Here is a 57,526-nt window from a genome sequence, read left to right as displayed (position 1 = left end):
ATGGGCGTACAATGTGATCGCAACGGTAAAGATATTACTTTTGATGCTTCTACTCTAAGTTCTCACGAAGCAACTTATGAACTTGTAAAAACAATGCGTGCGTCGATCTTTGTTCTTGGGCCGCTTCTGTCACGTCTAGGTAAAGCGAAAGTTTCACTACCTGGTGGTTGTGCCATTGGGACTCGTCCAATCGATATTCACCTCGATAATCTTGAGAAAATGAATGTTAAGATTGAAATGAAAAGTGGTTATGTTTACGCAGAAACAGATCACCTTAAAGGTGCTCATGTAAAGCTTAAGTTCCCATCTGTTGGTGCGACAGAGAACTTAATCATGGCCGGTGTCTTTGCCGATGGTCAGACTATTATTGAAAATGCGGCAATGGAGCCAGAGATTGATGATCTTGCTAATTTCTTAAACTCACTAGGAGCAAAGGTTTCAGGAATCGGAACATCTCGTATTGTTGTCGACGGGGTTAAGGAACTTAATGGTGGAACTTACCAAGCAATAGGTGACCGTATTGAGGCCGCTACTTATATTATCGGAGGCCTTATGACGAAGTCAGAGGTGACGGTAAAAAACTTTAATCCTAAGCATCTTTTCAATGTTCTTGAAAATCTTCAAGGCATGGGAGCAAAGCTTGAGATCGGTGACGATTTTGTTAAAACATACCCGTCATCACTAAAAGGTTCAAAAGTTATTACTGAGCCATTCCCTGGTTTTCCAACTGATGTACAAGCTCAAATGGTTGCACTTTTAACAGTTGTTGAAGGGAACTCACTAGTAACAGAAAATATTTTTGAAAATCGTTTCATGCATGTACCAGAACTTACTCGTCTTGGTGCAAGTATTGAGCAACTTGGTAGCTCTGTCTTTATTGAAGGTGGAAAGCCTCTGACGGCAGCTCCAGTTATGTGTACTGATCTTCGAGCATCAGCAGCTCTTGTTCTTGCCGCTCTTTGTGCTTATGGTGAAACGAAAATTGATCGTGTCTACCACCTACAACGTGGTTATGAAGATCTACCTGAGAAGCTTAAGAAGCTTGGTGCAAGTGTTGAACTCGTAAACGAATAGGGAGAAGCGTAATGAGTGATTGTTTATTTTGCAAAATTTTAAATGGTGAGATTCCTTCAACAAAAGTATTTGAAAATGAAAATGTCTATGCATTTCAAGATATTCAACCCTTAGCAAAAGAGCATTATCTATTCATTCATCGCAATCACTCAAAGAATATCAATGAGATGAATCGTGATGATATGGCCCAAGTCTTTGATGCCATTAAAGAATTCACGCAGTCTAATGACCTCGAGAAAAATGGCTTTCGTGTTGTTTCAAATGTTAATCAACATGGCTGTCAGAGTGTTTTTCACACGCATTTTCACCTAGTTGGAGGTGAGCAGCTTAAGGGATTTGGCGCTTAAGTATCCCACAATTAAAAAGTTCTATTTCAAATTAGAAATATAGCCTCCTAAGGATTGATTTTCGCTATAACGGCAAAAATTAATTCTAAGGAGATTTTTTATGCGTTCAATTTTTCTGATTCCCATTATCCTACTTCTTTCATGTGGTAAACCAAATGAAAGTGCATTTGTTGACCAAAATTTTAACCCGAGCTTTAAAGGCCAGTCACTTATTGCAACTCAAATTCAATGTCAGTCAATTAAAACCAATTTTTCAAGTGAAGAAATTTCTTGTCCAACGACATTTATCAATGAAGAGAAGCTGTTCTTATTTTCTATTGACCAAGAAGATATTGATTTTAATACTGTAAATGGTTTTTCTCTTATCACTCTTAGGATTTCTACTAACGCTGATCTTCAGGCTCGTTTCTACCTCGTTTCAAAATATGGCAAACGTCTAAGTGAAACAGTTTTCTTTGATGGAAAGAGCGATCTGATCTTTAAGGAGAAGAATGTTGGAGACTTCCTTGCGCATGAGGTTTATCTAAAATTGGAAGATTATTATACAGGTGGAGTAAAACCGATATCTGTACGTGATGAAGATAACCAAAATTGTGATACAGGGCTTTTCAATGTCGAGGATGTAAATATTGAAGATCTTCGTGGCCAGTGTCCAAACTTAAAAATTATCACAAATCTTAAGGCGATCGTTAATGCCCCTGTTTATAATGAAAATTCTGGCTTTAATATGGAAAACGTTGATTATTACATTCCTCCAACTCGTGGAAAAAATCCATTTAATGGAAAAAGCTATACTATTCCAGCTCCTCTTTTTCGCTTAAATTATCGTATTTTTAAATATATGAGTGAGCAAGAGTTAGAAGTTAATAGATTTTATAACATTGTAAGCGACGAGTTTGGACTTGATATCAAAGAACTAGATAATGAAGTTTGTGCAGAAGAAGGAATTTTAGAAATACAGTCTTACTCAGAATTAAAAAAGAAATGGATGACTCTTGACGACCAATCTGCACGTAAACAATCGTTTCAAACGATTCATATAAATGGTGAATATATCGATTTTAAAAGTAATTATAAAGTTAAAAGATGCTATTCGGTTAAACCTAAATTAAGTGGATATATCCTTATCAAGGAATAAAGGAAGCCTCCGTAATGGAGGCTTCCTTATTTTATCTTTGAAAGGATAGCTTTAACTACATATAATAGTAACGCTAGTATAATTATTTGTATTGGTGTGGTGCTAATCCTTTCAAATATAATAGACGCTGCGAGGCCAAGCATTGCAGCAAACATGGCAATTGGTATTAAGGTTATCGTTGCTCCCTTCTCACTCTTAAAAGAGGCGCCAAGAATTAAAGCCGGTAGCATTAAAAAACTCATTGTATAAAGAAATCCAAGAACATAGAGAGAAGTTATTAAAGGAATTGTAAAAAGAAACAACTCAATGAGAGATTGTTTTGTTGATCCAAGAACACTTATTTCAAATGTTCTTCTGTTTATCGCTTTCGCTAATACCCTATAGGAAATTCCAAAAAGAATAAATGAAGATATCGCTAGAATATTTTCAAATTTAGAGGCCGTAACCATATTCCCAAAGAAGCCGATACTCATATGAGAATCAAGCTGAGGGAAGTAACTGATTAAAAGATATTGTAAAGACGAAAGAATCAGATAGCCCCCCACCATGAAATTATTCTTCTTATTATTCTTGATTGTAATTCTATGAAGAATATATTTTCCTGCTGCAAAGAGGGCATAGCTAAAGAGAAAGCCTGAATACTGATCATGGAAGTATAATTTCGCAATTAAGTTTCCAAGCATGGCAAGCTGAGAGAGAAGAAAAATCTCTAAAATATTACCACGAGAAAAGTAGTGCTTTCCTATTTGAGTAAGCCCTGCAGCTGATAGGGCCGCAACAATAAAAGAGAGTTGATAAAAGACAAATAGGCTACTCATGGCGTTTAACCTCTATAGTCTTTAAACGATTCTCTGGTATATCAATGACATGATGACTCACTAAAATAATTGTAATTCCATAGACTGTACTAAGTTTGATTAAAAGGTCTGAAACAATTTTAATCGACTCAATATCAAGATGATTAAAGGGTTCGTCTAAAATCAAAACCTTTGTTTGCTTTGATAGGCGAGTGAGAATCATGACCTTTTGTTTTTCACCACCACTTGCATCTATCCATCTTTTCTTCTTAAGAGAAGTCGTGATTAGCTCATTATCTTTATCCATGACCTCGTAGAGATCAAGTATTTCACCAATGGTATAAGAGAAATTCGTATTTGGATTTGTTATTTGTGGAAGATAGGATACTGCCTCTAGAGGGATTGACCACTTGTATGATCCGGCTAAGCTCGCAACCTTTCCAAGTATTGTTTTTATTAGAGTCGTTTTTCCACTTCCATTTGTACCTTGGATATAGAGAATCTCTCCAGCTTTAAGGCCAAGGTTTATCTCACTTGAAAGTGGATACTGATAGCCAACGCTAAGATTTTCTATGTTAAGGTAAGTCTCTTTCATCATTACTTTTTCTTGGCATTCTTTAGAATATCATTAGCAATATTGCTTAGAAGTTCATCATATGTTCTTACTTGCCCTTTTTTTTCAATACTGATTGGAACTCGACTAACGTGAACTCCACTCATCTCTTGAAACTTATCTGTAAGTCCTTTTGGGGATGTCTTTGCCGCAAGGGCAAGGGCAACACTTTTTTGTTTTGCTTCAATCGCAACTCGGGCAAGTCTGCCTGCAGAAGGAGGGACTCCTGGGACTGATTCAATAGCACCTGTATTAACAATTCCAAATTCTTTTAAGAAGTAAGAGAACTCTCTGTGATATTCCATAAACCTTAGGCCTTTCATGCCTTTTAGTTGATTTGATATCTTATTCTTTAGATTGTTTACATGCTTTTTTGTACTTTCAAAGTTATTCATGTAGTAAGTGGCATTTTTAGAATCCATATCAATAAGAACATTAAGCACAGTTTCGGCACCTTGGAGATACGCTGTCGGCCCTAGGTGATAGTGAGGATTTCCTTGTGGATGGACATCGCCATGTGAGCGGTCAATCTTTCCTGTAGGTATATCTATTGCCTTTACCGTCTTTCCTGTTTCACAAAATCCTTTTCCACCTGGTTGAATATTCTTATTACCTGATCGAGTAAGGATCTTTGGTGCCCAACCAACTTCAAGATCAAGACCTACCATACAAAAGATATCTGCATTTGCGGCCTTTGCAATAAAGTGAGGCATGGCATCCATGAAGTGCGGATCTTCAGTTCCATTTAAAAGGGATTCAACTTCGACCTTTTCTCCACCAATCTTTTGAGCAAGCCAAGCGATATCTGTTGTCGTTGTTAAGACCTTTAGCTTTGCCATTGTATTAAAGCTAAAAATTAAAAAAATAATTGTTATGATTCTAGAATTCATGGGCCGGATGACTCCCTAGTATAAAGACAAATTGTAATGAAAAACGTGTGTCTTTCGCTGTTGTTGCACCTTCTTCGCGGTCAAATTCATGTGAGATAGTTGGACGAATCTTTGCGAACTCACTGGAAGTGTATGTAGTTTGAACGAGGGCACCGTAGCTAATATTATTAATTTTTTTTCCTGTTAATGAGTTTCTCTTTGAAAGATCCTTGAATGCATCAAGACGAAAACCGACACTTGTTTGGGCTCCTGTTGCAAAGTCATTAAATACATAGAGACCTAATTGTTCAGTGAGATCACCAGTAATATCTTCTTCACTCTTGTACCAAAACTCAGATTGAAGAAGGTAGTTGAGGGTTTTTCCTTCTTTCCATTTTCCAGTTAGATCAAATCCAGCAATCATCATTTTATTATCTTGAGCATCTGTGCGCCCAAGGTAATTTAATCCCAGTTCGATTCCATTTGTTGTACTAAATGGAGCAAAGCTTGAAAGTCTTGCATAGTGAGTAGGAGATTTAGGTTTACTTCCAGCAGTATGTGAATGCCCATAACGATGGCCACTCGTTACACCTACTGTAAGATTCATATTTAAATTAGAAGGGATAAGGTAATTATATTCAACACCAGCATCAAAGACGCCTTCTTCTGCAAAAAAGGTACGGTGTACTTTTGGTGCTCTTGTAAAGGCCCAGTCATGCTGATGAAAGCGATTGAGTCTTCCTATTCCTAGAAAGAATTGCCCAACCTTTAGATTAGAGCGTGGAATCAATTTTGAAGTTGCAATATAGAGTTCGTGAAGTTCAAAAACTGTTTCACCATTTTCATCATGGGCCGCAGCGCTTAGAACTCCATCAAATTGATGATCAATAGGAGCGTAGAACATAAACTCTGCTCCTCTCATCGTAAGCTTATCTTCAGCAAGACTTCCTTCATTTAGACCTTGATCGTAAACGATATCACCAGCGACAGAAAGCTCAAGCCCTGTGCCAATAAAGGCAAGGGCATGAGAATTAATAAAAATTATAAATGAAGTAAGAATTAATTTATTTAAATTATGCATTTGAAATGGCCTCTAAAGGTCCCTCTAAAATTATGACTTGAGACTTATCGCCCTCAAATCCCCAAAATGTTCCACTAGCTCGTCCAACACCTAGCCATACATCAAAGGCAAAGTCTTCGCTATTATAAAGACAGTCACCATCAAATGTGCACTCTTCAGCGTCACTATGCGCACCATTGTAATCCCAAACGAGGTGGTGAATATCTGTGTGATCATTGTGAATATCAATATCAAGATCAATGATTTCGATATTTTCAAATTGAGTTAATTCGATTGAGTCAGTAAGTCCGTTAAGTGTCATCTCTAGTGTTACTACACCATTTGTTCTTGTGAATGTGTAGACAACTCCACCACTTAATTTCTTTGAAGCAAAGAAGTAGAACTTAATGGTCTCACCATTATTAAGTCTAAACTTTGTTCTAAAATTATGTCCTGAGTTTCCACCGTTATCGACAGTACCATTTAAACGGTAGCGGTTGTCGCCGGACTTAACGGCGTCAAGACCTCCCACTAACTCAGCAGAGTTAGGGAGTAGGTTAGCACCTGTATTTGAACCACTAAGCTCACCACATGAAATTAGCAGTGAGCTTAGAATGAATATTGAAATTATATTGGCGATATATTTCACAACTTCTCCAAGGGCCTTTAATTAAAGTGAAGGCTCGTTTTCACCACTTAGTCTGTAGTGACAGCTAAAGTCTGCTTCATGTCCATGAGTGTGGCAAAGAACGTAGATTGTTTGAGTTTTACCAGTGATGTTGTAATTGATTTTTGTCCAAACATCAGCACCGTGATCATGATCGTCTTCAGCTTTTGCAAGGTGGTGGTGACCATGGTCGTGATCATGATCATCTTCAATGCTAAGCCAAACTTTCACAGCTTCAACTATTGAAAGGTCATTACCTTTACGGCTTAATGTTTTTTCAAATTTCGCCAGAGCTGCCTGATTTGCATTTTTAATGTAATCTAGAGTGATTTCTGCATCTTTATGCTTGTGATCGTCACCTTGAGTGTATGACTCTTCATGGCATGCTGGTACTGGCCCATGGTAGTGACAACCATAAGTGATATTAATGTCGTGCTCATTAAGGACACTAACAACAACTTCGTGACCTTCTAGTTCTGCGTTCCAAGCGATAATTGAATCAGCTCCAACTTCAATTGAAGCTTGCGTAAGAGCAACTTGAGTTGTTTTTAGAATATCTTGCCCGTTAAGTTCTGAGGCATAAGTACTTGCAGTAAATAATAGAGATGAAATAAGGATTGCGAGTGATTTCATGCTTTTCTCCGTTTTTTAGTTAGTTATTAACTTTAGTGAACATTTTCTACCACCTACAGGGCTTTATTGCAAGTTGTTTGCAATAAGGATAGGGTGTGATTGATACAATGTGTAAAATTGATTACAATGGTTAAGTTAGAGAATTAATTTTAATTATGAAGAGATGTATATAATGAGTAGAGTTGAAGACTTGCTTGAAATTCTTAAATCCCATGGCCTAAGGATTACTCAGGCCCGTCAGGGAGTGGTTGCCGTTCTTATTGTTAATGAGGATAGTCCATTAACACCAGAAGAAATTTATCAGTCAATTGTTAGTTCTAAAGAATTCAAATGTGATCAGGCTTCTGTTTATCGAACACTTACTTCATTTGAAGAGTTAGGTATCGTTAAGAAAAGTATTTTTCAAGGTGAGGCTGCAAGATACTCTTTATGTGGATGTGCTGAGCATGGTGAAGATCATGGCCATCATCACCATCATCACGAACATTATTTTAAATGCAATAAGTGTAACAAGATTGAACCACTAGATGGTTGTTTCCTATCATCAAAGGAAGAAGAGATGAAAAAGGATGGTTATACTGGCCTTAAGCACCATATTGAAATAACAGGCATTTGCCCGAAATGTTCATAAAAAAAGCCTCCGTAATGGAGGCTTTCTTTTTATGTAATTATTAAGCTTTTACAATTGTCATTTTTAGATTCTCATCATCAACCTTAAATTCATGATCTAAAGTTGCTTCACTTGCAGTTAGTGAGTTAGCAAGAGTTTCCTTTGTGATGTAATCAGTGTGAGTCTCAATTGCTTTTGCCAGAAGCTCTGTAGCAGCAAAGCTAACTTCAATTCTGTCTTCAACATTGAAGCCAGAGTCCTTTCTTGTTCTTTGGATTCTATTAACAACCTCACGAGCAAGTCCTTCAAGGATAAGATCTTCAGAAAGATTTGTATCGATATCAATTGAAATATAACGGTTTGAAAGGGCCTGAGTTCCTTCTTTTGCTTCTCTAAAGATTAAGATATCTTCAGGTGCAAAAGTTTCACCAGCAAGCTCTAAGCTTCCTTTCTCTTCAAGTTCATTTAGTTCTGAAGCACCAAGTTTTGAGATCAGTCCCATGAACTTACCAAATTCTTTTCCAAGACGCTTTCCTAGAACTGGAGAGTTTGGTTTTGCATATAGCTTGATGTAGTGGTCTTCGTCAGTTGTGTACTCAACAGACTTAACGTTAAGCTCTGATTGGATATAACTTTCAAGCTTCTTGATCTCATCTAAAAGTGCTTGGTCTTTGTGGATAACACTTAGACGAGCAAGTGGAGTCTTAACCTTGATTTGCACTTGGTTACGCTTTTGACGACCTAGTAAGATAATCTGTTGCATTCTATCAACGGCATCTTCAAGTACAGCATTCTTAAGTTCTTTATTTGCTACTGGGTAGTCACAAAGGTGAACAGAAAGAGTCTTCTCACTTGAGTCAAACTTCTTAAGTTCACTAAAGATATGCTCTGATAGGAATGGTGCAAACGGTGCCATGGCAATCGTTACTTCTTTAAGAGTTGTAAAAAGCGCAGTGTATGCTTGATTCTTGTCAGAAGTTAGACCTTCTCCCCAAAAACGAGAGCGGTTTAGACGGATATACCAATTCGTTAAATCTTCAATAAAGTGGAAGAGGGCAGGAACAACGTTATAAAGTTGGTACTGTGCCATTTCCGATTCAATATTTTCTTTAAGAGTTTGTAGCTTTGAGATAACCCAATTGTCAGTGATATTGTCACCGCTTTCAGCATGCTCATTAAAATTCCATCCATCAATTGATGCATAAGTTTGGAAGAATTTGAAAGAGTTTAGCCATGGAAGTAGGGCACGACGAACCATGTCTTTAACACCGGCATCAGTAAAGCGTTGCTCTTCACCTTTCACAAGTCCTGAGTTGATAAGATATAGTCTAAGAGCATCTGAACCGAATTCTTCCATTAGCTCATCAGGAGCTGTGAAGTTTCTTAAAGACTTACTCATCTTCTTTCCATCTTCTGCAAGAACTAATCCGTTAACAATAACGTTCTTAAAAGCTGGCTTATCAAATAGAGCTGTTGAAAGGATTGTTAGTGTGTAGAACCAACCTCGAGTTTGATCGAGACCTTCAGCAATAAATTCTGCAGGGAATCCGTTTTCAAAGATTTCTTTATTTTCAAATGGGTAGTGAAGTTGTGCGTATGGCATTGAACCAGACTCAAACCAACAGTCGAATACATCTGGAATACGCTTATAAGTCCCAGCTTCACCTTCGATTGTGAAAGTCACTTCGTCAGTGAACTCACGGTGAAGGTCTGTTAATTCAACACCAGAAAGCTCTTTTAGTTCTTCAATAGAACCAAGACACTTCATGCTTCCTGTTTCGTCGTTGATCCAAACTGGAAGTGGAGTTCCCCAGACACGTGTACGAGATACGGCCCAGTCACGAGCATTCTCTAGCCATTTACCAAAACGGCCTGCTTTGATGTGTCCTGGTACCCAGTGAATTTGCTCGTTATTAGCTACTAGCTTATCGACGATCTCTTCTACTTTTACATACCACTGAGGGATTGTACGATAGATTAGTGGAGTTCCTGAACGGTAGCAAAATGGGTAGCTGTGAACAAGGTTTCCGTGATCGTATAGTTTTGTATTATCTTTTAATTCTTTGATAATTTCTTTATCAGCATCTTTTACGTATAGACCTGCATATGTTGAAACTTCTTTAGTGAATTGCCCAGCATCGTCAATTGGACAAACTTCGGCCATCATACCAGCTTCTTTACAGATTCTATTATCGTCTTCACCAAATGCTGGAGCCTGGTGAACAATACCTGTACCACTATCAGTTGTTACGTATTCATCATTTAAAATTTTGAATGCACCTTCTTCTTTTAGATTTGCGAAGAAATCAAATAGTGGCTCATAAGTTAGACCAAGAAGTTCCGTCCCTTTAAAAGACTCACCAACAACTTCAAGATTACGCTTTTTAGAGAATGCCTCAAGTCTTGCTTCCGCGAAGATGATTGTGACACCGCGATCGTTATCTTTTACACGAACGTAGTCGATATCAGGCCCAACACAAAGAGCAAGGTTAGATGGAAGCGTCCACGGAGTTGTCGTCCATGCTGCTACATAATCGGCACCAGCTTTTGCAGGATCATCTAATTTGAAAAGAACAGTGATGGCCGGATCTTGCACGTCACGGTAGTCAAGACCAGCTTCAAAATTAGAAAGACCTGTACCAAGTCCTGTTGAGTAAGGAACAACTTTAGTTCCCTTGTAGACCATATTCTTATCCCAAAGAGATTTGAATACCCACCAACAAGATTCCATGAAAGTTGGGTCCATTGTCTTATAGTCATTATCAAAGTCTACCCAACGTCCAAGACGAGTGACTGTTTTACGCCATTCTGTTGTGTAGCGATCAACAATTGAGCGACACTCTTGGTTATAACCAGCAACACCAAGTTTTTCTAAAGCTTCGTGAGCAGTCATTTGTAATTTCTTATTGATCTCTTGCTCGATTGGAAGGCCGTGCGTATCCCATCCAAATCTTCTTTGAACGTAGCGACCTTTCATTGTCCAATATCTTGGAACGATATCCTTTAGAGTTCCAGCAAGTAGGTGACCGTGGTGAGGAAGACCTGTCGCAAATGGAGGGCCATCATAGAAAATATATGGCTCTTTCTCTTTTGTTTGCTCTAGTGATTTTTGGAAAATTTCATTCTCTTCCCAAAATTTTAAGACTTCATGTTCTGTGTTAACAAAAGAAAATTGTCCGTTATCCTGACTCATCGTATCAACCTTGTCTGTTATAGTTTTGCGTAAATTAATATTTGGCCCAAAATTTAACACGAAACCCATGATTTTGACAGTTTCGATAGGGCATAAAGTGCCGAAAAAGTCTCAATTTCTAACAGATTTAGGGCCAGTGGCCGAAATTGTCGATAAAGTTCATGATGCTACGTATTTTATTTATTTTGACCATTGCACTTTCTGCTCTTGCCAGCTCTTCTGAAGTTGAAACGAAGTTCAAGGACGATCGCAACTCTCTTATTAGGTGGGATCAAATTAAGGCCAAGAAATGGCTGGACTTTGATGAGTGGAAAGAAGAGTTACGCTTTAAGGAAAGTTATCCTTTGTGGCGTGATCTTGAGAAAATCTCGGGTATTGATGAAGAAATAGGTCGTGTCATAAAATGTGTGGGTGAGTGTACTCTTTTTCGAGCTCTTGGAAATAACCAAGTAGGATACCGTTCACTTATAAAAGAAAACGATGATATTGAAACAGGAGTTGATAGCTATCTTTGGCTTATGCTCTTTGATGGGACGCTTATTCGCATGTCCCCTGAAAGCTCTATTTCACTCAAAGAAATGAACGTTCTGAAAGAAGAAGTCTTTTTCAATATTCGAATGAACGTTGGAAATATCCTTTTAATCTCACGCTCAAAAGAAAAGCTTGCGGATCTTGAACAACGAGATACTGATGCCGTTTTCTTTCCGCTTCCAATTAATAAAACGAATCCTGTCGTATTCGATAAAAATGTTTCAATGAATGAATACCTTTTTAAAGATGGACTACGCTATAAGTCTCGTACCCGCTTCATTAATGAGGCCATTGAAAAGAATAACAAGAGTGTTGTGAGAAAGAGTCGCTTCTTTATTCAGTCGCCACTGTATTCTTTTGAAGCCTACGCTCCATCTTTTGAAACATATGTTTCGATAGGGGATGACAGTTACCTAAAGTTTAGGGACGAAGAACAACTTGGTTATAAAAATGAACTTTCTACGACTCCCAAAGTAAACCTTCGCGGTTATGAAAATGATAGTTTTGAAGAGCTTGAATATGGAAGTTGGTATAAGTTTTCATTTATAAATCGCAATATGTTTGTGACCAAAGATACTGAGGTTTTAAGTCAAAACGAATTATTTACTAAGCGTATCTACGGTATTTACTACACTCGTGAAATCTTCTTGAGTCGTTATGGGAAGCCTCTTTTTGCTACTGGTGATGAAGTTGAGCTTGCAAGAAATTTTGGTCTTAGACTTTGGAAAAAAGAAGAGTTAAAAAAGCGTCTCAATTTCTTATGGACTAACGTCAGAGAAGTTGAAACGACAAATCTTGCTATTGCTGATCGCTATCGAAAGTCTGTCCTAAGTCGCGCTAATCGCCGCGATAAAGAGGTATTACGAAAAGATTTTTACACGAAGGCACAAGAAAGTTACTATAAAGTTGGTGCGATGGAGAATGCGAGAAGCTATTTCCCAAAGCTCAATTCTGAAAAACAAGAACTATGGAAGAAGTTAAATGGTATCTACACTGAAATTTATCCTGGCCTCAGGAAGTCCACGTCGCAAGGAACTACTATCTTGGATGAAAGTTCCGATTCAAATTAAACCATCTGATGTTGAAGAAATAACAACGAAAGAACATCCTAAAGATATTGTCGAAGAGTTGGCCGAACTAAAAGGGCGAGACATCTTTTCACAAGAATTTCCAAAAGATGAAAAGGTTTTTGTTGTTGCTTCTGATACTCTTGTCGCCATAGGTGATAAGGTTTTAGGAAAGCCAAATGATCGCGAGCATGCGAGGCAGATGTTATTAGAGCTTTCTGGAAAAGAGCACGATGTTTTCACTGCTGTTTATATGGCATGTGGTGGTAAAGAATATACTTTTTCAAGATGTTCAAAAGTTAAATTCACAGATATTTCACCTGAAATCTTAGATCTCTATCTTGAAAGTGATGAGGCGCTCGATAAGGCCGGATCATACGGAATTCAAGGACAGGGCCTTCTCTTTGTTGAACATATGAGTGGCTCATATTCAAATGTTGTTGGTTTCCCTCTTGCTGACTTTATTGCTGAGATGAAAACTTTTCTTGATGATATGGGACTTGATAGCAAGAATTGGAGACAGTTATTCCAATAAGTGATCTTCTCCATTCAAAAAAACTAAATTTTACTACTGTCTCAAGTCGCGAAGATGAGTTGGTTCTTGAGGTTGAAGTCTGGGCAAAGCCTGGCGCAAAGGTTGAAAAGGTGAGTGTTGCGGAGACGGGACAACTCATTGTCAGCACTCAAGCTCCGCCTGAGGATGGTAAGGCCAACGCCGGTATTGAAAAGCTTGTTGCAAAGAAATTTGGCGTAGCAAAAAATCAGGTTCAACTTACTCATGGACTCCAGTCGAAGTTTAAAAAAATGGCCATAAGCTTCGTCTTTGCGCATAATAAAGATACTGAATATTACTTATCAAAGATAAAGAAGGCCCTAAATTGAAATCAGTTTTAATGACTCTTTTATTCATACCGACTCTGACTGTTTATGCTCAAGCAGATAAAGGTGAGACTCAATCTGAAAAAGAGATGAGTAAGGTCATGTACGCGAAAATCGAAGAGGTGAAGAATATCCCTCCAAAAGATTACGTGACAAGAACTCAGGTCATCAGAAAGGAAATTGATAAGTATATTGATCTTAAAAAAGGTGTTTGCTCTGGGGATTACTCGACATTTGTTTTAGATCATAAGGATATCGAATCAAGCCAGCATAAGTTAACAAAGATAGAAAAAGATCTATGCTACCGAGAGCTAAGAGCTTTTCAGGTTACTTATATCAATAACTTATTCATTGCCAAAAAGAATTATCTCAATCATTTACATGATGAAAGGCTAAAGAAATTAGAAGAAATACGCGAGGAAACGCTACGTAGCTTAAAAGCTACGTACGACAAGCAGCTAATTTCGCCTAAGCGAAACCGCAAAAGAAGATAAATAAGAAAGCAGCAAGCTTATTTCTTATTCCGCGTCTTCTTGAGTTGCTGTTCTACCAAGAACTGCGCGAGTTGGTCTTAAGCTTCTCACTTTTAAAAGTGATTTTCTTGGCTTAAGTGAAGCTGACTTACGAAGAGTTTGCTGCTTAATTTGACCAATTACGCTGTTGTTAGTGTTAGACGATAATTTTTCGTTAGATGTTTCTTGTGATGACATCTCCATCTCCTTATTAAACGATTAAAGGTTAAAAAATCACTTACCTTAATCGTAATAAGATTCAAGAGACTCCAGAACTCAAATCCGATTAGGTAAGTAGTTCATCTACTCGTAGAAAAACTACTCTCAATGGTCACTCCGTGACAAAGTTTAATAACTTAAATATATACTCGGCACAATCTCACTAGAAATTTAGCCTTTCCAAATATTTTTCCAATTATATCACGAGGTTAGGAATGGTGCAACACAGCTATCACTAAGGGATTTGGGCGTCAATGAAAATGCATTAACCACTTGTAATTACTAAATAGATAAGGCAAATTACTACTATATTAATTATAAGGATGGGCCGTGAATCGCAAAAAATTATTGGCAGTGGGGATATTGTTCATAAATCTAGTTTCTTGCTCAAGTATCAAGAAAGTTGCCACGAATCAGATGGGGGATATGATTTTTGAAACATCTGAAGCCGTTTTTACTGAAGACAATTGGGACTTATTCGAGTCGACAATCGATAGCAATATTAAATTAGTTGAAAACCTCTATGCCGCCGACCGCGAAAACCCTGAATTCATTGTTACCCTAATTAAGGCCTATAGTGGTAAGGCATTTGCCATTGATGAAACTTACTACCTTAAAGATCAGCTACAAGAACTATCAAATTCAAAGTATCGCACAAACGCATTGGCAAACTACACACGTGCTCTAAATTACTCAGCTCTATTTTTTGAAGTGAAAGGATTCAAAGATTTCGATTTCACTCGCTATATTTCATCACCTGAAGAATTTCAAAAATTATTGAATGATAACTTCAGTGATGATGCCACAGATATTGAAGGTGTTTTCTACACAGGACAAACACTTGCCGCAATTATTAATCTTCAAAGAGATAATATGCGTGCCGTAGCTTATCTGCCTCTTGCAAAAGTTATGTATGATTGGTCATGTGAGAAGAATGCTAACCTTGCTCAAGGTGCTTGCGATATCTTCAATGCTTCCTATGCCGCTTCAAGACCACGTGGTCTCGGAGGGGATCCAATTAAAGGGAAACGCTTATTTGAAGAGGCCATCCAAAAGTGGCCAAATAATATGCTTGTTAGACTCTCTTATATTCAGTTCTATGCAGTACCAATGTTTGAAGAAAATACTTATCGCGCTCAAAAGTTAGAAATGAATAAATTTAACAGAGAGAATATGGAACCAACTTATTGGAGTGGAGGAAAAATCGAAACACCAAAAGTTGATTACAATAACCTATTTAATTTAATTGCACGTAAGAGATTAAAAATAATTGAAGGCTTAGAAGACGAGATCTTCTAATTGGAAAAATCATGTCAAAATTGAAAGCATTACTAATTCTATTACTAACGACTAATGTTATGGCCCTGACTTTAAAGGTTGGTGTTCTGACTCCTGAAGGAACGAATTGGGCGAAGAATTTAAAGAAGATGGCAAAGGCCATCAAAAAAGAAACTAATGGTGAAGTAAAAGTGAAGTTCTACTTTGGTGGATCACAAGGAGACGAGCCTGATGTTTTAAGAAAAATTCGCGTTGGTCAGCTTCATGGTGGTGTTTTCACTGCAAAGACATTAGGTGATATCAACGGCGATGTTCGTGTTGTTGAAATCCCATTCAACTTTTTTCATGATCGTAAAAAGGCCCTTAAAACTCTTGATGACTTGACACCATTTTTAAATAAGAAAATTAACGAAAGTAATTTTGTAAATCTAGGATTCTTTGATATTGGAATGGTTTACTTTGTATCAAAAACAAAGATCTCTTCAATCGATAGCCTTAAAGGTGTAAAGATTTGGTCTTGGGAAGGGGACCCTTTAGTTGAAACAATCCTAGAAGAAATGAAGCTTGTTTCAGTTCAACTTCCTCTACCTGATGTTCTATCATCACTTTCAACAGGTATTATTGAAGCAGCTTATGCTCCACCATTAGCAATTCTATCGATGCAGTGGAATACAAAAGTTAAGTACCTAATTGATTTCCCATTAACAATGTCTGTTGGGGCATTCTTAGTTAATGATAAGGTATTTAAAAAGATTTCACCCGCAAATCAAAAGAAGGTTCTTACGATTTCTAAGAAGTATATTGATCTTGTTAAAGCAACGAATGAAAAAGATAATCAAGATGCTCTTGATCTAATGAAGGCATCAGGTGTCGAATTTGTTAAGTTTAGCGAAGCAGACATCAAACGCGGTTACGAAGTTCGTGAAGCAACAATTAAAAAGCTTAAGGGGAAACTTTTTTCTGAGGAAGCTTATAAGAGATTAGAAAAGAGTTTAAAAGCTCAGAAGTAAGTATGATACGCAAAATAGAAGAAGTTACAGATCAAGTTGTTGGTTGGCTCGTTGTGGCCAACGTTGCTATTATGTTAGGACTAAGTGTCTTGGCCATTATCTTGCGTTGGTTTGATATTTCTTTTTCTTGGGTGGACCCTGTGGTTCGCCATCTGGTCTTCGCTCTTGCTTTTTTAGGAGCAACTCTTGCCAGCGGAAAATCGAGGCATATTTCAATTGAAATTCTGCCAAAGTACTTGGAGAGTGAAGGTAAGCATCGCTCTTTATTCTTTTTAAATAAGCTAACTCAATTATGTATTATTGTGGGAACAACTTGGCTCTTTGCCTCAGGTGTTCAGTTCTATAATGTTGAAAAACAATTTGGAAACTTAACTTCACTTGGTCTACATTCTTCTGTCTTAGTTGCAATCATTCCATGTGGATTCGCCTTGATCTTCTTTCGTACGATCTTGGCCTTTTTAAACTTTAAGGAAGATTATGAGCCTCATAACAATTAGTATTGCCGCACTTCTATTGGCACTAATTGGAGTGCCTTTATTTGTCGTTCTAGGTGGACTTGCACTTGCTGCATTCTTTCATAACGGAATTGAGCCATCGGCCGTCTCTGTTGAGATTTACCGTCTGGCCTCAGCTCCGACAATCCTAACGATTCCACTTTTCACTTTTGCAGGTTACTTACTTGCAGAATCAAATGCACCAAAGAGATTATTTCGTTTCACAAACGCTCTGCTTTCTTGGATGCCTGGTGGTGTTGCGATTGTAGGACTTGTTCTTTGTGCCTTCTTTACGGCCTTCACTGGTGCGAGTGGGGTAACAATCGTCGCGCTTGGTGGACTTATTTATCCAATCCTGATGAATCGTGGCCATGATGATAAATTCACGATGGGCTTTATCACGACTTCAGGTTCTCTGGGGCTACTCTTTCCTCCAAGCTTACCGATTATTCTCTATGGAATTGTTGCTGGTGTTGATATCGATCAACTCTTCAAGGCCGGAATTGTACCAGGGATGCTTCTGATTATTGGACTTGCGATTTATTCAATCCTTAAGGCCCCAAAAGAGCGTAGGGAAAAAGGGAAGTTTGATTTAAAAGAAGTTTTACTTGGACTTAAGGGGGCAGCCTTTGAATTATTTTTAGTACCCGCTGTTCTTGTCGGAATTTACGGTGGGATTGTAACGGTAACTGAAGCGGCTGCCTTTACAGCGTTTTATATTTTAATGATTGAATGCTTTGTCTACCGTGATCTTAGTTTTACAAAAGATGTCCCAAAAATTGTTGTGGACTCAATGACAATGGTTGGGGCCATTCTCATTATTCTATGTTGCGCTCTTGGGCTCACAAATTTCTTAGTTGATGAAGAAGTTCCAAATCAACTCTTTGGTGCCTTCAATCATATCCTGACGAATAAGTACGCCTTCTTAGCATTTCTGAACGTCTTCCTCTTAATTGTGGGAAGTTTAATGGACATTTTTAGTGCGATAATTGTGGTTGTTCCACTTATCCTACCGCTGGCGCAAGAGTTTGATATTCACCCAATTCATTTGGCCATTGTCTTTTTAACAAATTTAGAAATCGGCTATATTACTCCTCCTGTAGGGATTAACCTGTTCATTAGTTCGATTCGATTTAAAAGACCTATTACTGAACTGTATCGCTCGGCCTTGCCATTTCTCTTTATTTTACTAATTTGTTTGGCCATTATTACCTATGTTCCTGCTCTGAGTCTTATCTGGGTAAAATAAAGAGGATGAATATTTTTAAATACTTACAAATTTTAGCCTTGGGATTTTCTGCCTCGGCCTTAGACGTAAAAAAGGGTGAGTGGGACTTTGAAGTCTATGAAGGTCCACTCGATCCAAGATTAGTTATTGATTACCAGAATGAAAAACAAGAGTTTTTAGACGAGGTAACTAGCCGCACTTACTTCAGTGAAATGCTGGAACCTGCTATTTTTCATTTAACACAAGAATTTAATCGTTATATCTATCCAAACTTTGCTTGTTCAAAGCATGAGATGGCCGAAAATATTGAGTATATGCGCTATCTTGTTCGCTTAACAAGTATTGCTAGTCTATACGAATTCTATCGTCAGTCGAGTATTGCTCTCTACCAATTAGGAGATGAGAAAAGTTGCTCGCTAGATTACGATGGTATTTTTAAGTCATGTAAACCAAAGTCAAAAGATATGAAGCTCTTTATTAAGAGGGTTTCAGACTATTTTCCAGATATTGTGGACTGGGGGAAATACCCAATCAAGCTACAGACGGATCGCCGTTTTGACTTGGCCAACTACCACCCAAGCTTGGTTAAAATCTTAAATAAGAGCTTTGGTGGAGATAGTAAGTCTTCACTTATTAAAAGCTGTCAATTTGTTAAAAGTGAAATTCAAAGCTTATGTAGCGAAGAAGATTACTACTTATCAGCTATTAATGTTGAAGAAATTAAAAAAGAAATCCTAACGACTAGTGCTTATAAAATTATTAATGCTAGTGGAAAGGGAGAAGCGTGTTTTTCTCGTTATGAAGAAATGACCAAGGATCAGGTTGCCATTGATAATAAGAGTGCTGAAATCATTCGTACCGCTTTAAAAGGCGAAGATGACTTAAAGGTATTCTGGTTTGGTTCTCTGCGCGAGTTCGATGAGAAGGGTATTACTCTCGTTGAAGAAAAAGTTGTTAAGGAAGAGCCTAAAATCGTTGCTAAGGTTGAAGTTAAAAAGCCTAAGCCTGTAAAAACTGTTGATATTAAAACAATTAAAATTGTTAGGAAGCCAAAGCCTCAACCAAAGAAGCCGGAGCCTGTTAAAGAGATTGTCTTCTCTGCATTTGAAACTGCCGTGCTTAATTTTGAAAAGTCGAAAAAGCAGACAGAAGTGGCGATGACTTCGTTTAAGAATGATTATAAATTCTCTAAGAAAACTCTTGAAAGGTTTAATGGTTCTCTTAGAAGTTATCAAACAAGAAAGCAACTTGCTAAAATGAAGAGAGTTGATAATCTTGGAAGCCTTCAGGCTCCAATGAGTTTGACATTTATTAAGTATCTAATCGACTACAACCTTCACCAAGGTCTTTATAATATGACAAGTATTCTAGGGAATGAGTTCTTTGTTATAAATGATCTAGAGGGGAGAAGTCGTCCTATTAAGATTGTCCTCGATAATAATGAAGAGACGAAATTTAGATGGAAGATTTGGGTTACTCAAGCTGAATAATTCTCATATAAAAAAAGGCCCGCTTTAAGCGGGCCTTCTATTTTGTAGATGCTTAATACTTTCTAGAAAGTTTTTTAAGTCTCTTCTCGTAAGCTGACTTAACAGATAGAGCTAGGAAGAAACCAGCATTTTCACCATTCTCATCTTGACCAAATAGTGAGATGTTTCCAACTCTCTTGTCACCAGCTTTGAATGATTTTGTCCATGCAAATCCATAAAGGTTAAAGTTTTGTAGTGGTACCCAAATACCAAAAACTTTTGGACCAACATAGAATGCCATGTTTTTAACTTTTTCAACAGTAAAGGCTACTGCTGGTAGAGCACCTGCTGCTACACCTGGGATCATACGTCCACCAGGAAGAGTCTTAGGGTCTAGTCTGTTTACATCTGATGAGAAAATATCATCAAGTGAAACTGTAAAAGTTAGAACTGAACCTGGACCTTCTAGGTTAGGGTTAAGTCCGATAAATGACTTCTTGTACTTTGGTACCTTGTAAGTAGCACCTGCCATAATTGAAACATCTTCAAGAACCATTGATACAACAACATTATCTTCTAGAAGATTAACATTTGGTCCATCAACACCTGGGATGTCAACATTTCCTTCTCCACATGAAACAGAGAAGAAAGAGAAGCTTAGTAGAGCTACGACTGTCAGTAGTCTTTTTCTTAATGTGATTTCCATATCCATACCTCACTAGTTTATAGGAAAAAATTCTCTCGTATGTTCATCTATCGACAGATATGAAGGGGTTCTTAATTTTTTTTGAAGAAAAAAAAGGCCCCTAGATTCCTAGGGGCATTTTTCCTGTATAGAATGTTTTGGTCAGATATTACAGAATTTTTGGACTACTAATTAGTATCTATCAGCAAGTCTCTCTAGTGATCTTTCTTGTGAGCTTGAAACTGTAAGCGCTAGGAAGAAACCACCGTTTTCACCATTTGCATCTTCACCAACAAGTGAAAGGTTACCAACTCTCTTACTATCAGTGTAGAAACGAGTTGTAAGCATTGCACCTGCCATATTAAGATTTTTTACTGGTACCCAAATACCAAAGATTTGTGGACCTACGTAAAAAGCGATGTTCTTAATACTTGGTACTGAGAAAGCAACTGCTGGAAGGGCACCTCCAGAAACACCTGGAATGGCACGTCCACCTGGCAGAGTAAGTGGATCTAAACGATCAACTTTATCTCCAAAAATATCATCTAACGATACAGAGAAAGCAAGTAGTGTACCGTTTGATTGAAGGTCTGGTGAAACCTCAACATAAGAGTTGTTGTAGTTAGGGATGTTGTAACGTGCACCACCTTCTACACTAATGTTTTCTAGAACGATATCAACTAAGATATCATCACCTAAAAGAACTACTGTTGGGCCATCAACACCTGGAATGTCTAAGTTTTTAGAACTGTCCCCTGAACCACATGACGTCGTTAGTAGCGACAGAGTCATAAGTGCAGATGTGATTAAAAGTTTCGATTGCTTAAATACTACAGAATTTTTCATAATTACCTCAAATGACTTTCTATTGATAATAATTTCCTTTTAATAGAAGTCTCTTTGAAGGCTTGTGCTCTTTTACAACTAATTGAACTCCACTGACGTACGACAAAGACCACAAATCGTTCTCTCTTCAATTTCGATAAATGCATTATGAAGAAATCAAGAATTTAAACAAGGCGATGTTGGGCCGAATTAACTTTTTTTAAAAAAAATGTAAACTTTTTAAAAATTCTTTCAATATTTTTAAGTGGTTAGGTGAGCAGTCCATGACTTTTTTTGAGGGCGAACACCTTGGGGACTACTTGATAATTTTACTTTGAAAACTGCCGTAGAAAATGGCCACCGCCTTCATAACTTGCCGAAACCTTGTTGAAACTAAGGTATACTTCGAAATTTTCCACCTAACATCCTATGAAGGAAAAGGTTAAAATAGAAGGGTGAGATTATTAAGTGACAGAACAAATTTACGAACGAATTCAACTCCAGCAACTAAAAGGGTTAGTCGTAGCGAGGTTTCTACGGATTCTGTTGCTCCTCGTTCAACTAGTGGACAAAAGATTGTTCGTCTTGAAAAGCCTTCTGAGTTAAGTAGAGGCGAGATTAAAGCAAAGATCGAAAATCACAAAAGAGAAAAAGAAGAAAAGATGAAAGCTGCTATTGCTGAACATAAGGCGAGTAAGCAGGCACAAGCGGCACCTAAGTCTCCAGCACCAGCTCCTTCTCAAGAGCAAAAGAAAGCAGAAGTTATCAAAGAGGCAACAAAGGCCGAAGTGAAAATTACTCCTGAAGGTGAACCTTTTGGTGATATTGCAAAGAATGATCCGAAGGATCCATCAACTCAGGAAAAGCTAAAGGGTGTGCTTACGGCGGGTGCATTTAATTTTTCTGATAAAGAAAGAGATGTTCTAGCAAAAATTCTAAATCAATAGAGAAGAGTTCACTACTCAATCATTAATTCAATTTTTTCAATGACCTCAGGAATAACCTTAGCAAGGTTTCCATCAATGATTGTCGCAGCAGAGTGATTGTGACCTCCGCCTCCTAGAGCCTGTGCAATGACACCGACATCAACAGTCTGGTTGACTGAGCGAAATGAAATCTTAACTTTGTCACCAACTTCTCTAAACATACAAGCAACTTCAATTCCTTCAAGAATAAGAAGGTGATTGATGAAGCCATGAGTGTCTTCAGTCTCACAACCAAAACTTTCAATTTCTTCTTCAGTTAAAGAAATCCAAGCGACCTTCCCATTTGGACTCATCTGACAAGATGAAAGAACCTTTCCAATGAGCTTCATATACTCAACTTGTTTAACACCGTTGATTTGGTTGAATGCTTGTGGAGGTGAAATTCCCGTATCCATAAGTTTGGCAACGATTCGGTGAGTGTTACCTGTTACTGTAGGGTAGCGGAATGAGCTTGTGTCGATAATAATTGAAGTATAAAGGGCCAAGGCCATCTTCTTGTCAAATTTTACACCAAGGGCCTCGATTAATTCGCCAACCAATTCTCCTGTTGCTGCCTTTGTTGAATCCACACAGTGAATGGCGGCGATCTCTTTAGGGCAAGGGTGGTGGTCAATGAATAGAAGCTCACTTGATTTTAAAACAAGCTCTTGTACGTTCTTTCCAATTCTTGGAAGAGCGTTAGTATCTGTTACGATAAATAAGTCAATTTTATCAAAGTAGTCTTTTGAATCATTGTAATTTGTAATCACACCATCTGGGTCTAGATAGCGATAGCGATCGAATAACTTTTCTTCGTTAATACAAATTGCATTCTTACCTAATTTTCGTAAGGCCATACATAGGGCAATCTCACTTCCAATACCATCGGCATCAGGAAAGATGTGAGTTGTAATAACAATATTATTAGCTTTTTCAATAAGCTTCTTAAAGCGATCTACATTTCTGGTCATATTTATCCTAGTCGGCAGAGTTAGGTAAATGATTAAATTTTAAGACTTTTCTTATTGTTTCATTTTTTGTTAGGATTTTAAAGAAGGATTTTTAATTTAAGGACTTATAGAATGAGTGACAATAACCTTGTAGAGTTGTCGGACATTAGAAAAACATTTCCTGGTAAAGATGTTCTCAAAGGGGTGAATCTCACAATCGGTCGCAAAGGTGTCTTAGGATTTCTTGGGCCAAATGGTGCAGGTAAGTCGACTCTTATGAAAATCATCCTTGAAGAGCAGGAGTATACAGCTGGCAGTCTTATTAAAGATAGCGAGTTAACGATAGGCTACCTTCCTGAAGAGCCAGCGCTATATCGTCATATGTGTGTCAGGCCATTTCTAAAATTCGTCCAAGAGATTTATCAAATTGCAGATAGTACTTATTCAATTGAAGAAGTCATCGAGAAGTGCGGACTTACAGAAGTCGCTCATCAGAGAATTGAAAATCTATCCAAAGGCTATAAACAAAAAGTAGGGATTGCAGCGGCCATTTGCCACAACCCAAAGCTTCTTGTGCTAGATGAGCCACTTGTCGGCCTTGATCCTCATGCCATTATTCAAATTAAAGATGTTATAAAAGATCTTTCAAAAGATCATACAATTTTTATTTCTTCTCACCAGTTAAGTGACCTTGCTTCAATTTGTGATGATATCGCAATTTTACATGAAGGAGTCATTGTTGCTCATGGGCCAATAAATGACATTGAGAAGAAACTTGAGGTCTCTCAAAGAGTTGAAGTTGAATTTGAGTCAGTTGATGAAGATAAGCTTCAAGGCCTAAAAGAGATGGGAATAAGCTTTATTAAAAAGAATGATATTTACGAGTTTAGTGGGCAAACACAAGATAGTGACTTAAGAATTACACTTTCGAAGTACTTTGCTCAAAATGACCTCGCTATTTTATCGCAACAAAAAATCAAGGTTGGGCTTGAGGATATCTTTAAGAAGCTAACAGCAAAGAAGGAGGAGACTCATGAATAAGAAACTTCCTCTCTTTAAAGGTATTAAACTTATTTATAAGAAAGAAATAAGTGAGAGCTTTTCATCTCCAATTATTTATATTTTTGCGGCCATTTCAAATTTTATTATGTCTGCAATTTTTTATAATAATCTGCAGATGGCACCACAATTAACAAATAAGACAATTGTGGACTTTGTGATTGCTCCGACTTTTTCGGCTCTAAATTTTATTCTACTCTTCTTTGCTCCAATGTTAACGATGGGGGCGTTTGTTAAAGAAAAGAGAGAAAATACTTTTGGGCTTCTAAAGCTTTCGAATTTAACAGATGATTCAATCTTCTTTGCTAAGTACTTTGCTGCTGCAACAAAGCTTGTTTTCATTACTTTACCAATCTTTATTATTCCACTTTTCTTAGCACCAAAGGGTTTTAATGACTTTGCTATTTTATTTACAAATATGCTGGGAATTTACGGACTAGGGCTTTGCTACTTAATTGTTGGTCTTAATGCTTCATTGTTGAGTCGCTCTTATATTGCATCTATTGTGATTTCATTTGGTGCACTATTTTCTTTCTTAATTATTTATGCAAGCTCGAATGTCATTGATAATGAAATGATTCAGGCCATGATGAGATACTTTAGTTTCAGCTCACATATCTTCTACTTCGCTAGAGGGGCAGTTTCAAGCTTTGACTTAGTTTATATTTTTTCTTTCATAGGCTTTTTTAGCTTCATTGGTATTCGCAACTTGGGGGTTAGAAAATGAAAAAGATTTCTCTAAGCCTATGTGCAATTTTCTATCTAATTGCTTGTTTTTTATTTCTCATTATTCCTGAGCACATCTTCTTAGTAGGTGCGACATTTATTATTGCTCTTTGCTTAACGATTCTATCTTTCTACTTTCATCTTGAAGAAGTTAGAAACTTTGTAAAAAGTACTTTTGGAAAGAATCTTCTTTCTAACTTTACGGCATTCTTCTTACTATTTTGTATTCTTGCCGTCTTAAATCTAATCGTTTTTAAGCGTGGGCCAATTTGGGACTTAAGTAAGAGACAATTAAATACACTTTCTGAGTTGACTGTTAAAACAGTTAAAAAGATCGATGATAAGGTTGAAATGGTGGTCTTTTCTAATAAAGACTCTAAGAATGCCATTCTTTCTCTTCTCGAACTTTATAAGAATCAAAATCCTTCACTTGTGACTAAGTTTTATGATCCAGAGTTAAGACCAGATATGATAGCTCAATATGGAGTGACTGTTTCTCCTTCAATTGTTTTAACAAAGCAGGACGGTCAAGAACTTAAGAAGGTTGTTGTCACTCGTATTCTTGAGCTAGGAATTACTAATGGCCTTATCCGTCTTGAAAGAGAAAAAGATCCGGCAATCTGTTTTAATTATAATGCTAAATTTCAAGATAGCACTGATAATGGATTTACAGGACTTCTACACGTATTAAAGCAATCTGCTTATCGCTTAAATATTGTGGATCTTCTAAAGGCAAATGAAATTCCTAAATCATGTGATGTCTTTACTATTCTTGAGCCAACAAATGATTTTTCAAAAGAAGAAATTTCAAAATTAGAAAGTTATTACTTTGATGGTGGCCGTGTCTTTGCTGCGTTTATGCCAAACTTTCACGGTGAAAAACTTCCAAATCTTAAGAAGTTCTTTTCAACTAATGGACTTAATATCGCAAATGATATTGTAATGGACCCAGTTAATGGCCTTGAATCATCGAAGGGAACAGCTCCTATTATTTCTCGCTTTGATTCTTTAAATATTAACTCTGACTTTAAAGAGAGAGTTTTCTTTCCACTTGTTTCATCAATCTCGTCAACTCTGCCACAAGAAGAGCAGGGAAGTTATCATGCTCTAGCAACATCGACTCCGGAGAGCTGGGCCGAAAAGAAGATGATCTCTGTAATTGCAGGAGATGTGAAAAAAGATAGTGAAGATATCGAAGGCCCGATTGATATGGCAGCGGCCATTACAAGAGATGGTGTTCCTGCCATGGTGGCCATTGGGAACTCGGCCTTTATTTCTAATAAATTCTTTAGCTACCAAAGTAACTTTAAGTATATTTCAAACCTTTATCACTGGTTATCAGGTCAAGGACAATTAACATCACTTCATTCGGTAGTATTTAAAGAAATTCCGCTTTTAGTTTCGGATATTGAAAAGAAAGTGATTTTTTATTTTTCTATTGTTGTTCTTCCTTTAGCATACCTTGTGATTGCTCTGGTTCTTTTTCAGAGAAGGAAGTTTTCAGCTTAATGAAAAATCGTTATCTCTTTATCATATTAGTTCTTTCAATTTTTGCAGCTTACTTTTTAGTTGAAAAAGATGAACAAAAAGAAGTGGCACTAATAAATCAGAAAAGAAGTATTCTAAGTTTTTCAACTTACGGAAAGGTTAACTCAATCAACATTGCAGGAAGTACAATTATTGTTAAAGATGCAATTGAAGAGAATCTTAATCTTTTCTATGATGAACTTCAGAAGCTAAAGGTTGATCGAATACTTGAAAGTGAAGAGGTTAACGAGGACTTATTAAAATTTGATGGGGCAGAGACTATCACTTTTAATTTTGCTAATGGAAAAGTTGTTAGTTTCATGGTGGGAAAAAAAATTGAATTAAATCAGTCATTTTATTTGGCCGTAAAAGATGGCACAAAGTCGACGTGGCTTATTGCTCGCTTTGAGACTGCCTTTCCAGCAGATGCTAAGGATAAGAATCGAGATCGCTCAAGTATTCCATACGAGAAATTTCGTGAAGTTTTACAAACACCAAAAGAGTTCTTTTTTACTGAACTAAAAAAGTAGGTCATTGCCTAGTTTCAATTTATTAGGAACTCGATTAAAATAGAGACGTGCTAGAAATATATATTCAATACATTAAATATCTCCTTTATCCAAAACTTGTGAACTCAAATATCGCAGAGCATAGGTTAGAGATTGAGCGCATCAAAGAGGCCAGACTTTTTGAGATCGTAAAAGAGGAGAGTGAACGAGGAATTAATTTAAAATTCGCTGACTTCGCCCTAGCTTCTTGGCCATTTGTTTTTATCTACGGCCTTTACTCATTAGCGCAAATTCATATCGGGATTAATCTTGCAGGAAAGATGGCCGAAGATGGATTCTTACCAGCAGTATTTTCGTCGAGTGAGTTTCAGCAAAAACTTTTCCTTTTTTCGACGCTATTTAAAGTTGTTTTCTTTCCACTTTCTGCTTGGGTATTTGTTAAGTTTTGGCGTCTCATAATCACAATATTTGCTAGTCTGTTTGATAAAGACCTAAAGGAAATTGAGTTAGAAGACGTGATTGCAGGTGCGTTAGTTGGGAACTTCTTCTTAATTATTCCAATCTTTGGAGATTTTTTAAAATTTATTTCTCAGGCAATCTACCTGTACTTTGGACTGCGTTATAACCTGCGTTTCTCATTTGTGCAGAGCTTCTTCATTCTTATGTCTCCGATTTTACTCATCGTAGGCTTCATGCTCTTTATGATGATGTACCTTATGCTCATGATAAGCTTTATTTAGTCAGTACGCGTTGAGCGCGTTGCCTTCCAGTTTTGAAAGAAGATGTAAGTGGCCTAAAACTGGCCCGGCCGTCATAATAGAATTTAGAGACACAACACAAAAAATATCTGACATTAAGAGGAGTTTAAGTCAATGTACGCAAGTCACGCACACGCAACTGGTGGCATTGAAGTCGTATGCGGCCCAATGTTTTCTGGAAAAACGGAAGAGCTTATCCGTCGAGTAACTAGAGCGCAGATTGCTCGTCAAAAAGTTCAAATTTTCAAACCTGTTATTGATGATCGCTATCACAAAACGAATGTCGTAAGCCATTCTGAGAGACATGTGGAAGCTGAACCAGTCAAAGACGCTGTTGAAATCTTACAGAAGGTATATGATTCAACTCGTATCGTGGCAATTGATGAGGTTCAATTCTTTGATGCAACAATTATCAAGGTTGTCTCAAAGTTAGCACGTCGTGGAATTCGCGTTATTTGTGCTGGTCTTGATCAAGACTTCAAATCAAAACCATTTGGTCCAATGCCTGAGCTTTTATGTATTGCTGATGATGTAATGAAGATTCAAGCGATTTGTACAGTTTGTGGCGCACCTGCTTCGAAGTCATACAGATTACCAACTGACAATACAAAAACAGTTTTAGTAGGTGAAGCCGATCTTTACGAAGCACGTTGTCGAGCTCACTTTGATTACTACGAAGAAGATGAAGATGTTAAGGCATTTTCGATTTCACTTGGAGGCCTAAAAGAGGTAAACTCTAATGGCGAGGTGAAATTGAATAATGAAAACACAATCTAAAAATTCGAATCATTACAAAATAAGTCAAATCGAACATAAATATGGAGAGAATGTTTTTATTCTCTCCAATCCTCTTGCTGAAAGTTTATTAGCACGCTTTTCTAGCGAAGGTGTGATTCAGCCAGAACTAAATCACTTAATTCATAAGCTCTATTTTATTTTACTTGAGTCTGTGCTTGGAAACTCTTTTCCAAAAGAAGTGGTTGAAGTGCGTTCTCGTATGGCGGGACTCACTGATAAGGCAATCTTTAAACAAGAAGTGATAAAGAGGGAGCAGCCTGTTCTTTGTGTGGATCTTGCACGTGCAGGAACTTTTCCAAGCCACGTTTGCTTTGAGAATCTAAATTATTTTTTAAACCCAGAGCTAATTCGCCAAGACCACTTCTATGTTCAACGCAAGGTTGATGAGAATGAACAGGTGATTGGGGTTGATGTTTCAGGATCAAAGATTGGCGGTGGTCAAGAGAATGCAATCGTTCTTCTTCCTGATCCAATGGGCGCTACTGGTGGTTCAATGTCATTTGCCATTGGTCACTATAAAGACAAAGTTAAGGGGCGTGCACTTAAGTATATTTCACTTAATCTTATCGTAACTCCTGAGTATATTAAGAGAATGCAAAAAGACCATCCTGATGTTGAGATCTATGCTCTACGCCTAGACCGTGGGCTATCTCCTGATCATGTCTTAAAGACGGTTCCAGGGACTTTGTGGGATGAGGAAGTTGGTCTAACAGGTAAGCAATATATTGTTCCTGGCGCAGGTGGCGTTGGGGAAATTTTAAATAATTCATTTGTATAGGAATTAAGGAAGAATTCATGGCAATCGAAACTTACTTCTCTGAAGAGAAGATTAATGAAAGAATTAAAGAATTAGCTGCTAAGATCGATTCAGACTTTCAAGGAGAGGAAGTTGTCATCATCGGTGTTTTAAATGGTGCTTTCATCTTCGTGGCCGACCTTATTCGCCAAATGAATTCTCCAGTATATTTTGACTTCATTGGAGCAAGCTCTTACAAGGGGACTGAAAGTACTGGAAAGATTTCAATCACCAAAGATATTAAAGTTGATATCAAAGATAAGAATGTCATTCTTGTGGAAGACATTGTCGATACCGGATTAACAATTAGTGAACTCACTAAGATGTTAAAAGAGAGGGGACCTAAGACAATTAAATTAGCGACTCTTCTCCATAAGAAAGTTAAAACACAACACAATGTTGAAATCGATTATCTCGGTTTTGAGATTGAAGATAAATTTGTTATCGGTTACGGGCTTGATTTTGATGGCCGCTACCGAGAGCTTCCGTATATTGGAATTTATAATGGATAATATGATTGCCAAGGCCGAAGGTTCAGTTCGCGTTGACCTTCTTGGTGGAACACTTGATATCGTTCCTCTAAATCAGGTCTTAAGACATACAATAACTCTTAACCTTGCGACTTCTCTTAAGGCGAAGGTTTTGGTTGAAGAGATTGAATTTGAAGGTGTTGAATTTGTTTCAATCGATTACGACTCTGTCACAAGACATTCTAGTGTCGATTTTACATATGAAGATTTTGATAGTGACACTTTTGGGCCACTGTCTTTTCTCGCTCAGATTCTTCATCATTTTAAGTTAACAAGTGGTGTTCGTTTAACGACGGAATCAGGCTCTCCTCCTGGTGCAGGCCTTGGTGGTTCATCATCAATGGGAGTAACCGTTTATAAGGCACTGTGTGATTATGCAGGCGTTGAGTTTCATCGCCAAACTGCGATTAATACAGTTCAAAATATTGAGGCCAAAATTTTAAATAAGGGCCCATGTGGGTATCAGGATTACTATCCTGCGCTTTACGGTGGCGTGCTTGCATTAAAAGCGACAAATAGTTGTATTGAAGTTGAGCAGCTTTACAATGAAGAGTTTAAAAGCTTTGTGGAGTCACATTTAACACTTGTGTATTCGGGACAACTTAGACTTTCGGCCATTAATAATTGGCAAGTTTATAAAGATTTCTTTGATAACCAAAACGGTGTAAGAGAAGGGCTTGGTAAAATTCGTGATTTAACTTTTAGTGCTTACAATGCAATTCGAAATGGTGAGTACGATGACTTTCTTGGAATGCTTTGCCAAGAAGGTGCCCAAAGAGAAAAACTTTTCTCAGGCATCGTCACAGATGATATGCGTGAGGTCTATAATAAATTACGTGAAAAAGATTTGGTTATTGGAATGAAGGTATGTGGTGCTGGAGGAGGCGGATGCTTCTTACTTGCACATGGACCTCAGCACAAGGCCCAGGTTTTAAAAGAACTATCACGAGCAAAAGATATGCAGGTGTTAGAATTTAGTGTCGAGAAACCATTATGAATTTGAGCTTCAATCGTGTTGCAGGACTTTCAATGAAGGGTGGGCGAAGAGATAATTTCTTCTTCTGTCTTCTTGATCACCACGAGGGAAGCGGACGCTGGTTTCTTAAATCGATTCTTCATGTAAAAGACGAAGTTCGCGATGAAGACGCCCAAGATGGAGATGAAATTCTTAATCAGTGGATTGATAAGTATAATCTTGAGCACGTGATTATCGATTTTCCTTTATCAAAACCTCCTTGTCATAATTGTGATCTTAAGTGTCCTGGAGTTGCAAAATGTCCAGTTGGTGACGTTAAGAAGGTTCGTGAGGATATTGCATCGATCTTAGAAATGGATCGAAAGATGGAAGTGGAAAATCCAAAAGAGTATGAGCGAATGAGAAACTTTGAAGATCTTACTCACTTTGATCGCGATACATTTGGAAAAGAATCTAACGACTTTATGCTTTCAAAGTCATTTAAGAGAAGGTTAAAGAAAGGATTCATTCCTTACTGGAATCGTTCTCTTGATTTTTGGATTTGGTGTTCTTATCACGACCAACTCTTAGAGCTATTTAATACAACATTTGATTCATTTGGAAATACATCGCTCATGATGCTTTCACGCTTTTCTTATATGAAGAGACATTTTCCTCAAGAATGCCAATTCTATGAAGGACATGTGAATCTAATTCTTCTTGAGCTACTTAAGAGTCGTATCATTCTTAAAAAAAATATAGTTAATCTAACGGATCTTGATCTCGGAGTCGAGGCCCGTCTTGATATTGTGAAAAAGATTGAAAATAAATTGGGAATCTTTATTTACGATAACGACTTAGAAGTTATTGTAAAGAACGTAAGGGCCTTTGATTCATTCTTACTTGCTGTTTGTGGACTTCAGAAAGCTAAGGGCCAAGCTCGTAGCATGCCAGATTGGACCCTTCCTCACTTAACAAACTTTATTCTTCCTTCATTTGACTCTCGTGCTTAAATCCCAGTGCGTTAAAGAGTAGTAGTAATCCAGGAATTAAGAACATGGCAACCCTTGGTGTCCCAAGGTTAAAGAGCGCTATCATTGTCATGAGCACACCACCTGTCCAGGCATAGAGTTTGATATAGCCATGAGCAAATTTCTTATTGTAGATACGAAAGATATAAATAATAAAGTGAATGACTAGATAGATACAAATAATAGAAATCACTGTCTGAATCATTAATTGGATAAGTTGATTTTGAAAGTTTGGATCTTTAATTCCATCTGCAATGCTTGGGTCAACAAGTCTTAGTGACTGATAAGCAATCTTGAAGCTTTCGTGATAGGTCTTCGGGTTAGCGTAAACTAAATAAAGGTAAAAAGCGACAAAGGTATCCGCAATCAAGCATGTCGAAATATTTAGATATTTGAATGTCTTTTTGTTAAACTTAGAAAAAATGTCATTGAGACTTTTATTAGATGTCTTATTTGAATTAGTCATAAGCTAATTATTGGAAATAAAATATGGTTTTACAAGTTGTGTTATTAATTCTTGCTATTGTTATGCTTTACTACGGTGCGGAGTTTGCTCTGGAATCCGCGGAAAAGATTGGATTGGCCCTTGGATTATCACCTCTTGTCATTGGACTTCTTATTGTTGGTTTCGGAACATCTCTTCCAGAGTTCTTTGTTTCTCAGCTGGCAAGTTATCGCGGTGAGCCGGGGATTGCCTTGGGAAATATCGTGGGTTCAAATATTGCAAACCTCTTTCTCATTCTTGGTGTGTCAGGACTTATGGGGCGCCTTTTCATTTCTGGGCAAGAGATTAAGAAACAACTTCTACTACATCTAGCGCTTACGGCCATTCTTGCAATTGTTCTTTTGCAAGACCAGGTTTACTGGTGGGGAAGTGCACTACTTATCGGGTTTATGGCCTTCTACCTATGGGATACATTTGCTTCAATGAAAAAAGAGCGTGCTCACCTTGGAGACCAGAAACAGCCTCAAAGCCAGGAAGAGAAAATTGGGCCAAAAGAGATTATTCATCTTTTTGCAGGCTTCGCTCTTTTATATGGTGGGGGAGAGTTGCTTGTTAAGAGTGGAACAGCTGTTGCACTCGAGTTTGGGATCTCAAGCTATGTTATCTCGGCCATCTTTGTTGCCTTTGGAACTTCATTTCCTGAACTTGTTACGGCAATCATGACAAGCAGAAAGGGGAAGAACTCGGATATCATCACGGGAAATATTATTGGTTCAAATATTTTCAATGCGGCCTTCGTTCTGGGGAGTTTGGCATTTTACAAAATTAAAATTGCAGAAAACTTTATACCTGAGATGTCTGCTCTGATATTTGCTGCGCTATTTCTACTTGCGCTTTGTTTTGCTAAAAGATCATTCTATCGCATTGCTGGTGCAGTCTTTTTAAGTTGCTATATCGCCATGGTTCTTTACTGGGTTCGTTAAAGCACAAAGTTCCTTCTAGTTTCTAAGCATGGAAGTGTTAAAATACCCTCTATGAGTTTTAACGTACTAGTGGCCGAACCAGATTTTGAACTTAGTGATATTTATGTCTTGGGAATTGAGAATGCTTTCCAAGGTGTGAATGTTGTTCGTGTTTCTAATTTTAAGGAATTAAAAGCAAAGCTTCAGTCATCTAAAGATTTCAAGCTAATCGTTTCAGATTACTTCCGAGAAGGGGATGAGGATATCTTCTCTTTCTGTGATGCTATCGATTGCAATATCCCATCTCTTATCATCACTTCATATACGGAAGCAGAATTTGTTAATTTCGAGAGAGATATTACTTATCACAAGAAAAGAGAGCATCTGCCAAAGCCATTTTCATTTGTTAAATTTGAAACACTCTTAACACAACTAGGTGGGATCTCGACTTTTGTTCAGTCCAGTAGTGCTTATAAGAAGATCAATACTGAATACTTCCTTAGGGGAACGCTGGCCATCTGTGATACTTACGTAAAACTTAGCGATTCTAAATTCGTAAAGGTTATTCACCGCGGAGACACATTTACAATTTCTCAAATTGAAAGCTATCTCGATCGCGATATTAATTACCTCTATATCAACAAAGACGATATTGATGAGTATGTGAAGAAGGCAGGAGAGGTTTCATTTTTAAAGTATGATCCTTCTACTCCAGCTGAACACCTAGATATTGCTCAAAAGTCCATGATGACACTTAAGCGCCTCGTTGGCCGCTATGGAATTAGCACCGGAACTTCTACTGTTGTCGATAGCTATGTTTCAAATATTTCAAAACTTGCGCAGGGGAGTCTTAAGCTTAAGAGTCTTTTAAAAGAGCGTGAGAATATGACTAATTATCTCTATGACCACTGCTATCTGACGAGCCTCTTTGGCGTCGAGATCTTAAAGCAGCTAGCATGGGGAAAAAAAGATAATATCGAAACCATAATCCGTACATCGGTGTTTCACGATCTTCTTCTTGAAGATGAAAACTTGGCCCGTATTTCTTCCCAAGAAGAGCTACTTAAGGCCGAGCTTTCTGATTATGATAAGAACGTCGTTCTAGGTCATGGGCGCCTCATGAGTGAGATGCTTGAGAAGGAAGGCCTAACTGACCAGAATATGTATGAGATTCTAATCAATCACCATGAAAGGCCAGATGGTTCAGGATTCCCAAGAGGTCTCTATGCCAATCAGATCAAGCCACTAACGGCCGTCTTTATTGTTGCTCATGAACTTGCTAAGCAAATAGAGCTGCGCAACTACAACCTCGACGAAAGCCGTACTATTTATCAGTACTTAGCGGATAATTTCGGACGCGATCACTTTGAAAAAATCATCAAAATTGTCGATAAAATCTTAAAATAATGATAGGGTGCATCTTATTATTTACTCGTAAGATCGGAATATTTCGTGGCCACTAAATATATTTTAGGTATTGAAACAAGTTGTGATGACACATCAGTAGCAGTTCTCAAGGGAGATCCTGATAAGATTTCTCATGGTGAAGTTCCTGAAGTGTTGGCCTTTGAGCTATTTTCTCAAGAGCAAATGCTTGCCCAATGGGGTGGGGTTGTACCGGAGATTGCCTCGCGAAATCACCTTGAAAAACTAGCGCCTCTTATCAAGCAAACGATTGGAAAGGCCGGTGTGAAACTTTCAGATATTGATCTTGTTGGCGTGACAACTTTCCCAGGACTTCTTGGGCCGCTTTTAACAGGACTTAATGCTGCTAAGACAATCTCTCTCTTAAAGAAAGTTGATCTCTTTGCAGTAAACCACCTCTTTGCTCACCTTGAAGCAATTCACCTTACTGAGAAAGTCTCATATCCATACTTAGGACTACTCGTAAGTGGGGGACATAGTCTCTACACGCTTGTAACTGCAAGTGATGAGATTGAAGTTCTTGGCTCAACAATTGATGACGCCGCAGGTGAAGCCTATGACAAGGGTGGAAAGCTTATGGGACTAGGTTACCCGGCTGGCCGTATCATTGATGACCTTGCCAAAGAAGGTGATATCAATCGCTTTGAATTTCCAATTGGTTTAAAAGGTTCAAAAGATTGCAACCTAAGCTTTTCGGGAGTGAAGACATCACTAAGAACATTCCTCGACAAAAACCCACAGTACTTAATTAAGTCACCAGAAGATATCAATCAGGATACTAAAGATATTTGTGCTTCTTACCAACACGCTATTGTTTCAGCTCTTGCGCTTAAGCTTCGCTACGCCCTTGAGGCCGCAAAAGAGAAGGGATTTAACAACCTTCCAATTGTTGTAGGTGGTGGTGTTGCATGCAATAGCTATCTTAGAAAAGTGCTTCAGGAGAAGTATAAGCAAGTACACTTTGTGCAACCGAAATTTTGTACAGACAATGGTGCCATGATCGCAAATTATGCTTTTAGAAATTATAATAGTCGTATTCAATACCCAGACACACTAAGTATCGATGCGAGATCGCGTTTTATTAATAAGAAAGAACATAGGAAGGCCTAATCATGGATGAGTCAAAAACAAAACTACCTTGGGCCAATAAAGATCTCGGTCAGCACTTTTTAAATAATCAAAATATTATTACGAAAATTACAGATGACTTTGCAGATAAGGCCGCAAATATCATTGAAGTCGGGCCTGGCCCAGGAATTTTGACTAAGAATTTGGCCGCCCATAATGAAAACCTTCATGTTGTTGAAAAAGATGAGCGTATGATTGAATATCTTGCGCCAATTGTGAAGGCCGAAAATATCAATTTTACAGATGCTCTGGCATTTGATTTTGAAGCTTTTATTGGAGAAAAGGGATTAGGGGATAAGACATGGCTTGTGTCAAACTTACCTTATAATATTTCGACTCCACTTCTTCTTAAATTCTTACAGACTCCGTCTATTAAGTATATGACGTTGATGTTTCAAAAAGAAGTTGCAGATAAGGTCTTTGCCTTTGCTTCAAAGAAGAATTTCATGGGCTCACTAATGGCCTTATCACAAACATATTTTAAGACATCTCTACTTGTTAAAGCGCCTCCAGGTGCCTTTACACCTCCGCCAAAGGTTGACTCAGCTGTTATTAGTTTTGAGCGCCTGGAGAGTCCAGTAATCCCTTTGTCTGAATTTAGTAAATTTGAGAAATTCTTAAGAGCAGTTTTTCAATTTAAGAGAAAACAACTTGGAAAGGTTCTAAAGACTTATGCTCCAGCGGATAAGATTGAACAGGCCCTGGCCAAAATCAATCAGCCTTTGACAGTTAGAGCAGAAGCGCTAAAATTAGAGGACCTTCAAAATTTATATAAGTATTTAAATGAGTAAATAATGGGAAAGAAAATAATAGCCAAGAATAAGAGAGCAAAGTTCGACTATCAGTTACTTGAACTTTACGAAGCAGGAATGTCCTTAGTGGGTACTGAGGTTAAGTCCCTACGTGCGGGAAAGGTCTCGATTGGTGAGGCCCATATTACAATTGATAAGAACGGCGAAGTTTGGGCCAATAATATCAAAATTCCTGAATACGAATTTGGAAATCAATTTAATCACGAAGAGGCGAGAAAGAGAAAGCTACTTTTACATGAAAAAGAGATTGCTGAGATCGCTCACCGTGCAAAGGCCGAAAGGCTAACGATTGTTCCTACAATCATCTACTTTAAAGGCTCACGTGTTAAGCTTGAAATTGCCCTAGCAAAAGGGAAGAAGCTTCATGATAAGAGATCTGATCAGCAGAAAAAAGATGTGGAAAGAAAGCTAAGAAGAGGCGACTACAATAGTTAGTGCGCCATCTTCTTGTACATCTTTTCAAAGTACTCGTCATTTACTCCAGAATAAATTCCATCGCGATCTTTCTTATACCACTCAGGTGATTGGTCACTAGTGTGACAACCAAGACACTTATTCTTAATAGCGGCCTTTGTATGGGCTTTCTTTTGTATCTCGTCTTCAATAGCAAATGGGTGATCTGTAACCATATCGTGACAGTTTAGACACTGGACATTGGCAAATGAGTGCTCCACATTATGCTTTTCATTGGCCTTATCCCAGGCAACACGAATTGAATTAATCTTCTTAGTATCAAGCTTGCGAACTGAAGTCACGCCACTAAAGGCATTTGTTACGTCCTGCCAGTACTTGTCTTTGTGGGCCTTAAATTTTGCATCACTTGTTTTCAAATCTTTGAAGTGAACAATATCGTTGTGATTGATATATCCACCTTCTTCATTCATCCCAAGTGAGTGACACTGCATACAGCTAGTTTTATTCTCTTCTTTGGCAATAATAAGCGTTCCAAAAGAGATCGCGTGAGGAGTCTTTGCCCAGTGATCTCCTTGATCAGAGTGACATTCAAGACAGCTCTTTGTATCTGCGAGCTTCTTGATTCCAGTGTCAGCAAAGCTTAGGCTCTTTTGTTCTTGGTCACGAATCTTATCAAGCTCTTGCTTGTGATTATTGATATAAGTTGTGAATGGATTATTTGGAATCTTCTCTCCTAATTGCTCGCGCATTTCATGGTAAGAGAATTCTTTTTCTAGTTTTTGGGGCCCTGCAGAGAAGGCGACTTCTCCAAGGTAGTGGTTTTTAGAAAGAACTTGCACAATCTGAGTCGTTCCAACGTCAATTGAGTAATTAGTGAAACTTTGTGAGTGTGAGCCAATAATCCAGTCAATGACAGGATAAGCTTCAGCAAACTTCTTATCATAATCAAGCCCAGCATGAGACATAAGAACAAGTTTATGAAGAGGGTTTTTTTCATCAAAGCCCGCTTCTTTAAGTTTTGCTATTGTGTTCTTAAAGTCTTGAACAGGGTTAACAAATAGGTCTCTGTACTCAGACTGTAAGGTTCCTGCGGCCACGATTCCTGTTAGAAAAATTGTACTTTTACCAAAAGTAATCTTAGCAAATTCTTGGTGGGGAAGGGACTTCTTATCTGCTAGGTTTGAAACGAGGACCTTAAAGCTAACTTGCGAAAGAACTTCTTTGTAGAAGTCGAGTCCTGCTGCTAAATCCTGATCACCTGGAATTGTATATTTTAGGCCAAGTTTGTCTAATCCCTTTGCTAGCGAGATTGCCGCAAATTTTTGTGACTTTTCAATATGATTTGGTACGACTGAAGACGGAAAGAGCATATCTCCTGTGTCGATATAGAGATATTGATGATCCTTTTTAAATTCACTCATAAAGCCCGCTACTTGAGGAAGTCCTCCGAGAGGGAATTGGCGACATCCACATGGATGAGTCTCACCAGAAATTGAGTGAGAAAAGAGGATAGAAAACTTCGGTCCTTCAACTTTTATCTCTTCACTGTCACGGTCCAAGTCAATAATACTTTGGCAAGAAAGAGCAAAGGTTAAGCTGAGGAGTCCTAAAATTCGTTTCATTATTTACATACCTTATTTTTTGTAACTAGCTAATAACTTCTTAGCAGTAGGGACGTGACGACTTTTTGGAAATGACTTTAGCATTTCTTCAAGAGTCACAATGGCCTGTTCTGTTTGTCCTTGTCTCTTAAACGTTCTTGCTAGATAGACTAGTCCATTACCGTTGTAAGCAGAGTTTGGCATTGATGTATAAAGAGTCGAGAAGTATGTGACAGCATCGTCATTTCTCTTTTGGATATAAGAAATCATTCCCAGGTTGTGAATGATGCGTCCACGTCTTTTCCCTTTGATTTTACCTTCTTTAAAAAGCTTCTCTAGGATCGGACGAGCTTCACCGTATTTGCCTTTTCCATAAAGAAACATGGCCTGATCATAAGGTAAGCGCTTTTTCGCTTTTGCTAATTCTTTTCGCTTACTTTCTTTTTTTTTTAACAGTGCCAGCACTTCTTTGATGAACTTATCCTGTTCTTCAATCTTTGCAGTAAGCTTTGTCACTTCATCTGTAAGAGCAGTGTTTTGTTCTTCAAGTTTTAGAAGCTTTTGATCAACAGTTTCAAGCTTTTGGTCTTTACCATTTGTGTACTCTTCAAGTTGTCCTTGGAATTGGAGAACACTATCTTGCAGTTCCTGCATCTTTGAAAGAGAGTCTGCATTTAGTTTTTGACTCTGTTGCATTTGAACAGACATTGTATTGATTTTTTGTTCGCGCTCAATTTGTTCTTGTGTTTTACAAGAGGTCATTGAAGCACCCATTAATGTTGTTAATGTAATCGTAGTAAGTAGGGAAGTTTTCTTCATGAGAAATTCTCCGAATAAGATATATTAAATGCTATCGAGAGTTTTCTTACGATATGCCTTGAACTCGGCCTTTTCTGAGAATTGCTTAGAAAGAATGGCGTACTTCTTAGCTTTATTAAAGAATTTTCTCTTGTAGCTTGATTTTGCTTTTAAGTAGTAGAATTCGGCCTTTCGGTAGAGGTTAGGGGCGAGTGTTTGTCCGCCAGCTTCCTTGGCCGCAAGGAAAGCAACCTGTGCATAAGTCATTTCTAACTTCGGGCGTACGGTCGTAAGACCGCAGCTACCCAAAGATAGAAGTAAAATTAAAAATGTGATTTTATTTTTTAATTTTTTCATTTTTTAAAGATTACTTTGCAATAATTACGAAGTTTCCTCTTCTGTTTTGTGACCAAGAATCTTCATTGTGACCAAATGAAATTGGTCTTTCCTTCCCGTAAGAAGTAGTTGAGATTCTAGAAGCATCTACACCAAGAGCTACTAGGTAGTTCTTAATTGCACGTGCACGGTTTTCACCAAGTGCCATGTTGTACTCACGTCCACCTCTTTCATCAGCGTGACCTTCTACTTGTACTTCTACAGAAGTATTTTCTTTTAAGAAGTCAGCGTTTGCTTCAAGAGTTGACTTTGTTGATGAGCTAAGTCCTGAAGAGTTAAATGCGAAATAAACAGTTCTTAGATTACCTGCTTTACCAGAGTCTGAGTCACCATTTACTTCAAGTGAAGCATTGTTGTAATCAACAGATTCTACAGAAGACGAGTCATCAGTTTTTGATGATGAACCACATGAAGTCATTACTAGTGCAGAACCTAAAAGTAATAATGTAAAAAGCTTTTTCATTTGTTCCCCCTTTCCATTTATGTAGAGATTTTATTGTAAATTGGAAAATAGCTATACCTTTAAAGTATATAATAAATTTAGGTGTTTAGATACCGGCAGAAAAGGAGATTTCACTAGACTATTTTGCTCGGTTTACTGAAAACCCATACTTGTTTGTATCTTATTTTTAAAAATGTCCATTTTTCAAAACAAGAAAATTTTCTAATATCTGCCAAGTATTTAAGTAAAGAAAAGGTAAAGTTTGAGAAGAGCTATTTACAATGTGAATCAGTCAAAATAATGTTTATTTGAGGTTATTGAAAAGTCCTTATCTTGTGTGTAAAAGCCTGGCCGCCGTCTTTTCCTGTCTCTGCTTAAGTTGCGGCCAGGCATTTTTCAATCCTCAAAATTTAAATTAAATCTCAAGTTGCTTTAATACTCCTCACAAATTTTAGACGCAAATGAGACTGTTGGTTATACCAATGGCCTGTTTTTTGTGCATTAAGTTAGTCTTTTGATCTTTTAGAAGAAGGGGAGAATATGAGTTCAATCGGAATTAGTAAAAAATTAGTTATTTTATCACTTATGGCCGTTGCTTCACATGCAACATTACCTGATGAGATCGATTATCAAAAGTATTCAAAGCTTTATGATAATTCTAAGACTCAAAGTCAATCAGCGAAATTTAAAGTTGAAGAGCTAAAATCTGAAATCTTAAAGATGACAGAGATGCTTGAAGTAAACACTCATGATCTTGAGTTAACGAAGAAGATCGTTGCCGATGCTACTGCTATGATCGATGAGTTAAGTGGAGAGAGTGAAATTCTCGAAATTAACTTAAGTGAATTAGTTAGAGAGCAGGGGCAGATTGAAGAGATCTTAGCTTCTGTTAAGAAAGAACTTAGTGAAGGTAGGGTTATCATTAATAATAATGAGGCCATGCTAACGTCTTTAAAGAAAAGTGTTGAAGTTGAGCAATCAATCTTAAAAGAAACACTGGCCGAGTTAGAGGCCAATAGTGCCTTAAGTAAAGAGAATGAGGATAAGCTTATTTCTCTAAAGGCAAGAGTGACACTCTTAAGCAAACAAACTGAAAATAAAGCAGTTGAAGTAAAGAGTTTAACGAAAAGTTATAGCAGCGTTCTAAAGAAAGTATCTGCTAATAAGAAAAAACTAGATCTAGTGGCACCAAAGGTGAGACCTCTAGAGTTAGAAATGGAAAAGCTTGATACTTTTATTGTAAGAAAGAGAGAGATCTTTCGTGCTGCAAAGCTTAGAGCAGAAGATATTAATATTGATTATAATGAGCAAACAAGCTCAATTCGTCCTCTACTGAGAAAGAGAGATACAATTCTTTCTAATATCAGTGTCGAAAAGAAAGAATATGCAAAATCACATGTTGCACTAATTAAGTACCAAGAAGTGATGGATTCAATTAAGGTTGAGGCCAGTGCATATAAAGCGGAGATGGAGAGAATCGATGCTGATCATACAATTAAAAAGCATGAGCTAGAAAAGATCGAAATCGACTTACTTCAATTGGGAGATAATCAAACTTCTGAAAGAAAAGTTCTTTTAGCTAAGAAGCTTGAAGTAGAAGGGGAGATTAAAGTTTTAGATGATGAGTATGATGTCATTAAGAGAAAGCTCTCAGTTGTAGAATATAAGCTTAAAGATGGTGGTTTAAAATTAATGCACCTTGAAAAGCAATATGAAAGTGCTGAGAAGAAACTTAGATATCAAGAGTCTCTTCTGGTGGCCGTTGATGAAAGGATCATTAGAGCTGCTCCAAGGTTTAAACAGCTTGAAGCTTCTTTAGCAGAAGCAAAGCTTGAGCTAAAGCGCTCACAAGATGATCTTGGTGCCTCGATCACAGAATATGAAGAAGTTAAGCATCAGCTTAGACTTGTAAATGAAGAAATTGAAGTCCTCACTGAAGAGAGAGATGCCCTTAGAAAGAAGGAGCTTCTTGCTAAAGATAAGCTAAGAGTTGCTCAGGTATCTCTTAAAGAACTTAAAGAAGATCATGTTAAGACTCAGAATCAGTTAGTTGAAACTGAAGTGAACTCTGGCAAACTAACTAGAAATCACACGACTCTTGAAGCAAAGCGTGACTTACAACAGAAGAAGGTTTCTAGTATCAATGATAAGATCTTTGAAACTCAGAAAATGTCTGAAGATGCAAGTAAGAGAAATGAAGAGTTAAATACTATCGCTTCCACTAAAGAAAAGAGAAAGTCTGAGCTGGTGGATGAAATTGTGACAACTCGTTCTCGTCTTAGAACAAACTCTGCTGCTATCGTTGAGAATCAAGCGGAGTTAAAAGCAGGTCAAGAATTTGTTGAAAAGCTTGAAAAAGAAAATGCTGAGCTTACTTTAAGAAAAACAAATACTGAAGAAACACTAATTGTCTCTGAAGCAAGAGCTAATGAGCTAGAGCAAACAACTCAGGATGCTCGTATACAGTATGAAACTCGCCAAAACCTATTTAATGAATATGTTAGTGAATCAAAAGTTCTTGGACAAGTTGATGCAATCACTGATGGTGCAAGTATTGGTTCAGAAACGGCATCTGCTGATGCACTGGCCGATGCAAATAAGTATGGTGGCATGAATGGGCAAAATGTTGGAGAGCTTGATAGCTATCTTGTAGGCCTTGGTGAAGGTCTCGAGCAAGGGAAGATTGATGGTTATAATCAAGGTGTAAATTCACAAGAAGATTATGATCTTGGCCATCAAGAAGGTTATGCAATCGGGCTACAGAACGCTAAGAATATTGCTATGGAAGAAGATTTTCATACGGCCTTTACGCAAGCAAAAGAATTGAAAATGTCTGTTCTTCCAAAGAATCATGTTGTTCTGACAAATAAGGTTCAGGAGAAAGGCTTCTTTATGGGATTTGCCGAGATGCCATATCTTGCAAGTCTCGAAGAAGATCATCATTCAGGTGATGATCACTCAGATCACGTACCTTTTGATCTAGGTGATTCAAAAGAAACATATGAAGAAGAGATTGTTCGTATTGAAAATGAAATTGAAGCTCTTACAAGTAATATTGAAGAGATTAAGGGAAGCGCGGAGTATGTTTATACTGCACCGACTAAGATTACAGAAGGGAAGGCCAAGCTTCGTTGTCAAAAAGTTTACAAAGAAGTTGCTGAACTAAGAGCAATCTGTGAAGAGTCTTATCATGAAATCTATGACCAAGAATTCTTAGCTTCACACCGTAAGGTTTACTTTGAAGAGTATGACCAATTATTTGTTGATGCTAGAGAAGAAGCGAGAACAAATGATCACCCTGAGGCCCATAAGCAAGGTCTTGATCGTGGTCACCGTTATGGATTTGGTGATGCAATGGTTGAAGGACAAAGAGTTGCATTTGAAAATGGAAAGAAAGATGGAGCACTCTTAGCTGAAGAGGAGAATCTTGGTGACCTTCGCGAACAAATGGCGATGGAAGGTAAGATGAAAGGGGAGGCCCTTTTTCAAGAACAGGCCGTTGTAAGAGTTGATAAATCAAGAGGTGCCATCTTAACAAGTGGTGATCCTAGAGGACTTGCTCAAGATAGTAATTTTGGAGTTGGACTTGGTCTTGTTAACTTCGGAATGATGGCAAGTGAGAAGGGTGTTATCTCTGCTAAGGTTATCTCAACAAGTGATAACGTAGAGGTCTTTGATAAGAAGGTGAATCTAGCAGAGCTTCCTGCTGAAACTAAGATTGATCTAAAGGACGTTATCTTTGCAAAGATTACTAATAATGCGAAACCTGGTTCTATCGTAACTATGGATATTGAGCTTACTTATCCTGGTGACAGCCTGAAAGATAAGTACACAGAAGTGGCGACTTTCAAATCAGTTGTTCTACCTAATCCAGATATCAGATATGCAGTTGCCTTTGATGAAACTGTTGAATATGGAAAGTGTTGGCTAGTTTGTAAGTATAAATCTCACGATATTAAGTTTCAGCTTAAGGGGATTCGCGATAATATTCCTGGTGAATTCCAAGTAAAACTTGAGGTTCTTGAAGGCGGTAAGTACCTTGAATTAAACGAGACTGCTGCACAAATGCCAGTTCCAGGCCAAGGAAAAATTGAATCAGGTAAGTTCACTTACAAGTTCAAAGAGAAGGCCGGTGGAAAAGAGTTAAAATTCAAAATGGATGTCCTCTATAAGGGGAGCGTACTGCATACCAAAGTTTTCAATGTTAAAGTGAAGTAATGTCAAAAGGGCCCACTTAGTAAAATAGGTGGGCCTTTTTGGCCTTAAATTCTTGTAAATATTTCAAATCATAATGTCATTTTCTTTAAAAAACTTACAATCGCCTCAATGAATTAATTTCTTTTTGAAGCACCCTCAACATTCTCAAAAGGGAATTATAAAACACTTCTTATCAAAGTGATCAAAAGGAGAGGGAATCATGATGAGATCAAATGCACTAAGCAGAAATGTTGTTTTATTGTCAGTTATGGCCATGGCGGCCAGTGCACATGCGGGACTTCCTGGGGGACTTCCTGGGGGACTTCCAGATGAGATTGACTACCGTACTTATCTTTCGACTTACAACTCAGCTAAATCACAAAGTGATGCGGCCAGAATGTCTGCCACTCAAATCAGTGATCTTATCCATGAACTAGCGGCCAGACTTGAGGCCAATGGAAGTGAAATCTCAATCTCAAAAAGAGAGATCGAAGAGGCCATCGCTGTTGTTTCAGACTTGAATGCACAGAATATGAATCTAGAGACAACAATCTCTGAGCTAAGCTTTGAAAACCAAGGCCTAGAACAAGAGCTTCAAAGACTTGCTGATTCTCTAAACGATGTAAACGGAGAAATCAATCGCACAGAGTCTGAGCTTGCTGGCCCTCGAAATACTGCTCGCAATCTTAAGCGTGCTCTAGACTCTGTTCTTTCAAGTCTCAGAGCTAATGGAGATCGACTCGATAATGCGCAAAAGAAATTAGACCGCACAAGAGACCAGATCAAATCATTAGAGTCAAATATCTCAAAAGCAATTGATGAGCGTGACCGCCTAAATATCAAGCTTCCAAAAATCCAAGAAGAAATAAAATCAAAGAAACAAGACCTTGCTCAAGCAACGTCAAAGGTTTCAACGTTTGAGTCACAAGTAGCAAATGCTCGCACAAAGCTTCAAACTGCAAATACTGAAGTAAGTGAGGCCCAGGCCAAAGTTACTCAAATCGAGAGTAAAATTGCAAAACAAGAGCAAGCTGTTAAGCCACTTGTTCAAAAGAGAAGCAATCTTCAGTCTCAGCTAAGTGCAGCTCAAACAGCTCTATCTGCTAAGACAAGTGAGCTTGAAAAAGCAAAGAGTGAATTTGAGAGTGCTAAATCGCAAATCGAAGGACTTAAGTCACAAAGAGGGGCTCTTGCTTCTCAAAAGACTAATCTTGATAACAAGAGGTCGGTACTAGAAGCTGAAATGCAGCAAGTAGAGCAGGCCCTTAAGGATCTAATGGCCGGGGATCGTAATGACCGTGGAAATGCTAATCAGATCAAGAACCTGAGAGAGCGTCGTAAAATCCTTAGAGATAAGATTCAACAAACAAAGACACGCCTTGCAAAAGTAGCTGCTGATCTTGAACAACTTAATAAGAAGATTACTAAGGCACAAGGTACAATCAATGGTGGAAGCAATAAGATTGCTATCCTTGAGTCTGAAGTTAATACGAAAAAAGGTGAGGTTAGAAACCTTCGTCAAGATATCAAGGCCGTTGAGGCCGAGATCGCTCAAGCTGCTCCTCAACTAGAGAAGCTTAAGCAAAGACTTGCAACTGCAAAGAGCGAGCTTAATTCAGCTAAGACTGCACAAGCGTCAGCAAAATCAAATCTTGATAAGGCACAAGCTAAGCTTGCTCAAGTTAAATCGGATATCAAGCGCCTTGAGGGTGATATCGCTTCACTTAAGGATCAAAAGCAAAAGGCGACACAAAGAGTTGCTCTAATTGATTCTGATCTTAAGAAGTTTAGAAACGAGCTTAATCGCGAAAAGAATCAATTTGAGACTCAACGTCGTGAAGTTGGCTCACTCAGAAATACACAGAAGGCACTTGTTGCGGAACGTGACTCATACCAGAGAAGACTTTCTGTGGTTGAGTCAGATATCAAGCTACTTGTTGATCGTCTTGATACTCTTCACGTCACAAGACTTGAATTAGAAGAAGAATCTCAGGCGAGAAGTGAAAGACTTGTTGCTAACCAAAATATCATCGCTGAGTCATCTCAACGAATCATGCAAAATTCAAGCGTGATCGCTTCAAAGAGATCTCAGATGGCAAGTAATGAAGATCGCATCGCTGAACTTGAAACTGAAAGAAGCCGTCTATTAGAAGATAAGCTTGTTAAAGAAGAAGAATTTGCAAGAGCGGATACAGTCGCAAGTGATCTTGAAGATATCACAAATGAGAAATATCAAGCATACCAAAGTCGTAGCAACCTATACGTTCAATACGAAAGAGATGCAAAAGCTCTTGGGGCCTCTCAAGGTGAAGCTGCTGGAGCAACAGCAGGAGAGTATAAGGCAAGTGCCGATGTACAAGAAGATGCAAATTTCTTTGGAAGTGCAAACGGCAAAAAACTAGGTGAGCTACGTGGCTACCTTGCAGGCCTTAAAGACGGTAAAGAAGACGGGCTAACAAAAGGTTATGAAGCCGGTGTTAACTCTCAAGCAAGCTATGATGAAGGTTTTGCAAAGGGGTATGAAGCCGGTGTTGCTAAGGCCAAGAGTCTAGCAAAAGCACAAGAATTCCCAAGAGGATATGAGCAAGTTAAGAGCGAGACTTTCTCAAATAAACCAACAAATAGAGTGATGTTATCAAATAGTGTTAACGGAAGCCTTTTCTTAGAAAAAGCATTCTCAATGGCACAAGAATTTGTTTCACCACTTACAGAAGCATTTGATTTCGTCGCTCCTGAATATACAGCGTCTACTGAGTCGTTAAGCTTGGCCTTTAATTCAAAAGTCGATCAAGAGATCGCAAAGACGCAAAGAGAGATTGAATCTTATGAAAATGATCGTGCAAAAACGAAAGCGCTACCACAATATGCTTACACTGCACCAACTCGTATCGATATCGATGAAGACTTCAAAAATTGCTTTGATGTTTACAAAGGTGTTAATGATTTCAAGCAAGCATGTGGCGCCTCTTACGATGCCGCTTATAAAGCTGAATTTAGTGCTAGTCACAAAGATACTTACTTCGCAGGCTACGTGGACTTCTTTGAGAGTTCTCGCGATGAAGCTGCCGCTGGTAATTTTCAAGCTGAAACGCAAAAAGGTTTCGATAAGGCCTACAAGACTGCCTTTGCTGAAGCTCGCTTAGAAGGTGAGGGAGTTGCCTTTAAAAATGGTGCTGCAGATGGTGAGGAAGCTGGGTTTGATGAAAATATCCAAGCAGCTAAAGAAGAAATGCTTGCTCTTGGTAAGTCTCAAGCAAAGAAGCTATTTGCAGCAAACGCTGTTGTAAGACTTAACCAGGCAGCACAAACAAGTGTTAAAACTGAAGATGCAAAAGGTCTAACTCAAGATGGAAAATTCTCTGTTGGACTTGGCCTTGTGAACTTCGGAAAGCTTGCTTCAAATCGCGGAGCAATCAGTGCAAAAGTTGTGGCAGCGACTTCAAATGTTGAGATCGTAAACTCTCGAGCAAACCTAAGAGTGCTACCTGCACAAGCACAAATTGATTTAACTGATGTTATCCAAGCGAAGGTTGCAAATAACGCTCGCCCAGGATCAGATATTGAAATGAAGATTGAGTTAACTTACCCAGGTGATGAACTAAGTGGAAGCTACACTGAGATTGCAACATTTAATGCAAATGTTGTGGTTAACCCAGAAGTTCAAGTGGCCCTTGAGTTTGATGATAAGGTTAAGGATCGCAAGTGTACGCTAGGTCTATTTAACTGTAAGTTTAGAAGCCATGACGTAAAAGTTAAGCTAACAGGCCAGCGTGACTTTGTTCCTGGAAGCTACGATGTTGCTATCAGTGTTCTAGAAGGTGACAAGTTTGTTGAACTTAAGAAGGGATCAACTAAGGTTGCAGCTCCAGGTCGCGGTGTGACAGCAACAGGTTCTCTAACTTATAAGTTTAAGAAAAAGACAAAAGACGATAAGCTTAAGTTTAAAGTCGATGTTTCTTACAAAGGCGAGCTACTTCAGTCCAAAGTGTTCGATGTAAAAGCAAAATAAGATATTAAAATGCCTCCGTAAGGGGGCATTTTTTTTGGTCTGCACAATGACTTCTTAATTCTTGAAATTGGACAGCAGCATCAGCATTATCATTGTGAGCGATTGTCGCTCCCCCAAGCTCTCCCCAGTCTTCTTTGCTATACTCAAGATTACCTTTTTCGTTAATTTTCATTTTTTCTTGGCAAAAATAATTAAATAAAGGAACGACATCATTATCTCGTACGCAAAGCTCAATTTCGCCGTTAACAATTCGATAATGAGAAATGAGGACAGCATGAGTGTAGCCTGTTGTATCTTTCTTTGTGAAGACTAGTTGAGGTTGTTGATTATTATCAATTTTCTTTTTGATATCTTCAAGGAGCTGCTGTGACTTCTCTTGTGCCATTGGTGTCGTGGAAAGAGTTGTCTTTAGGCCTTGAAATGTCATGGCCTTGTCTGCCCATTCCTTTGCCATCTTTGTTGCAATATAGGACTGAAGCTCCGGGTGGGCCGAAAACTCATAAAGATTCTTGAATCCAGGAATATCTCTCACTTTATTATCAGCAATATCATCAATGATCTTTTTATAGTATTCGATTGATTCCTTGCGCTCTTTTGAATCTGGCGCACCATTCATTGCAATACGCTTGTCTTTTTTGGTTTCATCAAAGAAGGCCAGGCGATTAAACTTTGAAGTTAGAGAAGCATGTCCCCAGCAGTATCCTTGGGTACCCTCGATATCTGAGATAGCGAGGGAGTCATAATTTCTAAAGGCCATGGAGTTTTCAATATTACTATTTTCATATAATTGATCATTTCTTTTGAAGATATCAAAGTTATTCGGGCATAGTGTCTCACACGAACAAGTCTCATTTGTGCAACTTCCCCAGGCCTTACATTCACAGACCTGTTCTCTGGTATAAAAAAAGATTTCTTCGATACTTGTGAAATTTCCATCATCGCTTGGCCCTGAATTTATTTGTGTGCCAATACATGTGCTATCCGTTTCTGGAATAAGTTGCTTTTCCTGGGCCGTTTCACTTCTGGTTTTAATTTGATTGTACTGATAATTACTAATCGCTGTCTTCGCTCCACGGTAGGGAGTTGTAATAAGATTCTTAACCGCTGTGGCCGCACCTAGGGTTGTTTGGTTACAAGATTGTAGACTTAGTAATGAGCTAAGAAAGAGTAAGGATAGAAGTAACTTCACGACTCTATATCCTTTAAGGCCAAAGTCAGATAGTGAAGACTCGGGGCCTCTTTCTTTGCTCTTTGAATGAGCTCTTTTAATCCCTTGTGTTTAAGCTTTCCAGTTTTTATATAGCGACAAATCTCCATTGAGATGGCATAGGAATTTGGAAATTCCTTAAGCATTTGTTCGCAGTAGAAACCATTCTTCTTTCCTCTTAGGCGCGAGAGAACATCATACTCAATCTTTGCATTGATACTAGCATGCTCAAGCCCCGTTGGGTTTCTAAGAGCAAGGGCCTTGGCGTAGTCTTTCTTTGTCATAAGTTCTTTAACATTTTGGTCTTTAAAGAATTGGCCATAGAAGCCATTTTGAACTTTCTTTGAATTTGAAAAGACTGCTTCCCAATAATCTAGAATTTTAGCTTTATTCTTATCTTTAGAATTAACGATTTCTTTTTTGTATGTTTTGAAATAACTCTTTGCTTTCTTTTGGTCTGATTTAAAAAGCGCAAATAAGTAGGATGTCTCTAGCTCAAGAGGGTCAATCTTTTTAGGCTTGAGGGCCTTGGCCTTTTCATAGAATGTAATCGCCTCTTTTAGGTGGCCATGAGTTTCAAGCTCAAAGGCCAAGACAATATAAGCATTAAATTTTTGCTCATTTGTAAGGGACTTTTCAATCTTATGTTTTTTTACAATTTCTTGGGCACTACTTAACAGGCCAGCATCAAGTGCTAGGGTATTAAGGGTTAAAATATATAAAAGTCCAATGATTCCAACTATCTTCACAGCTACCTTATCGGAATATCTGCAAGTTTATTAACCTCTTAAGTGTCTGATTTTACGACAAATGTAATAAGTTTTTAATAGGCGATAAAGCGAAAATTTGGGAGAATATTAGGATGAAAAAACTGATTCTTACTTCTTTATTTAGTCTTGCATCTTTTGCAAATAATTGTTCAAACCTTGAGGCCATTGCTGACACTTTTAAAAGTGACTTAAAGGCCGAGCTTGAAAAGACATTCTATCCTGAGGATACTCAAGGCCAGGAGCAGTTTCGCATAAAAGTGGGACAGAAGTTAGATTACTTAAAAAGCTTAAAGCACCAAATTGATGTCTGCTATCAAGATTATCAAATGGAGGATGAAGTTTATAATTGTAGTCTTTCGGCAGATCTTCTTAAGTCTCGACATCCAGGTGGCCTTACGACAAGTTACACCAATGCTCTTTCAACGGACGGGGATTGCATGGCCTATCTTTTTCTAAGTCATACCATGACTCGTAATTCATCGGGCAAGGTGATTTTAAAAAGCCTTGGTGGAAAATTTGAAATCAACACGCTTTTTAAGTGTCATGGTGATTACACCAATGAGGAAAATTCATTTCGTAAAATGATTCTCTCTGGTGATAATTTCTTTGTGATGGATCAGTATATGATTTATCGAACAGATGTGAAGGTGCTTGGAAAGAAGTATGTGACGCAAAATCTTCTTGCCGTTAAGTATATGGACGAGGAGATCGCCTTTAACTACGGTGCAGCTGAGCTTGTCATCTCAACAAAGGATGGCAGTGTGACTCGCACAAATTTCCTTTCGATGGATGAGGTGAGTGAAGGAAAGTGTGAGACGGCCTTTAGTGCAAAAAATAATTCGATCTATCCGCGCACAAATATCGATGAAGCGCGCTGGGGATTCAGGTTAGAGTATGTCTCATACTAGTATGCGAGCGAAGAAGGTTCTAATCACAGGCTTTGATCCGTTTGGGACTAACTTAGTAAACCCAAGTGGTGAGGTGGTGGAAGCAACCACGGCCAATTACTCACATCTTGAGGTTCACAAATTAATTCTCCCGACGGTTTTTGAAAAGAGTCTTTCGATTCTTAAAAAAGAGGCCTTCTTTTTAAATCCCGACTATATCATCTGCTTTGGCCTCAATGAAAAGGCGGCCGAGGTGAATCTCGAAGTCCTGGCCCATAATTTAAATGATGCCAGCATCGCCGATAACGAAGGCAATTGTCCGATGGGTGAGGTGATCTTTGAGGGCGGGCCTGCAACTTATGATTCAACACTTCCACTAGGTGATATTGAGGACGCTCTTTTGGCAGCGCAAATTCCTGTGGCCATCTCTCGCGACTGTGGCCGCTTTGTGTGCAACCACGTCTTCTACGGGATTCGCCATATCATTGAAGAAAAGAAGATGCGTGCCAAGGCCGGATTCGTTCATCTTCCAAGCTTTGAGACCATGGAGATGGCCCAGCAGGTTGAGGCGCTTGAGGTGATTCTCGCTGCGCTAAATCACTAGAGTCTTTTCTCTTTTAAAATTTCTTATTTCATTTTGGGAATATTTCGTTTTTGAAATGAGATTGGAGTAGCTTTCGTTAAATTCAATATTTACGAGGGAGACTCTATGAAGAATTTGATGATTATTTTAACGATATTACTGACAAGCTCAACTTGGGCAAGATCATTTAGTGAGTGCCTAGACACTAAATGCCTAAGAGAGAGGGCCACAAACTTTAAAGCATTTTTGAAAGCCGAAGAGGAGTTTACAAATGAGCTGGGAAAAGCTTTTCCAAACTCTACGCTTGATAAATTAGTGACAATTTTCGTGGATGAAATCCGTATTGATTTTAATAATGCAAATATTGACCGTGAAACAACATTATCACAAATGAAAAATAATATTCGAGAGAAAGGTGTTCATGCGGCTTTTGTTAATCCAGCAATCGTTTTTATGGATATGTATGCTTCTCTTGGGAAGAAAGACAAAGTACTTAGCATGGCAAATATTATAAATACTCTTAACCCAGCTATCGGTGACACTCTTGAAAAAGACTTTGGAATTGAAATTGATCGAAACTATGAGCCAAGTATTGATGCCCCAAAACAAAGGAGCAAGTTACCGTCTAATTTTAAACCTAGTACTGTTAATCATGGTGATAATCCATTTGGCGGCCCTCGTATGGCAGAGTTGAATAATCAATTTAATGATAAGAATGAGGAAGCTAAAAATAGAGAAAAGACTTTTGCTAATAATGGACTTAAACCTCGTATGGGAGATTCTAAGCCTAGAGTTAATGAAGAAGAAATGATTAGTCCAATTCTAGCTAATAAGCTTGAGCAGGATAAGAATAGTTTGCTTTACTCAATGAATAGTGGAGTTGACACAAGAAGAACAAAGTTGTGTTTTGGTGTATGTGGTGTTGTTACAGGTTTAGGTACACTTGGTTCAATCCTGTCTGGAGGAGCCTTATTACCTGCGGTCATAAAGGGTGGATTATCATGCTCAATTGGTTGTCTAGGTGTTGCATACTCGGAAATGGAAAGTGCGAAAAAGAAAAATGAAAAATCACATGAACCAGGTCGTCCTAGAACGAGTATTGGTGCGCCTGAAGTTCCTGAGAGCAAGCCGGATATTCCTAAAGTTGATCTAGGGCCTAAGTCTGGAGACGGCGAAAAGCCGGATGAAGATGGAGATAAGCCTAAAGATGTTGATAAACCAAAAAAGAAAGAAGGGCCAAAGAAGAAGGAAGAAGTAACGCCACCAAAAATAGATATTACAAATGAAGATTGTAAAGGTGCTGATAAATGTGAGGATAATGCTGATGTTAATATTGCTCGAGTAAGAGATGGAGACGAGATTATTTTTGGAAGTATGATAGACTTAAAAGAAAGAGTAGAAGTAAACTTTCAAGAGGTACAGATTAACTTTGGTATACCACAATTTGGGATGTAGGAGATTAAGATGAAAAATAAACGATTGATAAATCTATTGGTACTTTTCCCACTCCTCGTTGCATTTTATGTAGGCTTTCAAAGTTATGAGAATAGTATTGGACAAGGAAGTCTGGCTGAGAGATGGACTTTCTCTGTTCTTGAAGGAGCTTTATTTTTTATACTTGGAGTAATTATTGAAATTATCGTTGTTGGAATTATTATCAATATTGTAAAAATAATAAGGCCATCAATTCAAAAGAGTATAGATGACTACCTAGCTAAAAATCCTATCTTAGAAAAGGTAATACTAAACTCACGAATGGCCGAGTTAGGAGGAGCCCTTGTTCTATTTAATCTTTTTCTTTATAAAAATGTGAACTTAGAGCTAGGATACGAATTAGGAATCGTCCACCCTTTATTGACAGCCATGTTAGTAGCCGTTGTCTTCATCGCTGTTATTAAAGTTATTAATTTTGGAGCTTCGTTATTTTCTAAGAATTAATTGCGCTAAGCGTATTTGTTAAAAGGTGAGTGGGAGGACGTTTTCATTTTGCAACAACGCAATAAAACAATGAACCGTTTTCTTTCCACTTTTGAAATGCTGTGCTATACTGCCGCTTACGTATATTTGTTCCAAATATCCGTGTCAAAACAAATGGGGGTGCCCTGGTTTCGACGGGATGGTTGACAGGTATCCGGGCGTGTCCAGGTTGGTCTCCACGGTCCTGGTAAAAAGGAGTCCACCGTTAATTGCAGACGATTATGCAATGCCAATGGCTGCCTAATTAATTAGGATTAGTCTTGTGAGGCGCTACTGCCAAGAAACAGAATGTAGCAATCCAGTTGAATCTGCTGGTTAACTAGGTTCCGAGCCTGCCGGGGCGTCTCGTAAATCACTCACCGGGGTTCGCCGAGGTCACGTATCACGGACAGTCTTGTCTTCTGACGATAACCGAAGACTACGCACGTAGGCCGCTATCAAGACGCTATTTCGGACGTGGGTTCGATTCCCACCACCTCCACCACATCTCCCTAACTGTTTAATATCATTCAGGTTTTTGTGGTGGTTGCCTTGTCGTGTGGCAACGGTGTGGCAGAGTTTAGAACCTCTTATTGAACTTCCTGAAGCCTTGGATTGCTTGGAATAAGCATGATGTATTTAAGAGGCTTAATATAAGGTAGATTGAAAATTCCCAAATATTATTAGTGTGTTCATTTATCTCTTTGAATGGTATCAGCCAATGAGATAGTTCTTCGATGTCACTTAAGTCATTTGAATTAATTGCGTGGATGTACAAGGTGCAAATAGTTATAACTAAAAGCGGTTTAAAGAAACTAAATCCGTTTCCTGTTAATTTATTAAAATATAATATTAGTAAATTAGTTAAAGTATTTTTTCCATTTAGTAAATTTAGAACATTCTCATTGAGTAAAATGTTTCTTTCTATCTGAAAAAAGTAATGAGAATAATAACTATCGTTTGCTTTTAGATAGTAGTTTTTCAAGTCTCTAAAAAAATCTATTTCAGATGAGTTTGTTTCAATAGATTTTGCCTTTTCCCAATTAAGAGAGAAAGGTTGTATTTCATGTGAAGTTGAATCAGAAAATACTACTTTTACATTAGATAAGTCTATTGACCTAAGAAAACAATTTTTTAATATTGACCTCTCAAACTCAAGAGAAGGGTTGTTTCCTGAGAACTGTATATTGACTAAGTCAACAAACGAATCATGGTTAATATTCGAAATAGCTAAGTGTTCAACTCCTCTAATTTGCGATATTTTTATTTCAGAGGCACAATCAATTTCAATAGAGAATAGATGCTTTATGTTGTTAGCCTGTATTAGACTATTTGGTACAAATGCAAAGCATCTCGAAATAGTGCAGTCTTGTATATTTATGATTCCTTTGTTTGTTGTTCTAATATCAATCATATTTATAATAGATTCATTTAACTCTAAATTTGTATCATCATTATTTTTGTAATTAGTTAATTTGAGTGATTTAACTTCTGATTTATTAATCAATGTGAATGGAGTTAAAGTATTGAAAAAGTTGACCTCATCTATTTTTTTAGAATCATGAATCTCTATTGAATATTCCATGTTGTGAAATTCAATACTCTTGAATCTAAAATCACAATTTGAAATTAATACATTGCTCTCTATTTGAAAGAAAGATTGCTGTACTCTAAATAAACATTCAGTAAATGATATGGCTTGCATACTAGAATTTTCAATTTTATCATTTTTACCTATGAAATTTAACCTTACTTTTACTTCAACGTCATAGAAACTAATTGAAATAAAGGATGGAGAATTTATAATTTCTGAATATTCTGAACCCGTAATAATTAAACTATTAATTTTTAACACTCTTTGAGACTGTAAAAAATGTAGATTTTCTACTAATTCATTTAGGTCTAACTTTATTAACATTTCCGTAAAAGAAAAATTTTTTAAAATTATGTTTTTTTTAAATGTGTTATTTAATTCGTTTATTATTAAATCCAAGCTTTCAGCACTAATTTGTTTTTTCATGAAATAAAACCCCTCTGTTTACTTGTCGGTAAAAAGAGAGGTTCTATTAGCTAAAACGAAACAACGTTAGCGGCTTCAATCATAAAATCTTTGTCTAAGTGAGCATAGATCATGGTCGTCTTGATATCGGTGTGCCCTAATAATTTCTGCAATGTATAGAGGTTTCCTCCATTCATCATAAAGTGACTTGCAAATGTATGCCTTAGATCGTGAAAGCGAATTATTTTTGAAAGGCCCGCAATTCGTTGTGCTTTTTTGAAGTGTCTTTGGTTGATATGGCTGTAGGGAAGTGGTTCGCCATCAGGTGTAGAAAAAACGAACTGCGAATTTCGTGTTTTAAGACGATTTTCGAGTATGGCCCTTACCTTATCATTCATTGGAATGTATCGGCCTTTATGGGTCTTTGTCGTGTTTCTAAGGCCCTCCCTTGTTAGAGAGCGGTTGATGCTAATAAAGCCACCATTGAAGTCAACTCTATCCCAACATAGGCCACAAATCTCGCCAAGTCTTAGTCCTGTGTTAAGAGTCATTTGATAAAAGTCGAGCAAAGGATTATTTTGATTCTTGTCGATGAATTGTTGTATCTCTTCTTTTGACCAGTAATCAAGTTGTGAAGGGTCTTCCTTTAATTCCTTAAAGCCACGAATAGGGCTTCGAACTAAGTAATCAAGTTTAACCGCTTCATTGATAACAGTTTTTAAAACCATCATCACTTTATTAACTGTTCTGTTTTTCTTGCCTTGCTTGAGAACGTAGCTCTCAAGTTTTTTAGCATGGTGATAGTTGATATGTTTTAATTTCACTTCACCAAGTACAGGAAGGATATACATTTTGAAATTCGACTTATAGCCTCGAATCGTTTTCTCTGCTTTTCGACCGATGACATGTTCTTTAAGCCACATTTCTGCAAACTTCTTAAACGTGATTTCGCCGTCTATGTTTATGCCTGTGTCGATAATACGTTGCCTTTCAACGAGCATCTTTGCTCGGAATTGGTCAGCATCGTACTTTCGGTAAAAAACTTTTGATATACGCTTGCCGTGAGGCATACGAATATCAACTCGGTACTTCTTTTGTTTTTGAGCGTTTTCGCTCGTTTTCGAACACTTTTTGCTCGTTTTTGTACCTTTTTTGTCCTCGTCTAATTTAGCCATTTTTGCTCCTTTTTTGAAAAAAAGGATTTATGGCCTACTGTCGTCCTCATTATTCGAATGTGAAAGAGCACTAGACTTATACCAAATATAGAAAATAAGAAAAGGCCTTTCATACTTTTTACCAACTCTTTTGGAAACTTTTTGTAGTAAAACGTTGCGATTTGTTGCGAAAAAACAGCTCTTTAGCGATTTTGTTATCTATTTTCTGATCTTTTACATAAAAACCTTCATTTTTGTACTTTTTGTAGCTCAGATCATAGTAGTTACCGATGATATCGCCATCGAGACGTGATTTAAGAATTGTTAAGACTCGCTTAGATTGATCTTCGTAATTACAAAAGTTATTCAAAGCATACACGAATGAAGGGGAGTTCATAAAAGCTGAATTTGCACGAATATCTTCAATTGTGAGTTCTTTATCAGGTGCTACGGACTTAGCTTGATGGACAACACCTATTAGTGCAATTTGATATCTCTGTGCTGTAGCACAAAGTGTTTTCATGAAATTCGCTTGAATT

At 37.8% G+C, this 57,526-nt stretch carries 56 protein-coding genes and 1 other RNA gene (2 of these 57 running past the window's edge); 36 read left to right on the top strand and 21 right to left on the bottom strand.

What is annotated here, in order from left to right; genetic code table 11:
• From murA to ACRXC1_RS12425, 3 genes are all read left to right on the top strand, one after another.
• Nucleotides 1-1,074, top strand: the 3' portion of a protein-coding gene (gene murA, locus ACRXC1_RS12435; protein ID WP_392912640.1) for a UDP-N-acetylglucosamine 1-carboxyvinyltransferase. The gene continues 177 nt to the left of window position 1, outside the view; the window shows 1,074 of its 1,251 coding nt (coding positions 178-1,251); its start codon lies beyond the left edge, outside the window; it ends in the stop codon at nt 1,072-1,074.
• Nucleotides 1,075-1,085: 11 nt separating this feature from the next.
• Nucleotides 1,086-1,421, top strand: coding sequence for an HIT domain-containing protein (locus tag ACRXC1_RS12430; protein ID WP_433659235.1), 336 nt, complete (start codon nt 1,086-1,088; stop codon nt 1,419-1,421).
• A 100-nt stretch (nt 1,422-1,521) separates the two neighbouring features.
• Entirely contained in the window at nt 1,522-2,559 is a 1,038-nt protein-coding gene (locus ACRXC1_RS12425; RefSeq protein WP_433659233.1) for a hypothetical protein, read from the top strand.
• Nucleotides 2,560-2,585: 26 nt separating this feature from the next.
• Here ACRXC1_RS12425 and ACRXC1_RS12420 read toward each other — a convergent pair whose 3' ends face one another.
• From ACRXC1_RS12420 to ACRXC1_RS12395, 6 genes are read right to left on the bottom strand one after another with little or no spacing between them, the layout of a single operon-like run.
• A complete protein-coding gene (locus ACRXC1_RS12420) occupies nt 2,586-3,377 on the bottom strand; it encodes a hypothetical protein (protein WP_433659231.1) in 792 nt (263 codons plus the stop codon).
• The gene (locus ACRXC1_RS12415) at nt 3,370-3,954 is read right to left on the bottom strand and encodes an ATP-binding cassette domain-containing protein (protein ID WP_392912648.1); all 585 of its coding nucleotides are present in this window, start codon (nt 3,952-3,954) and stop codon (nt 3,370-3,372) included. Before ACRXC1_RS12415 ends, ACRXC1_RS12420 begins: the two co-directional genes overlap by 8 nt.
• Nucleotides 3,954-4,859: a metal ABC transporter substrate-binding protein gene (locus ACRXC1_RS12410; RefSeq protein ID WP_392912650.1), complete on the bottom strand. Its 906-nt coding sequence runs from the start codon at nt 4,857-4,859 to the stop codon at nt 3,954-3,956. Before ACRXC1_RS12410 ends, ACRXC1_RS12415 begins: the two co-directional genes overlap by 1 nt.
• Nucleotides 4,849-5,919 (bottom strand): outer membrane beta-barrel protein, encoded by a 1,071-nt coding sequence (locus tag ACRXC1_RS12405; protein ID WP_433659229.1) that lies wholly within the window; start codon nt 5,917-5,919, stop codon nt 4,849-4,851. The genes ACRXC1_RS12410 and ACRXC1_RS12405 overlap by 11 nt, the downstream gene beginning before the upstream one ends.
• Nucleotides 5,912-6,547 (bottom strand): hypothetical protein, encoded by a 636-nt coding sequence (locus tag ACRXC1_RS12400; RefSeq protein WP_433659227.1) that lies wholly within the window; start codon nt 6,545-6,547, stop codon nt 5,912-5,914. Before ACRXC1_RS12400 ends, ACRXC1_RS12405 begins: the two co-directional genes overlap by 8 nt.
• Before the next feature lie 21 nt (nt 6,548-6,568).
• Nucleotides 6,569-7,198: a hypothetical protein gene (locus ACRXC1_RS12395; protein ID WP_433659225.1), complete on the bottom strand. Its 630-nt coding sequence runs from the start codon at nt 7,196-7,198 to the stop codon at nt 6,569-6,571.
• 172 nt (nt 7,199-7,370) lie between these two features.
• Here ACRXC1_RS12395 and ACRXC1_RS12390 point away from each other — a divergent pair, with 172 nt between their 5' ends.
• Entirely contained in the window at nt 7,371-7,829 is a 459-nt protein-coding gene (locus ACRXC1_RS12390; protein WP_392912658.1) for a Fur family transcriptional regulator, read from the top strand.
• Nucleotides 7,830-7,869: 40 nt separating this feature from the next.
• On the opposite strand, the gene ileS is transcribed toward ACRXC1_RS12390, so the two are convergent.
• Nucleotides 7,870-11,001 (bottom strand): isoleucine--tRNA ligase, encoded by a 3,132-nt coding sequence (gene ileS / locus ACRXC1_RS12385; RefSeq protein ID WP_433659222.1) that lies wholly within the window; start codon nt 10,999-11,001, stop codon nt 7,870-7,872.
• A 164-nt stretch (nt 11,002-11,165) separates the two neighbouring features.
• Between ileS and ACRXC1_RS12380 the strand changes: the two genes are divergently transcribed.
• From ACRXC1_RS12380 to ACRXC1_RS12365, 4 genes are read left to right on the top strand one after another with little or no spacing between them, the layout of a single operon-like run.
• Nucleotides 11,166-12,602, top strand: a complete 1,437-nt coding sequence (locus ACRXC1_RS12380; protein ID WP_433659220.1) for a hypothetical protein — start codon at nt 11,166-11,168, stop codon at nt 12,600-12,602.
• Nucleotides 12,580-13,134, top strand: coding sequence for a Maf family protein (locus ACRXC1_RS12375; RefSeq protein ID WP_392908621.1), 555 nt, complete (start codon nt 12,580-12,582; stop codon nt 13,132-13,134). Before ACRXC1_RS12380 ends, ACRXC1_RS12375 begins: the two co-directional genes overlap by 23 nt.
• The gene (locus tag ACRXC1_RS12370) at nt 13,113-13,481 is read left to right on the top strand and encodes a DUF167 domain-containing protein (RefSeq protein WP_433659218.1); all 369 of its coding nucleotides are present in this window, start codon (nt 13,113-13,115) and stop codon (nt 13,479-13,481) included. Before ACRXC1_RS12375 ends, ACRXC1_RS12370 begins: the two co-directional genes overlap by 22 nt.
• Complete coding sequence (locus tag ACRXC1_RS12365; protein ID WP_392908625.1) at nt 13,478-13,972, top strand: hypothetical protein; 495 nt, start codon at nt 13,478-13,480, stop codon at nt 13,970-13,972. Before ACRXC1_RS12370 ends, ACRXC1_RS12365 begins: the two co-directional genes overlap by 4 nt.
• 24 nt (nt 13,973-13,996) lie before the next feature.
• Here the strand turns inward: ACRXC1_RS12365 and ACRXC1_RS12360 are convergent, their stop codons facing one another.
• Nucleotides 13,997-14,188: a hypothetical protein gene (locus ACRXC1_RS12360; RefSeq protein ID WP_021268392.1), complete on the bottom strand. Its 192-nt coding sequence runs from the start codon at nt 14,186-14,188 to the stop codon at nt 13,997-13,999.
• Nucleotides 14,189-14,539: 351 nt separating this feature from the next.
• Here ACRXC1_RS12360 and ACRXC1_RS12355 point away from each other — a divergent pair, with 351 nt between their 5' ends.
• From ACRXC1_RS12355 to ACRXC1_RS12335, 5 genes are read left to right on the top strand one after another with little or no spacing between them, the layout of a single operon-like run.
• The gene (locus ACRXC1_RS12355; RefSeq protein ID WP_433659216.1) at nt 14,540-15,508 is read left to right on the top strand and encodes a TRAP transporter TatT component family protein; all 969 of its coding nucleotides are present in this window, start codon (nt 14,540-14,542) and stop codon (nt 15,506-15,508) included.
• 11 nt (nt 15,509-15,519) lie between these two features.
• Nucleotides 15,520-16,497, top strand: coding sequence for a TRAP transporter substrate-binding protein DctP (gene dctP / locus ACRXC1_RS12350; RefSeq protein ID WP_433659214.1), 978 nt, complete (start codon nt 15,520-15,522; stop codon nt 16,495-16,497).
• A gap of 2 nt (nt 16,498-16,499) precedes the next feature.
• Nucleotides 16,500-16,994, top strand: coding sequence for a TRAP transporter small permease (locus ACRXC1_RS12345; protein WP_392908631.1), 495 nt, complete (start codon nt 16,500-16,502; stop codon nt 16,992-16,994).
• The gene (locus ACRXC1_RS12340; protein ID WP_433659211.1) at nt 16,975-18,240 is read left to right on the top strand and encodes a TRAP transporter large permease; all 1,266 of its coding nucleotides are present in this window, start codon (nt 16,975-16,977) and stop codon (nt 18,238-18,240) included. Before ACRXC1_RS12345 ends, ACRXC1_RS12340 begins: the two co-directional genes overlap by 20 nt.
• A gap of 5 nt (nt 18,241-18,245) precedes the next feature.
• A complete protein-coding gene (locus ACRXC1_RS12335; protein ID WP_433659209.1) occupies nt 18,246-19,709 on the top strand; it encodes a hypothetical protein in 1,464 nt (487 codons plus the stop codon).
• Nucleotides 19,710-19,761: 52 nt separating this feature from the next.
• On the opposite strand, the gene ACRXC1_RS12330 is transcribed toward ACRXC1_RS12335, so the two are convergent.
• Both ACRXC1_RS12330 and ACRXC1_RS12325 read right to left on the bottom strand, forming a co-directional pair.
• Nucleotides 19,762-20,394: a hypothetical protein gene (locus ACRXC1_RS12330; RefSeq protein WP_392908637.1), complete on the bottom strand. Its 633-nt coding sequence runs from the start codon at nt 20,392-20,394 to the stop codon at nt 19,762-19,764.
• Between the two features lie 171 nt (nt 20,395-20,565).
• Nucleotides 20,566-21,219 (bottom strand): hypothetical protein, encoded by a 654-nt coding sequence (locus ACRXC1_RS12325; protein WP_433659207.1) that lies wholly within the window; start codon nt 21,217-21,219, stop codon nt 20,566-20,568.
• Nucleotides 21,220-21,653: 434 nt separating this feature from the next.
• Between ACRXC1_RS12325 and ACRXC1_RS12320 the strand changes: the two genes are divergently transcribed.
• Entirely contained in the window at nt 21,654-22,145 is a 492-nt protein-coding gene (locus tag ACRXC1_RS12320) for a hypothetical protein (protein WP_392908641.1), read from the top strand.
• Between the two features lie 11 nt (nt 22,146-22,156).
• Here the strand turns inward: ACRXC1_RS12320 and ACRXC1_RS12315 are convergent, their stop codons facing one another.
• Nucleotides 22,157-23,134, bottom strand: a complete 978-nt coding sequence (locus ACRXC1_RS12315) for a DHH family phosphoesterase (RefSeq protein WP_392858908.1) — start codon at nt 23,132-23,134, stop codon at nt 22,157-22,159.
• A gap of 111 nt (nt 23,135-23,245) precedes the next feature.
• Here ACRXC1_RS12315 and ACRXC1_RS12310 point away from each other — a divergent pair, with 111 nt between their 5' ends.
• The 10 genes from ACRXC1_RS12310 to ACRXC1_RS12265 all read left to right on the top strand — a co-directional run bounded on the left by ACRXC1_RS12310 (nt 23,246) and on the right by ACRXC1_RS12265 (nt 31,784).
• On the top strand, nt 23,246-24,154 hold the full coding sequence (locus ACRXC1_RS12310) for an ABC transporter ATP-binding protein (RefSeq protein WP_433659204.1): 909 nt from the start codon (nt 23,246-23,248) through the stop codon (nt 24,152-24,154).
• Nucleotides 24,147-24,899, top strand: a complete 753-nt coding sequence (locus ACRXC1_RS12305) for an ABC transporter permease (protein WP_433659202.1) — start codon at nt 24,147-24,149, stop codon at nt 24,897-24,899. Before ACRXC1_RS12310 ends, ACRXC1_RS12305 begins: the two co-directional genes overlap by 8 nt.
• A complete protein-coding gene (locus ACRXC1_RS12300; RefSeq protein WP_433659199.1) occupies nt 24,896-26,407 on the top strand; it encodes a Gldg family protein in 1,512 nt (503 codons plus the stop codon). Before ACRXC1_RS12305 ends, ACRXC1_RS12300 begins: the two co-directional genes overlap by 4 nt.
• On the top strand, nt 26,407-26,955 hold the full coding sequence (locus tag ACRXC1_RS12295; protein ID WP_392908649.1) for a hypothetical protein: 549 nt from the start codon (nt 26,407-26,409) through the stop codon (nt 26,953-26,955). Before ACRXC1_RS12300 ends, ACRXC1_RS12295 begins: the two co-directional genes overlap by 1 nt.
• A 47-nt stretch (nt 26,956-27,002) precedes the next feature.
• On the top strand, nt 27,003-27,674 hold the full coding sequence (locus ACRXC1_RS12290; RefSeq protein WP_392908651.1) for a hypothetical protein: 672 nt from the start codon (nt 27,003-27,005) through the stop codon (nt 27,672-27,674).
• A 132-nt stretch (nt 27,675-27,806) separates the two neighbouring features.
• The gene (locus ACRXC1_RS12285) at nt 27,807-28,469 is read left to right on the top strand and encodes a thymidine kinase (RefSeq protein ID WP_392908653.1); all 663 of its coding nucleotides are present in this window, start codon (nt 27,807-27,809) and stop codon (nt 28,467-28,469) included.
• Nucleotides 28,453-29,268 carry a uracil phosphoribosyltransferase gene (locus ACRXC1_RS12280; RefSeq protein ID WP_393060790.1) on the top strand — a complete coding sequence of 272 codons (816 nt, stop codon included), beginning with the start codon at nt 28,453-28,455 and terminating at the stop codon, nt 29,266-29,268. Before ACRXC1_RS12285 ends, ACRXC1_RS12280 begins: the two co-directional genes overlap by 17 nt.
• A gap of 17 nt (nt 29,269-29,285) precedes the next feature.
• Nucleotides 29,286-29,798, top strand: a complete 513-nt coding sequence (gene hpt / locus ACRXC1_RS12275) for a hypoxanthine phosphoribosyltransferase (RefSeq protein WP_433659196.1) — start codon at nt 29,286-29,288, stop codon at nt 29,796-29,798.
• Nucleotides 29,791-30,813 (top strand): hypothetical protein, encoded by a 1,023-nt coding sequence (locus tag ACRXC1_RS12270; RefSeq protein WP_433659194.1) that lies wholly within the window; start codon nt 29,791-29,793, stop codon nt 30,811-30,813. The genes hpt and ACRXC1_RS12270 overlap by 8 nt, the downstream gene beginning before the upstream one ends.
• On the top strand, nt 30,810-31,784 hold the full coding sequence (locus ACRXC1_RS12265) for a hypothetical protein (RefSeq protein WP_433659192.1): 975 nt from the start codon (nt 30,810-30,812) through the stop codon (nt 31,782-31,784). The genes ACRXC1_RS12270 and ACRXC1_RS12265 overlap by 4 nt, the downstream gene beginning before the upstream one ends.
• On the opposite strand, the gene ACRXC1_RS12260 is transcribed toward ACRXC1_RS12265, so the two are convergent.
• Nucleotides 31,753-32,268 (bottom strand): hypothetical protein, encoded by a 516-nt coding sequence (locus tag ACRXC1_RS12260; RefSeq protein WP_433659190.1) that lies wholly within the window; start codon nt 32,266-32,268, stop codon nt 31,753-31,755. The two genes, ACRXC1_RS12265 and ACRXC1_RS12260, sit on opposite strands and share 32 nt — an antisense overlap.
• Nucleotides 32,269-32,291: 23 nt before the next feature.
• On the opposite strand from ACRXC1_RS12260, the gene ACRXC1_RS12255 reads away from it, so the two are divergent.
• Genes ACRXC1_RS12255 through smpB form a run of 5 tightly spaced genes read left to right on the top strand, consistent with a single transcriptional unit; the run spans nt 32,292 to nt 37,009 of the window.
• On the top strand, nt 32,292-33,230 hold the full coding sequence (locus ACRXC1_RS12255; protein WP_433659188.1) for a calcium/sodium antiporter: 939 nt from the start codon (nt 32,292-32,294) through the stop codon (nt 33,228-33,230).
• 51 nt (nt 33,231-33,281) lie between these two features.
• Nucleotides 33,282-34,616 (top strand): HD domain-containing phosphohydrolase, encoded by a 1,335-nt coding sequence (locus tag ACRXC1_RS12250; protein ID WP_433659186.1) that lies wholly within the window; start codon nt 33,282-33,284, stop codon nt 34,614-34,616.
• Between the two features lie 45 nt (nt 34,617-34,661).
• On the top strand, nt 34,662-35,744 hold the full coding sequence (tsaD, locus tag ACRXC1_RS12245) for a tRNA (adenosine(37)-N6)-threonylcarbamoyltransferase complex transferase subunit TsaD (RefSeq protein ID WP_433659184.1): 1,083 nt from the start codon (nt 34,662-34,664) through the stop codon (nt 35,742-35,744).
• Nucleotides 35,745-35,746: 2 nt separating this feature from the next.
• Complete coding sequence (rsmA, locus tag ACRXC1_RS12240) at nt 35,747-36,553, top strand: 16S rRNA (adenine(1518)-N(6)/adenine(1519)-N(6))-dimethyltransferase RsmA (protein ID WP_433659182.1); 807 nt, start codon at nt 35,747-35,749, stop codon at nt 36,551-36,553.
• A 3-nt stretch (nt 36,554-36,556) separates the two neighbouring features.
• Nucleotides 36,557-37,009 (top strand): SsrA-binding protein SmpB, encoded by a 453-nt coding sequence (gene smpB / locus ACRXC1_RS12235; RefSeq protein WP_392908673.1) that lies wholly within the window; start codon nt 36,557-36,559, stop codon nt 37,007-37,009.
• Here the strand turns inward: smpB and ACRXC1_RS12230 are convergent.
• From ACRXC1_RS12230 to pal, 4 genes are read right to left on the bottom strand one after another with little or no spacing between them, the layout of a single operon-like run.
• On the bottom strand, nt 37,006-38,610 hold the full coding sequence (locus tag ACRXC1_RS12230) for a multiheme c-type cytochrome (protein ID WP_433659180.1): 1,605 nt from the start codon (nt 38,608-38,610) through the stop codon (nt 37,006-37,008). The genes smpB and ACRXC1_RS12230 overlap by 4 nt on opposite strands.
• Nucleotides 38,611-38,622: 12 nt before the next feature.
• Nucleotides 38,623-39,408 carry a tetratricopeptide repeat protein gene (locus ACRXC1_RS12225; protein WP_433659178.1) on the bottom strand — a complete coding sequence of 262 codons (786 nt, stop codon included), beginning with the start codon at nt 39,406-39,408 and terminating at the stop codon, nt 38,623-38,625.
• 24 nt (nt 39,409-39,432) lie between these two features.
• Entirely contained in the window at nt 39,433-39,744 is a 312-nt protein-coding gene (locus ACRXC1_RS12220; RefSeq protein ID WP_040314832.1) for a DUF4398 domain-containing protein, read from the bottom strand.
• A 10-nt stretch (nt 39,745-39,754) separates the two neighbouring features.
• Nucleotides 39,755-40,246 carry a peptidoglycan-associated lipoprotein Pal gene (gene pal / locus ACRXC1_RS12215; RefSeq protein ID WP_392858951.1) on the bottom strand — a complete coding sequence of 164 codons (492 nt, stop codon included), beginning with the start codon at nt 40,244-40,246 and terminating at the stop codon, nt 39,755-39,757.
• A gap of 519 nt (nt 40,247-40,765) precedes the next feature.
• Here pal and ACRXC1_RS12210 point away from each other — a divergent pair.
• Nucleotides 40,766-44,443, top strand: a complete 3,678-nt coding sequence (locus ACRXC1_RS12210) for a hypothetical protein (RefSeq protein ID WP_433659175.1) — start codon at nt 40,766-40,768, stop codon at nt 44,441-44,443.
• Nucleotides 44,444-44,642: 199 nt separating this feature from the next.
• Entirely contained in the window at nt 44,643-48,431 is a 3,789-nt protein-coding gene (locus ACRXC1_RS12205) for a hypothetical protein (protein ID WP_433659173.1), read from the top strand.
• 4 nt (nt 48,432-48,435) lie between these two features.
• Here the strand turns inward: ACRXC1_RS12205 and ACRXC1_RS12200 are convergent, their stop codons facing one another.
• Both ACRXC1_RS12200 and ACRXC1_RS12195 read right to left on the bottom strand, forming a co-directional pair.
• A complete protein-coding gene (locus tag ACRXC1_RS12200) occupies nt 48,436-49,620 on the bottom strand; it encodes a hypothetical protein (protein WP_433659171.1) in 1,185 nt (394 codons plus the stop codon).
• The gene (locus ACRXC1_RS12195; RefSeq protein ID WP_433659169.1) at nt 49,617-50,387 is read right to left on the bottom strand and encodes a hypothetical protein; all 771 of its coding nucleotides are present in this window, start codon (nt 50,385-50,387) and stop codon (nt 49,617-49,619) included. Before ACRXC1_RS12195 ends, ACRXC1_RS12200 begins: the two co-directional genes overlap by 4 nt.
• Nucleotides 50,388-50,500: 113 nt before the next feature.
• Here ACRXC1_RS12195 and ACRXC1_RS12190 point away from each other — a divergent pair, with 113 nt between their 5' ends.
• The 5 genes from ACRXC1_RS12190 to ssrA all read left to right on the top strand — a co-directional run bounded on the left by ACRXC1_RS12190 (nt 50,501) and on the right by ssrA (nt 54,339).
• Nucleotides 50,501-51,316 (top strand): hypothetical protein, encoded by an 816-nt coding sequence (locus tag ACRXC1_RS12190; RefSeq protein ID WP_433659167.1) that lies wholly within the window; start codon nt 50,501-50,503, stop codon nt 51,314-51,316.
• Nucleotides 51,303-51,899 (top strand): pyroglutamyl-peptidase I, encoded by a 597-nt coding sequence (locus tag ACRXC1_RS12185; RefSeq protein ID WP_433659165.1) that lies wholly within the window; start codon nt 51,303-51,305, stop codon nt 51,897-51,899. Before ACRXC1_RS12190 ends, ACRXC1_RS12185 begins: the two co-directional genes overlap by 14 nt.
• A 105-nt stretch (nt 51,900-52,004) precedes the next feature.
• Nucleotides 52,005-53,333, top strand: coding sequence for a hypothetical protein (locus ACRXC1_RS12180; protein WP_433659163.1), 1,329 nt, complete (start codon nt 52,005-52,007; stop codon nt 53,331-53,333).
• A gap of 9 nt (nt 53,334-53,342) precedes the next feature.
• Nucleotides 53,343-53,816, top strand: coding sequence for a hypothetical protein (locus ACRXC1_RS12175; RefSeq protein WP_433659161.1), 474 nt, complete (start codon nt 53,343-53,345; stop codon nt 53,814-53,816).
• 155 nt (nt 53,817-53,971) lie between these two features.
• Nucleotides 53,972-54,339, top strand: a transfer-messenger RNA (tmRNA) gene (ssrA, locus tag ACRXC1_RS12170).
• A 75-nt stretch (nt 54,340-54,414) separates the two neighbouring features.
• Here the strand turns inward: ssrA and ACRXC1_RS12165 are convergent.
• The 3 genes from ACRXC1_RS12165 to ACRXC1_RS12155 all read right to left on the bottom strand — a co-directional run.
• Entirely contained in the window at nt 54,415-55,854 is a 1,440-nt protein-coding gene (locus tag ACRXC1_RS12165) for a hypothetical protein (protein ID WP_433659159.1), read from the bottom strand.
• A gap of 50 nt (nt 55,855-55,904) precedes the next feature.
• The gene (locus tag ACRXC1_RS12160) at nt 55,905-57,008 is read right to left on the bottom strand and encodes a tyrosine-type recombinase/integrase (protein WP_433659157.1); all 1,104 of its coding nucleotides are present in this window, start codon (nt 57,006-57,008) and stop codon (nt 55,905-55,907) included.
• 118 nt (nt 57,009-57,126) lie between these two features.
• On the bottom strand, nt 57,127-57,526 hold the final stretch of the coding sequence (locus tag ACRXC1_RS12155) for an AAA family ATPase (protein WP_433659155.1). It continues 536 nt past the right edge of the window; 400 of the gene's 936 nt are visible here — the last part of the coding sequence; the start codon falls outside the window, past its right edge — the gene reads right to left on this strand; its stop codon occupies nt 57,127-57,129.

The sequence above is a fragment of the Halobacteriovorax sp. GFR8 genome (assembly GCF_050955245.1).
Classification (GTDB): domain Bacteria; phylum Bdellovibrionota; class Bacteriovoracia; order Bacteriovoracales; family Bacteriovoracaceae; genus Halobacteriovorax_A.
The sequence above is the reverse complement of the archived record's forward strand: the minus strand, read 5'-3'. Positions and strand labels throughout refer to the sequence as shown.

Coding starts and splice junctions, on each gene's coding strand:
- ACRXC1_RS12310 (WP_433659204.1), top strand. CDS start 23,246: ATGAGTGACAATAACCTTGTAGAGTTGTCGGACATTAGAAAAACATTT.
- rsmA (WP_433659182.1), top strand. CDS start 35,747: ATGGATGAGTCAAAAACAAAACTACCTTGGGCCAATAAAGATCTCGGT.
- ACRXC1_RS12390 (WP_392912658.1), top strand. CDS start 7,371: ATGAGTAGAGTTGAAGACTTGCTTGAAATTCTTAAATCCCATGGCCTA.
- ACRXC1_RS12345 (WP_392908631.1), top strand. CDS start 16,500: ATGATACGCAAAATAGAAGAAGTTACAGATCAAGTTGTTGGTTGGCTC.
- ACRXC1_RS12335 (WP_433659209.1), top strand. CDS start 18,246: ATGAATATTTTTAAATACTTACAAATTTTAGCCTTGGGATTTTCTGCC.
- ACRXC1_RS12395 (WP_433659225.1), bottom strand. CDS start 7,198: ATGAAATCACTCGCAATCCTTATTTCATCTCTATTATTTACTGCAAGT.
- ACRXC1_RS12325 (WP_433659207.1), bottom strand. CDS start 21,219: ATGAAAAATTCTGTAGTATTTAAGCAATCGAAACTTTTAATCACATCT.
- ACRXC1_RS12330 (WP_392908637.1), bottom strand. CDS start 20,394: ATGGAAATCACATTAAGAAAAAGACTACTGACAGTCGTAGCTCTACTA.
- ACRXC1_RS12430 (WP_433659235.1), top strand. CDS start 1,086: ATGAGTGATTGTTTATTTTGCAAAATTTTAAATGGTGAGATTCCTTCA.
- ACRXC1_RS12380 (WP_433659220.1), top strand. CDS start 11,166: ATGCTACGTATTTTATTTATTTTGACCATTGCACTTTCTGCTCTTGCC.
- pal (WP_392858951.1), bottom strand. CDS start 40,246: ATGAAAAAGCTTTTTACATTATTACTTTTAGGTTCTGCACTAGTAATG.
- ACRXC1_RS12160 (WP_433659157.1), bottom strand. CDS start 57,008: ATGGCTAAATTAGACGAGGACAAAAAAGGTACAAAAACGAGCAAAAAG.
- ACRXC1_RS12180 (WP_433659163.1), top strand. CDS start 52,005: ATGAAGAATTTGATGATTATTTTAACGATATTACTGACAAGCTCAACT.
- ACRXC1_RS12375 (WP_392908621.1), top strand. CDS start 12,580: ATGAAAGTTCCGATTCAAATTAAACCATCTGATGTTGAAGAAATAACA.
- ACRXC1_RS12285 (WP_392908653.1), top strand. CDS start 27,807: ATGTACGCAAGTCACGCACACGCAACTGGTGGCATTGAAGTCGTATGC.
- ACRXC1_RS12405 (WP_433659229.1), bottom strand. CDS start 5,919: ATGCATAATTTAAATAAATTAATTCTTACTTCATTTATAATTTTTATT.
- ACRXC1_RS12260 (WP_433659190.1), bottom strand. CDS start 32,268: ATGACTAATTCAAATAAGACATCTAATAAAAGTCTCAATGACATTTTT.
- ACRXC1_RS12165 (WP_433659159.1), bottom strand. CDS start 55,854: ATGAAAAAACAAATTAGTGCTGAAAGCTTGGATTTAATAATAAACGAA.
- ACRXC1_RS12175 (WP_433659161.1), top strand. CDS start 53,343: ATGAAAAATAAACGATTGATAAATCTATTGGTACTTTTCCCACTCCTC.
- ACRXC1_RS12420 (WP_433659231.1), bottom strand. CDS start 3,377: ATGAGTAGCCTATTTGTCTTTTATCAACTCTCTTTTATTGTTGCGGCC.
- ACRXC1_RS12360 (WP_021268392.1), bottom strand. CDS start 14,188: ATGTCATCACAAGAAACATCTAACGAAAAATTATCGTCTAACACTAAC.
- ACRXC1_RS12300 (WP_433659199.1), top strand. CDS start 24,896: ATGAAAAAGATTTCTCTAAGCCTATGTGCAATTTTCTATCTAATTGCT.
- ACRXC1_RS12265 (WP_433659192.1), top strand. CDS start 30,810: ATGAATTTGAGCTTCAATCGTGTTGCAGGACTTTCAATGAAGGGTGGG.
- ACRXC1_RS12250 (WP_433659186.1), top strand. CDS start 33,282: ATGAGTTTTAACGTACTAGTGGCCGAACCAGATTTTGAACTTAGTGAT.
- ACRXC1_RS12230 (WP_433659180.1), bottom strand. CDS start 38,610: ATGAAACGAATTTTAGGACTCCTCAGCTTAACCTTTGCTCTTTCTTGC.
- ACRXC1_RS12255 (WP_433659188.1), top strand. CDS start 32,292: ATGGTTTTACAAGTTGTGTTATTAATTCTTGCTATTGTTATGCTTTAC.
- ACRXC1_RS12225 (WP_433659178.1), bottom strand. CDS start 39,408: ATGAAGAAAACTTCCCTACTTACTACGATTACATTAACAACATTAATG.
- ileS (WP_433659222.1), bottom strand. CDS start 11,001: ATGAGTCAGGATAACGGACAATTTTCTTTTGTTAACACAGAACATGAA.
- ACRXC1_RS12305 (WP_433659202.1), top strand. CDS start 24,147: ATGAATAAGAAACTTCCTCTCTTTAAAGGTATTAAACTTATTTATAAG.
- ACRXC1_RS12205 (WP_433659173.1), top strand. CDS start 44,643: ATGATGAGATCAAATGCACTAAGCAGAAATGTTGTTTTATTGTCAGTT.
- ACRXC1_RS12315 (WP_392858908.1), bottom strand. CDS start 23,134: ATGACCAGAAATGTAGATCGCTTTAAGAAGCTTATTGAAAAAGCTAAT.
- ACRXC1_RS12280 (WP_393060790.1), top strand. CDS start 28,453: ATGAAAACACAATCTAAAAATTCGAATCATTACAAAATAAGTCAAATC.
- ACRXC1_RS12220 (WP_040314832.1), bottom strand. CDS start 39,744: ATGAAAAAATTAAAAAATAAAATCACATTTTTAATTTTACTTCTATCT.
- ACRXC1_RS12185 (WP_433659165.1), top strand. CDS start 51,303: ATGTCTCATACTAGTATGCGAGCGAAGAAGGTTCTAATCACAGGCTTT.
- ACRXC1_RS12295 (WP_392908649.1), top strand. CDS start 26,407: ATGAAAAATCGTTATCTCTTTATCATATTAGTTCTTTCAATTTTTGCA.
- smpB (WP_392908673.1), top strand. CDS start 36,557: ATGGGAAAGAAAATAATAGCCAAGAATAAGAGAGCAAAGTTCGACTAT.
- dctP (WP_433659214.1), top strand. CDS start 15,520: ATGTCAAAATTGAAAGCATTACTAATTCTATTACTAACGACTAATGTT.
- ACRXC1_RS12410 (WP_392912650.1), bottom strand. CDS start 4,859: ATGAATTCTAGAATCATAACAATTATTTTTTTAATTTTTAGCTTTAAT.
- ACRXC1_RS12190 (WP_433659167.1), top strand. CDS start 50,501: ATGAAAAAACTGATTCTTACTTCTTTATTTAGTCTTGCATCTTTTGCA.
- ACRXC1_RS12425 (WP_433659233.1), top strand. CDS start 1,522: ATGCGTTCAATTTTTCTGATTCCCATTATCCTACTTCTTTCATGTGGT.
- hpt (WP_433659196.1), top strand. CDS start 29,286: ATGGCAATCGAAACTTACTTCTCTGAAGAGAAGATTAATGAAAGAATT.
- ACRXC1_RS12270 (WP_433659194.1), top strand. CDS start 29,791: ATGGATAATATGATTGCCAAGGCCGAAGGTTCAGTTCGCGTTGACCTT.
- ACRXC1_RS12340 (WP_433659211.1), top strand. CDS start 16,975: ATGAGCCTCATAACAATTAGTATTGCCGCACTTCTATTGGCACTAATT.
- ACRXC1_RS12415 (WP_392912648.1), bottom strand. CDS start 3,954: ATGATGAAAGAGACTTACCTTAACATAGAAAATCTTAGCGTTGGCTAT.
- ACRXC1_RS12210 (WP_433659175.1), top strand. CDS start 40,766: ATGAGTTCAATCGGAATTAGTAAAAAATTAGTTATTTTATCACTTATG.